At 27.1% G+C, this 57671-nt stretch carries 63 protein-coding genes, 1 tRNA gene and 1 pseudogene (1 of these 65 running past the window's edge); 53 read left to right on the top strand and 12 right to left on the bottom strand.

The features are described 5' to 3' along the window. Positions 1–527, top strand: the 3' portion of a protein-coding gene (locus ACLVEP_RS06485) for a serine dehydratase subunit alpha family protein (protein WP_412583694.1). Its footprint begins 748 nt before the window's first position; only the last 527 of its 1275 coding nucleotides appear in the window; its start codon lies beyond the left edge, outside the window; its stop codon occupies positions 525–527. Between the two features lie 33 nt (positions 528–560). Here the strand turns inward: ACLVEP_RS06485 and ACLVEP_RS06480 are convergent, their stop codons facing one another. Beyond that, on the bottom strand, positions 561–1316 hold the full coding sequence (locus tag ACLVEP_RS06480; protein ID WP_412583692.1) for a ThiF family adenylyltransferase: 756 nt from the start codon (positions 1314–1316) through the stop codon (positions 561–563). 206 nt (positions 1317–1522) lie between these two features. Here ACLVEP_RS06480 and ACLVEP_RS06475 point away from each other — a divergent pair, with 206 nt between their 5' ends. The 3 genes from ACLVEP_RS06475 to ACLVEP_RS06465 all read left to right on the top strand — a co-directional run bounded on the left by ACLVEP_RS06475 (position 1523) and on the right by ACLVEP_RS06465 (position 3743). Next, a complete protein-coding gene (locus ACLVEP_RS06475) occupies positions 1523–1990 on the top strand; it encodes a DUF2798 domain-containing protein (RefSeq protein ID WP_412583690.1) in 468 nt (155 codons plus the stop codon). A gap of 66 nt (positions 1991–2056) precedes the next feature. Beyond that, positions 2057–2857 carry an MBL fold metallo-hydrolase gene (locus ACLVEP_RS06470; RefSeq protein WP_412583688.1) on the top strand — a complete coding sequence of 267 codons (801 nt, stop codon included), beginning with the start codon at positions 2057–2059 and terminating at the stop codon, positions 2855–2857. A 13-nt stretch (positions 2858–2870) separates the two neighbouring features. Then, entirely contained in the window at positions 2871–3743 is an 873-nt protein-coding gene (locus ACLVEP_RS06465; RefSeq protein ID WP_412583686.1) for a MurR/RpiR family transcriptional regulator, read from the top strand. Between the two features lie 11 nt (positions 3744–3754). Here the strand turns inward: ACLVEP_RS06465 and ACLVEP_RS06460 are convergent, their stop codons facing one another. Further along, positions 3755–4111 (bottom strand): hypothetical protein, encoded by a 357-nt coding sequence (locus ACLVEP_RS06460; protein ID WP_412583684.1) that lies wholly within the window; start codon positions 4109–4111, stop codon positions 3755–3757. A gap of 182 nt (positions 4112–4293) precedes the next feature. Between ACLVEP_RS06460 and ACLVEP_RS06455 the strand changes: the two genes are divergently transcribed. The 16 genes from ACLVEP_RS06455 (at position 4294) to ACLVEP_RS06380 (ending at position 18755) form a co-directional block, all read left to right on the top strand. Further along, on the top strand, positions 4294–5097 hold the full coding sequence (locus tag ACLVEP_RS06455; protein ID WP_412583682.1) for a metal-dependent transcriptional regulator: 804 nt from the start codon (positions 4294–4296) through the stop codon (positions 5095–5097). A 136-nt stretch (positions 5098–5233) separates the two neighbouring features. After that, positions 5234–5596: a YbaN family protein gene (locus ACLVEP_RS06450; protein WP_412583681.1), complete on the top strand. Its 363-nt coding sequence runs from the start codon at positions 5234–5236 to the stop codon at positions 5594–5596. Beyond that, positions 5589–5912 carry a nitrous oxide-stimulated promoter family protein gene (locus ACLVEP_RS06445; RefSeq protein ID WP_412583680.1) on the top strand — a complete coding sequence of 108 codons (324 nt, stop codon included), beginning with the start codon at positions 5589–5591 and terminating at the stop codon, positions 5910–5912. The genes ACLVEP_RS06450 and ACLVEP_RS06445 overlap by 8 nt, the downstream gene beginning before the upstream one ends. Beyond that, entirely contained in the window at positions 5905–7608 is a 1704-nt protein-coding gene (locus tag ACLVEP_RS06440; RefSeq protein ID WP_412583678.1) for an ABC transporter ATP-binding protein/permease, read from the top strand. Before ACLVEP_RS06445 ends, ACLVEP_RS06440 begins: the two co-directional genes overlap by 8 nt. Beyond that, a complete protein-coding gene (locus ACLVEP_RS06435; RefSeq protein WP_412583676.1) occupies positions 7598–9211 on the top strand; it encodes an amino acid ABC transporter ATP-binding/permease protein in 1614 nt (537 codons plus the stop codon). The genes ACLVEP_RS06440 and ACLVEP_RS06435 overlap by 11 nt, the downstream gene beginning before the upstream one ends. A gap of 71 nt (positions 9212–9282) precedes the next feature. Next, positions 9283–9417, top strand: a complete 135-nt coding sequence (locus ACLVEP_RS06430) for a hypothetical protein (RefSeq protein WP_412583674.1) — start codon at positions 9283–9285, stop codon at positions 9415–9417. A gap of 95 nt (positions 9418–9512) precedes the next feature. Next, complete coding sequence (locus tag ACLVEP_RS06425; RefSeq protein WP_412583672.1) at positions 9513–11606, top strand: heavy metal translocating P-type ATPase; 2094 nt, start codon at positions 9513–9515, stop codon at positions 11604–11606. 91 nt (positions 11607–11697) lie between these two features. After that, entirely contained in the window at positions 11698–12537 is an 840-nt protein-coding gene (locus ACLVEP_RS06420; protein WP_412583670.1) for a Cof-type HAD-IIB family hydrolase, read from the top strand. A gap of 103 nt (positions 12538–12640) precedes the next feature. Then, positions 12641–13339 carry an ABC transporter ATP-binding protein gene (locus ACLVEP_RS06415; protein ID WP_412583668.1) on the top strand — a complete coding sequence of 233 codons (699 nt, stop codon included), beginning with the start codon at positions 12641–12643 and terminating at the stop codon, positions 13337–13339. 1 nt (position 13340) lies between these two features. Next, on the top strand, positions 13341–15698 hold the full coding sequence (locus ACLVEP_RS06410) for an ABC transporter permease (RefSeq protein WP_412583667.1): 2358 nt from the start codon (positions 13341–13343) through the stop codon (positions 15696–15698). 187 nt (positions 15699–15885) lie between these two features. After that, the gene (locus ACLVEP_RS06405; RefSeq protein WP_412583665.1) at positions 15886–16314 is read left to right on the top strand and encodes a hypothetical protein; all 429 of its coding nucleotides are present in this window, start codon (positions 15886–15888) and stop codon (positions 16312–16314) included. Between the two features lie 53 nt (positions 16315–16367). Beyond that, positions 16368–16631 (top strand): hypothetical protein, encoded by a 264-nt coding sequence (locus ACLVEP_RS06400; protein WP_412583663.1) that lies wholly within the window; start codon positions 16368–16370, stop codon positions 16629–16631. Positions 16632–16684: 53 nt separating this feature from the next. Next, positions 16685–17245, top strand: coding sequence for a hypothetical protein (locus tag ACLVEP_RS06395; RefSeq protein WP_412583661.1), 561 nt, complete (start codon positions 16685–16687; stop codon positions 17243–17245). Between the two features lie 206 nt (positions 17246–17451). Beyond that, a complete protein-coding gene (locus ACLVEP_RS06390; protein WP_412583659.1) occupies positions 17452–17742 on the top strand; it encodes a hypothetical protein in 291 nt (96 codons plus the stop codon). Further along, positions 17739–18272, top strand: coding sequence for a hypothetical protein (locus ACLVEP_RS06385; protein WP_412583658.1), 534 nt, complete (start codon positions 17739–17741; stop codon positions 18270–18272). The genes ACLVEP_RS06390 and ACLVEP_RS06385 overlap by 4 nt, the downstream gene beginning before the upstream one ends. 27 nt (positions 18273–18299) lie before the next feature. Then, positions 18300–18755 (top strand): GNAT family N-acetyltransferase, encoded by a 456-nt coding sequence (locus tag ACLVEP_RS06380; protein WP_412583657.1) that lies wholly within the window; start codon positions 18300–18302, stop codon positions 18753–18755. An 81-nt stretch (positions 18756–18836) separates the two neighbouring features. On the opposite strand, the gene ACLVEP_RS06375 is transcribed toward ACLVEP_RS06380, so the two are convergent. Continuing rightward, the gene (locus ACLVEP_RS06375; protein ID WP_412582248.1) at positions 18837–19847 is read right to left on the bottom strand and encodes an IS1595 family transposase; all 1011 of its coding nucleotides are present in this window, start codon (positions 19845–19847) and stop codon (positions 18837–18839) included. A gap of 156 nt (positions 19848–20003) precedes the next feature. On the opposite strand from ACLVEP_RS06375, the gene ACLVEP_RS06370 reads away from it, so the two are divergent. The 4 genes and pseudogenes from ACLVEP_RS06370 to ACLVEP_RS06355 form a co-directional block, all read left to right on the top strand. Further along, positions 20004–21680, top strand: a complete 1677-nt coding sequence (locus tag ACLVEP_RS06370; RefSeq protein ID WP_412583656.1) for an ABC transporter ATP-binding protein — start codon at positions 20004–20006, stop codon at positions 21678–21680. A gap of 95 nt (positions 21681–21775) precedes the next feature. Then, positions 21776–22399 (top strand): hypothetical protein, encoded by a 624-nt coding sequence (locus ACLVEP_RS06365; protein WP_412583654.1) that lies wholly within the window; start codon positions 21776–21778, stop codon positions 22397–22399. Beyond that, a complete protein-coding gene (locus ACLVEP_RS06360) occupies positions 22392–22841 on the top strand; it encodes a hypothetical protein (protein ID WP_412583653.1) in 450 nt (149 codons plus the stop codon). The genes ACLVEP_RS06365 and ACLVEP_RS06360 overlap by 8 nt, the downstream gene beginning before the upstream one ends. Before the next feature lie 15 nt (positions 22842–22856). Then, positions 22857–23042: pseudogene (locus tag ACLVEP_RS06355) on the top strand (LytTR family transcriptional regulator DNA-binding domain-containing protein); the annotation flags it as partial. On the opposite strand, the gene ACLVEP_RS06350 reads toward ACLVEP_RS06355, so the two are convergent. Genes ACLVEP_RS06350 through ACLVEP_RS06340 form a run of 3 tightly spaced genes read right to left on the bottom strand, consistent with a single transcriptional unit; the run spans position 23037 to position 25300 of the window. Continuing rightward, the gene (locus ACLVEP_RS06350; RefSeq protein WP_412583651.1) at positions 23037–23429 is read right to left on the bottom strand and encodes a VanZ family protein; all 393 of its coding nucleotides are present in this window, start codon (positions 23427–23429) and stop codon (positions 23037–23039) included. The pseudogene ACLVEP_RS06355 and the gene ACLVEP_RS06350 sit on opposite strands and share 6 nt — an antisense overlap. Continuing rightward, positions 23410–24648 carry a sensor histidine kinase gene (locus tag ACLVEP_RS06345; RefSeq protein ID WP_412583649.1) on the bottom strand — a complete coding sequence of 413 codons (1239 nt, stop codon included), beginning with the start codon at positions 24646–24648 and terminating at the stop codon, positions 23410–23412. Before ACLVEP_RS06345 ends, ACLVEP_RS06350 begins: the two co-directional genes overlap by 20 nt. Then, positions 24632–25300: a LytR/AlgR family response regulator transcription factor gene (locus tag ACLVEP_RS06340; RefSeq protein ID WP_412583647.1), complete on the bottom strand. Its 669-nt coding sequence runs from the start codon at positions 25298–25300 to the stop codon at positions 24632–24634. Before ACLVEP_RS06340 ends, ACLVEP_RS06345 begins: the two co-directional genes overlap by 17 nt. Positions 25301–25464: 164 nt before the next feature. Here ACLVEP_RS06340 and ACLVEP_RS06335 point away from each other — a divergent pair, with 164 nt between their 5' ends. From ACLVEP_RS06335 to ACLVEP_RS06300, 8 genes are all read left to right on the top strand, one after another. Further along, positions 25465–25887 (top strand): VanZ family protein, encoded by a 423-nt coding sequence (locus ACLVEP_RS06335; RefSeq protein ID WP_412583646.1) that lies wholly within the window; start codon positions 25465–25467, stop codon positions 25885–25887. 71 nt (positions 25888–25958) lie between these two features. After that, entirely contained in the window at positions 25959–26636 is a 678-nt protein-coding gene (locus ACLVEP_RS06330) for a LytR/AlgR family response regulator transcription factor (RefSeq protein WP_412583644.1), read from the top strand. After that, positions 26636–27763: a hypothetical protein gene (locus ACLVEP_RS06325; protein WP_412583643.1), complete on the top strand. Its 1128-nt coding sequence runs from the start codon at positions 26636–26638 to the stop codon at positions 27761–27763. Before ACLVEP_RS06330 ends, ACLVEP_RS06325 begins: the two co-directional genes overlap by 1 nt. Positions 27764–27869: 106 nt before the next feature. Next, a complete protein-coding gene (locus ACLVEP_RS06320) occupies positions 27870–29888 on the top strand; it encodes an ATP-binding cassette domain-containing protein (protein ID WP_412583642.1) in 2019 nt (672 codons plus the stop codon). After that, positions 29885–31768 carry an ATP-binding cassette domain-containing protein gene (locus ACLVEP_RS06315; protein ID WP_412583640.1) on the top strand — a complete coding sequence of 628 codons (1884 nt, stop codon included), beginning with the start codon at positions 29885–29887 and terminating at the stop codon, positions 31766–31768. The genes ACLVEP_RS06320 and ACLVEP_RS06315 overlap by 4 nt, the downstream gene beginning before the upstream one ends. Positions 31769–31773: 5 nt before the next feature. Continuing rightward, entirely contained in the window at positions 31774–31971 is a 198-nt protein-coding gene (locus ACLVEP_RS06310; protein WP_412583639.1) for a hypothetical protein, read from the top strand. A 126-nt stretch (positions 31972–32097) separates the two neighbouring features. Further along, on the top strand, positions 32098–33366 hold the full coding sequence (locus ACLVEP_RS06305; RefSeq protein ID WP_412583637.1) for a hypothetical protein: 1269 nt from the start codon (positions 32098–32100) through the stop codon (positions 33364–33366). Beyond that, on the top strand, positions 33351–34091 hold the full coding sequence (locus ACLVEP_RS06300) for an ABC transporter ATP-binding protein (protein ID WP_412583635.1): 741 nt from the start codon (positions 33351–33353) through the stop codon (positions 34089–34091). Before ACLVEP_RS06305 ends, ACLVEP_RS06300 begins: the two co-directional genes overlap by 16 nt. A 26-nt stretch (positions 34092–34117) precedes the next feature. Here ACLVEP_RS06300 and ACLVEP_RS06295 read toward each other — a convergent pair whose 3' ends face one another. Then, positions 34118–34375, bottom strand: coding sequence for a hypothetical protein (locus ACLVEP_RS06295; RefSeq protein ID WP_412583633.1), 258 nt, complete (start codon positions 34373–34375; stop codon positions 34118–34120). Positions 34376–34700: 325 nt separating this feature from the next. On the opposite strand from ACLVEP_RS06295, the gene ACLVEP_RS06290 reads away from it, so the two are divergent. The 5 genes from ACLVEP_RS06290 to ACLVEP_RS06270 are packed head-to-tail and all read left to right on the top strand — an operon-like array spanning position 34701 to position 39997. Further along, the gene (locus tag ACLVEP_RS06290; RefSeq protein WP_412583632.1) at positions 34701–36140 is read left to right on the top strand and encodes an amino acid permease; all 1440 of its coding nucleotides are present in this window, start codon (positions 34701–34703) and stop codon (positions 36138–36140) included. A gap of 30 nt (positions 36141–36170) precedes the next feature. Next, positions 36171–37487, top strand: coding sequence for a M18 family aminopeptidase (locus ACLVEP_RS06285; protein ID WP_412583630.1), 1317 nt, complete (start codon positions 36171–36173; stop codon positions 37485–37487). Between the two features lies 1 nt (position 37488). Then, positions 37489–38127, top strand: a complete 639-nt coding sequence (locus ACLVEP_RS06280; protein ID WP_412583628.1) for a hypothetical protein — start codon at positions 37489–37491, stop codon at positions 38125–38127. A 56-nt stretch (positions 38128–38183) separates the two neighbouring features. Then, entirely contained in the window at positions 38184–39107 is a 924-nt protein-coding gene (locus ACLVEP_RS06275; protein ID WP_412583626.1) for a hypothetical protein, read from the top strand. Positions 39108–39118: 11 nt separating this feature from the next. Next, on the top strand, positions 39119–39997 hold the full coding sequence (locus ACLVEP_RS06270) for an HAD hydrolase family protein (protein ID WP_412583624.1): 879 nt from the start codon (positions 39119–39121) through the stop codon (positions 39995–39997). A gap of 33 nt (positions 39998–40030) precedes the next feature. On the opposite strand, the gene ACLVEP_RS06265 is transcribed toward ACLVEP_RS06270, so the two are convergent. Next, on the bottom strand, positions 40031–40912 hold the full coding sequence (locus tag ACLVEP_RS06265) for a DMT family transporter (RefSeq protein WP_412583622.1): 882 nt from the start codon (positions 40910–40912) through the stop codon (positions 40031–40033). Positions 40913–41007: 95 nt separating this feature from the next. Between ACLVEP_RS06265 and ACLVEP_RS06260 the strand changes: the two genes are divergently transcribed. The 9 genes from ACLVEP_RS06260 to ACLVEP_RS06220 all read left to right on the top strand — a co-directional run bounded on the left by ACLVEP_RS06260 (position 41008) and on the right by ACLVEP_RS06220 (position 48534). Next, positions 41008–41084, top strand: a tRNA-Arg gene (locus ACLVEP_RS06260). A gap of 51 nt (positions 41085–41135) precedes the next feature. Next, complete coding sequence (locus ACLVEP_RS06255; protein ID WP_412583620.1) at positions 41136–41591, top strand: RNA polymerase sigma factor; 456 nt, start codon at positions 41136–41138, stop codon at positions 41589–41591. A gap of 174 nt (positions 41592–41765) precedes the next feature. Further along, entirely contained in the window at positions 41766–42518 is a 753-nt protein-coding gene (locus ACLVEP_RS06250; RefSeq protein ID WP_412583619.1) for a hypothetical protein, read from the top strand. Positions 42519–42647: 129 nt separating this feature from the next. Beyond that, complete coding sequence (gene nrdI / locus ACLVEP_RS06245; RefSeq protein WP_412583618.1) at positions 42648–42998, top strand: class Ib ribonucleoside-diphosphate reductase assembly flavoprotein NrdI; 351 nt, start codon at positions 42648–42650, stop codon at positions 42996–42998. A gap of 2 nt (positions 42999–43000) precedes the next feature. Then, positions 43001–43552 carry a DUF3793 family protein gene (locus ACLVEP_RS06240; protein WP_032091432.1) on the top strand — a complete coding sequence of 184 codons (552 nt, stop codon included), beginning with the start codon at positions 43001–43003 and terminating at the stop codon, positions 43550–43552. A 92-nt stretch (positions 43553–43644) separates the two neighbouring features. Continuing rightward, positions 43645–45072, top strand: coding sequence for a 6-phospho-beta-glucosidase (locus ACLVEP_RS06235; protein WP_412583616.1), 1428 nt, complete (start codon positions 43645–43647; stop codon positions 45070–45072). A 99-nt stretch (positions 45073–45171) separates the two neighbouring features. Then, positions 45172–45825: a hypothetical protein gene (locus tag ACLVEP_RS06230; protein ID WP_412583615.1), complete on the top strand. Its 654-nt coding sequence runs from the start codon at positions 45172–45174 to the stop codon at positions 45823–45825. Positions 45826–45907: 82 nt separating this feature from the next. Then, positions 45908–47524 (top strand): oligosaccharide flippase family protein, encoded by a 1617-nt coding sequence (locus ACLVEP_RS06225; protein WP_412583614.1) that lies wholly within the window; start codon positions 45908–45910, stop codon positions 47522–47524. A 116-nt stretch (positions 47525–47640) separates the two neighbouring features. Further along, positions 47641–48534, top strand: a complete 894-nt coding sequence (locus ACLVEP_RS06220) for an SPL family radical SAM protein (RefSeq protein ID WP_412583613.1) — start codon at positions 47641–47643, stop codon at positions 48532–48534. 20 nt (positions 48535–48554) lie between these two features. On the opposite strand, the gene ACLVEP_RS06215 is transcribed toward ACLVEP_RS06220, so the two are convergent. Genes ACLVEP_RS06215 through ACLVEP_RS06205 form a run of 3 tightly spaced genes read right to left on the bottom strand, consistent with a single transcriptional unit; the run spans position 48555 to position 50911 of the window. Beyond that, positions 48555–48956 (bottom strand): HIT family protein, encoded by a 402-nt coding sequence (locus ACLVEP_RS06215; protein WP_318000157.1) that lies wholly within the window; start codon positions 48954–48956, stop codon positions 48555–48557. Positions 48957–49010: 54 nt separating this feature from the next. Then, positions 49011–49919 carry a hypothetical protein gene (locus tag ACLVEP_RS06210; RefSeq protein WP_412583611.1) on the bottom strand — a complete coding sequence of 303 codons (909 nt, stop codon included), beginning with the start codon at positions 49917–49919 and terminating at the stop codon, positions 49011–49013. Beyond that, entirely contained in the window at positions 49919–50911 is a 993-nt protein-coding gene (locus ACLVEP_RS06205) for a peptidylprolyl isomerase (RefSeq protein ID WP_412583609.1), read from the bottom strand. The genes ACLVEP_RS06210 and ACLVEP_RS06205 overlap by 1 nt, the downstream gene beginning before the upstream one ends. A 134-nt stretch (positions 50912–51045) precedes the next feature. Here ACLVEP_RS06205 and ACLVEP_RS06200 point away from each other — a divergent pair, with 134 nt between their 5' ends. Beyond that, positions 51046–51120 (top strand): YjcZ family sporulation protein, encoded by a 75-nt coding sequence (locus tag ACLVEP_RS06200; protein WP_081919121.1) that lies wholly within the window; start codon positions 51046–51048, stop codon positions 51118–51120. Between the two features lie 17 nt (positions 51121–51137). Here the strand turns inward: ACLVEP_RS06200 and ACLVEP_RS06195 are convergent, their stop codons facing one another. Further along, positions 51138–52217, bottom strand: coding sequence for an AI-2E family transporter (locus tag ACLVEP_RS06195; protein WP_412583607.1), 1080 nt, complete (start codon positions 52215–52217; stop codon positions 51138–51140). Between the two features lie 134 nt (positions 52218–52351). Between ACLVEP_RS06195 and sufC the strand changes: the two genes are divergently transcribed. From sufC to ACLVEP_RS06165, 6 genes are read left to right on the top strand one after another with little or no spacing between them, the layout of a single operon-like run. After that, positions 52352–53164 (top strand): Fe-S cluster assembly ATPase SufC, encoded by an 813-nt coding sequence (sufC, locus tag ACLVEP_RS06190; RefSeq protein ID WP_318000161.1) that lies wholly within the window; start codon positions 52352–52354, stop codon positions 53162–53164. Then, complete coding sequence (locus tag ACLVEP_RS06185) at positions 53164–54063, top strand: SufB/SufD family protein (protein WP_412583605.1); 900 nt, start codon at positions 53164–53166, stop codon at positions 54061–54063. Before sufC ends, ACLVEP_RS06185 begins: the two co-directional genes overlap by 1 nt. Next, the gene (locus ACLVEP_RS06180; protein WP_412583603.1) at positions 54063–55286 is read left to right on the top strand and encodes an aminotransferase class V-fold PLP-dependent enzyme; all 1224 of its coding nucleotides are present in this window, start codon (positions 54063–54065) and stop codon (positions 55284–55286) included. The genes ACLVEP_RS06185 and ACLVEP_RS06180 overlap by 1 nt, the downstream gene beginning before the upstream one ends. After that, positions 55270–55722 carry a Fe-S cluster assembly sulfur transfer protein SufU gene (gene sufU, locus ACLVEP_RS06175; protein WP_318000164.1) on the top strand — a complete coding sequence of 151 codons (453 nt, stop codon included), beginning with the start codon at positions 55270–55272 and terminating at the stop codon, positions 55720–55722. The genes ACLVEP_RS06180 and sufU overlap by 17 nt, the downstream gene beginning before the upstream one ends. After that, on the top strand, positions 55712–57091 hold the full coding sequence (sufB, locus tag ACLVEP_RS06170; protein WP_412583601.1) for a Fe-S cluster assembly protein SufB: 1380 nt from the start codon (positions 55712–55714) through the stop codon (positions 57089–57091). The genes sufU and sufB overlap by 11 nt, the downstream gene beginning before the upstream one ends. Beyond that, entirely contained in the window at positions 57084–57608 is a 525-nt protein-coding gene (locus tag ACLVEP_RS06165; protein WP_412583599.1) for a 5-formyltetrahydrofolate cyclo-ligase, read from the top strand. The genes sufB and ACLVEP_RS06165 overlap by 8 nt, the downstream gene beginning before the upstream one ends. Positions 57609–57671 lie beyond the last annotated feature (63 nt).

Raw genomic sequence — 57671 nt, 5'->3', positions numbered from 1 at the left:
ATGGCTGCGAATTGCCTGTTGTTATTAATTCGGGGAGTGGTAATCAAGGTATGACATGTTCTTTACCTGTTATTATCTATGCTCAAGAATTAAAGGTTTCAAAAGAAAAAATGTTTAGAGCGTTAGCTCTATCTAACCTTGTGGCGATTCATGAAAAAAGTGGTATTGGAACTTTATCAGCTTACTGTGGGGCAGTAAGTGCCGCTACTGGAGCTGGTGCAGGGATTGCTTATTTATACGATGAAGATTATCAAGCTATCATTCATACAATTGTTAATACACTTGCGAATGTTTCAGGAATTGTTTGCGATGGTGCCAAAGCTTCTTGTGCAGCAAAAATTGCTTCTAGTATTGATGCGGCTATTTTAGGCTATCATATGTACAAAAATGGACAAGAATTTAAATCAGGGGACGGACTTGTGATGGAAGATGTTGAGGCAACGATTCAAAGTGTTGGGCGATTAGGTAGAGAAGGAATGAAGGAAACAAATAAAGAAATTATCAAGATGATGATTCATGAATCATAAAAGGAAGTATTGATTTGTCAATACTTCCTATTTTTATTTTGAAGTTAAATCTTTAATAACCTCACTTGCAATAATTAATCCTACGGTAGAAGGAACAAAGGCATTACTTCCAGGAATATCTCTTCTGGTAGTACATTTTCTTTTGGTTCCTGGTGGGCATACACAATGTGTTTGGCAACTAATTGATAAATCATCAATTGGGCGAATTGGTTTTTCTTCAGAATAAACAACTTTTAATTTTTTAACATGTCTTTTTTTAAGTTCTCTACGCATGACTTTTGCTAGAGGACATACTTTAGTTTTATAAATATCTGTGATTTTAAATTGGGTAGGATCAACTTTATTTCCAGCTCCCATACTTGAAATAATGGGAATATTGTGTTCTTGGGCTTTTAAAACAAGTTCGATTTTTGCAGAAACTGTATCAACTGCATCTATAATATAATCATAATCTTCAAATGAAAAATCATTTGCATTTTCAGGTAAAAAGAAGCATTGGTGTGTTTGAACGTTGACTTTTGGGTTGATTTTTAACATCCTTTCTTTCATGACATCTGTTTTATATTGACCAACTGTATCAAAAGTAGCGATGATTTGACGATTGAGATTTGTTAGACAAATTTTATCATCATCTATTAAATCAAAAGAGCCAATTCCACTTCTTACAAGCGCTTCGCCTACATAACCACCGACACCACCTAGACCAAAGATGGCCACACGGCTGTTTTTAAGTTTTTCCATGGCTTCTTTTCCATATAATAATTGAGTTCTTGAAAATTGATTTAACATAAAAGCCTCCTTAATCATACTAAACGACTATGAATTGATTATAGACATACTCGTTGCTCTAGTCAATCTTTTTTTAAATAATAGTTGACTTAGTTAACATTATTTAATAGAATAACACTCGGCTTAAATATTTGGTTTATATTGGAAACGCACACTCCTTGAGTGATAACGAACAACACAATTCATTATCATAAGGAGGTTTTTTTATGCCAAAAACAAAATTTCAAGAAATTATTTTTACAATTATGATGGTTTTCATGATGGTCTATTTTATGATTTGTTATAACATTGCCTTAAATGTAGGAGGTATGACAAATCAAGTATTCTTAGATGCTTTTCATGAATTAGTGATTATGGGACCCGTTGCTTTTATTTTAGATTTTGTCATTATTGGACATTTAGCTAAAAAGAAAGCATTTCAAATTGTTGATTTAGAAAATAATCATCCATTTCATTTAGTAATTGCGATTTCAGTGGTATCTATTATTTTAATGTGTCCATGTATGTCATTTGCAGCAACACTTTTATTTAAAAATGCAGGAAGTCAAATCATTGCTGTTTGGTTACAAACAACAGTTTTAAATTTCCCAATGGCATTTTTCTTACAATTATGTTTTGCTGGACCAATCGTAAGATTTGTCTTTGGAAAAATATTTAGAGAAAATAGGGCTTAGGCTCTATTTTTATTTTACAAAGAAAAATTCTTTCGCTAAAATAAAAGAGGATGAGGGGGGATTTACTTGAAATTAACAATGCTTGGAACAGGAAATGCACTTGTGACAAAGTGCTATAATACTTGTTTTGTCATTGAAAATGAAAATGATTATTTGATGGTTGATGCTGGTGGGGGCAATACAGTTTTAAATCAACTTGAAAAAGCAGGGATCAATTGGAAAGATGTAAAACATATTTTTGTCACACATAAACATATTGATCATTTATTAGGGATGATTTGGATGATTCGTTTGATTTGTCAAAATATGGTAGCTGGTAAATATGAAGGAGAAGCGTATATTTATGGTCATCAAGAAGTGATTGAGATGTTAGAAACGATTTCTCAAATGCTTTTACAAAGTAAGCAAACAAAATTTATTCATGATCGTTTACATCTTGTGGTTGTAAACGATGGTCAAACGAAAGAAATTATTGGTAAGAAAGTGACTTTCTTTGATATTCATTCAACGAAAGCTAAACAATTTGGTTTTATGATGGAACTTGATCAAGAAAGAAAATTAACATGTTGTGGGGATGAACCTTATAATGAAGAAAATGAAAAATATGCTTTAAAGAGTGATTATTTATTGCATGAAGCTTTTTGTTTATATGATCAAGCAGATATTTTTCATCCTTATGAAAAACATCATTCAACAGTTAAAGATGCGTGTCAGCTTGCTGAAAAATTAAAAGTAAAAAATGTGGTTTTATATCACAGCGAAGATCAAAATATTGAAAATCGTAAAGAACTTTATACAAAAGAAGGAAAAGCTTATTTTAGTGGGAAGATTTATGTTCCTAATGATTTAGAAACAATAGAATTATAGAAAGGAGATTTTTATGCTCATTGTCAATCAAATAGAAAATACACATTTTTCAAAAACAGAGAAGGAAATTGTTAATTATATTATTGATCAAGGAATGAATATTGAAAAAATGTCTGCTAATGAAATAGCAAGGAATACGTTTACAAGCGCACCTTTGCTTGTAAGAATTGCTAAGAAGTTAGGATATAGTGGTTTTAATGAATTTAAAAGTGCTTATTTAAAAGAACTTTCTTATATGTTAGAAGAAACAGATGTAGATGCTTCTATTCCTTTTTTATTAAGTGATGATTTGATGACAATTACAAAAAATCTTGCTTTATTAGAAAAAGAAACCATTCAAGATACAGAAAAACTTAACCAGCATGATGAATTACAACAGGCCATCAGAATACTTGAAAAAGCAGAAATAATTGATGTCTATGGTATTTTGGATCGTATTCTTCTAGCAAAGTGTTTTCAAACAATGATGGCAGATATTGGAAGAAATGTTCATGTTATTGATCAAATTACCGGACAAAAAAGAAGTGCCTGTCTTGCTGGTGAAAAACATTGTGCAATCATTATTTCTTATTCAGGACAAACTAAAGAAATGGTGGAAGTTGCAGAAATTTATCATAAAAGAAATATTCCATTTATTTCAATTACTTGTATGGCAGAAAATTCTATTTCTAGACTTGCTGATGCACACCTTTTTCTTTCTTCTAGAGAAATGTTACATATAAAAATAGGAGATTTTGCATCTACAACCTCTCTTAAATATTTATTTGATATTTTATATGCAGGTGTCTTTTCGCATGATTATAAAAAGAATCTAGAAACGAAAATCGTAGTTGCTTCTTACGTGGATGATCGTCAAAGTGAAGATGAATATATAAATGAAAAATAGGTCGAGTTGACCTATTTTTTTAAAGATTTATTTTTTAATTCATTGACATATTCCATTTGATGTTCAACATTTTCATGAAGTTCTTTTTCCATTTCTTCAACAGTCGTATGTTTTACTTCTGCTGCTGCTTCAGTTTTCCCATAAACCGCTTCATAAGCTTCTTTAGCGTTATGTTGTAATGCATGACGCATTTGATGTAATTCTTCTAATTTCTTTTCTTGTTCTTTGATTTCATCATCAACTGATTGATACATTTCTTCGATTGTTAATTGTTTTTTAGTGTCATCATCATGTTGGATGTCTTGACTGTCCTTAAAATATTTTCTTAAAGATTGTTTTGCTTGTTCATTGATTTCATTGATACTCATATTTTATTCCCTCTTTCTTAATGCAGGTATATCATAGAATGAATGATAAAAAAGATAAAGTGTTTAGATGTCACTTTGAATTCCATTAACAAATCCCCAAAAATGTAAGAGCTTTAAATGTTAATATCATTAACATTGACATATTAGTTAGCTTATGCTAATTTACAATATGAGGGATTAAAATGACAACAGAAAAAATAAAAAGCTTATTATTAATGAATGAAAATAAAAAAATAATAGTCACATTACTAGCTAAAAAAATGAATGTTTCAAAAGCAACAATGTCAAGAATGATCAATACTTTTTATGAACAAGGATTAACTTTAAATAAAGGTAAATGTCAGCTTTCAAAAAAAGGACAAGAATATATTGAAAAAATTCAAGAAAAAATAAAGAATCTAACCTATTGGCTACAAGAAACAAGTCACCTAAATGAAGAAGAGGCTCGTCAAGAAGCTATCAAACTCTATACGACACTTAATGATGAAACCATTGAACGCATTTGTAGTCGTATTCATTTTAATAAAGTTTTTGATCAACTAGGAGACCTTGTAGAATTTTCGGGACATTATTTAGAACATCATTTAGAACCAGGTAAATATAATTTTTCTTTTACATTATTTCATTATAAAGATGCAAATGTTCATTCAATGGCTAATCGAGGCTTTGAACATCCAGCCTATCTTTTAATAGAACAACATCAAGGATTTCTTGTATTTCAACCAATTGAAATGAAAAAAGAATTATTAAAAGAAAGAATTACGATTTCTTCTAAATTAAAATCGATGAAATATCTTATTCAGGATAAGGAATATGATTGTTTTGAAAAAAATGATTGTTTCTATATACCTATTACAGATTTAAATTTCTTTTATACAAAAGAAGAAAGATTGATGCAAACATCTCTTACGGTTAAATTAAAGGTTAATTTATTAAAAGGACATATGCCAGAAAATCTTGCCCTTTTAAAAATACTGTTTCATTGATGAAACACGAAAAAGTATTATAAAACATGAAAAAAACAGCATTTTGTTTCATGGATGAAACAAATCAAATGCTTGTTTTTTTATTTTAAATAGATATGATAATAACAGTTAGGTATAACTAACTACAGGAGGAAACATGAAAATATTATTTATTATATTTGGAATTATATCATTTATTTTAGGAGCGATTAGTGTGGTTTTACCAATCTTGCCAACGACTCCATTTTTACTTTTAAGTGCTTTTTTATTTTCAAAAAGTTCAGATAGATTTCATGAATATTTAATTCAAACAAAACTTTATCAAAAATATATCAATGAAATGGTCATTGAAAGAAAGACAACGAGAAAGAAAAGGAATCAGTCATTATTTACAGTAACACTTATTTTTTTGATTGCTGTAATGATTACACCTGTATGGATTGGAAAGATATGTTTATTGATGGTAATGAGTATTCATCATTTTATTATGTTAAAGAAAGTAGAGATTATTAATGAATAAAATAGATCAAAAAAGAGAAAATGAAAAAAGAATATTAAAGGTAATGATTGATATTTATCAAAGAAAACATTCTCAAGAAAGTAAGATGTGTGAAGATCTTTATAAGTACGCTTGTTTGCGTATTGATAAATGTCCTTTTATGGAAACTAAAACTTTTTGTAGTGGATGTAAAGTTCATTGTTATCAAAAAGAATATCAAAGCCAAGTTAAAAAAGTGATGCGCTTTTCTGGAAAGTATATGCTTTTTTACCATCCACTTCTAACAATCAAACATGGATGGCTTTCACTTAAAGAAAGGAGAAGAAAAAATGTTTAATAAAAGGTTATTAAAAACTTTTAAAGCGGAAATGAAAAATGTTTATGGGTTAGTCTTGATTCAATGGTTGGTTTTAGTTTGTCATATTCTACTGACATTTTTACATAGTTATGTTTTATCTTGTCTTTATTTAAAACAATCTTTTTCACTTGTTTTTTATTTATTAAGTGTGATTTGTTTATTTGCTTTAAAATGTTTTTTACAAACAACACAAAATAAACAAGCATTATCTTTAAGTGAAATGATTAAAACAAAGCTAAGAAAAAATGTATTTGATAAGATATATCATCAAAAACAAACAACAGTTTTTAAAGAATCGACGCTTACTCAACTTACAAGTGAAGGTATTGATCAATTAGAAATTTATTTTTCTAAATATATACCACAATTCTTTTATGCCATGTTGGCACCACTTACTTTATTTATCGTTGTTGGTTTTATGTCTTTAAAAGTAGCGCTTATCTTACTTTTATGTGTACCACTTATTCCTATTTCTATTGTTGTTGTACAAAAAATAGCTAAAAGGTTATTAGCGAAATATTGGAATAGTTATACAGGATTAGCGGATTCTTTTTTAGAAAATTTACAAGGACTTACAACTTTAAAATATTATCAAAGTGATTTATATTATCAAGATAAAATGGACAAAGAAGCGGAAGACTTTAGAAAGAAAACCATGCGTGTTTTAATTATGCAACTTAATTCGATTAGTGTGATGGATCTAGTGGCTTATGGTGGTTTTGGTTTAGGAGTTGTTTTGGGTTTACAAGAATATTTAAATCAACATATTACTTTTATGATGTTTGTTTTTATTGTAATGATTTCTATTGAATTCTTTTTACCTTTAAGAATGTTAGGAAGTTATTTTCATATTGGACAAAATGGAAACGCGGCAGCAGATAAAATTTTTAAACTATTGGATAGCTTGGATGATATTCAAGAAAGTTATCAAGAATCGATTTCAGCTTTATCTTTTGAACATGTAATTTTTGGTTATAATGAAAAAATTATTTTAAAAGATGTTTCATTTTCTTTATCCAAAGGAACATTTTTAACGATTGTAGGAGAATCGGGTTCAGGGAAAAGTACGATTGCTTCACTGCTAATGAATTTATATCCACTTCAAAAAGGTAAAATTCTTTATAATCAAGAAACAATACCAGAAACAATGACACTTTATCAAAAAATAACGTTGATCAAAGATGAAACATATATTTTAAAAGGGACAGTCTTTGATCATCTTGCAATGTCAGGGTGTATTGATGAAGAAAAAATGATGGCTGTTTTAAAAGAAGTAAAACTATTTGAGGTCTTTGAAAATCAAGGAGGATTAAAGTTTCAACTCAATGAAGGAGCTAAAAATCTATCAGGTGGACAAAGACAAAGATTAGCTCTTGCAAGAGCGTTATTGCGTGAAAGTGATGTTTATATTTTTGATGAAGCAACGAATAATGTTGATCGTGAAAGTGAAGAGATTATTTTAAAAATTATGAAACGTTTAGCTAAAGATAAAATTGTTATTTTTATTACACATCGCATGGCTCATTGTAAAGAAAGTCAACTTACTTTTGTGATGAAAGAAGGGAGATTGATTCAACAAGGAAGTTATGAGGAATTATTTAAGCAAGCTAATTTATTTAGAGAGCTTGTGGAAAATCAAAAGAATTTAGAAAGGATTATTGAAAATGAAAGATAAGATAAAATTAATTATTTCTTTATTAAAATTAGTATGTCCTTTTTTAATGATTATGTTATTGGCAATTATTTTAGGTGTGTTAGGACATCTAACAGCAACCTTTATTACCGTTTTTATCATTCTCGCTTTTTGTAAAGTAATTTCCTTTTCACTTGCTGTTAAATTAATTATTCTTTGTGCATTTTCAAGAGGAATCTTACGATACATAGAACAAGCATGTAATCATTATATTGCCTTTAAAGTATTGGCTCATATTCGTCATTTAGTCTTTGAAAAATTAAGAGAACTGGCACCAGCTAAATTAGAAAATGAAGATAAAGGAAATATTATTTCTATGCTTACAAGTGATGTTGAACTCTTGGAAGTATTCTTTGCACATACGATTTCTCCTGTAATGATTGCTTTTATTTATAGTATTATCATGATTTGTTTTATAGGCCATTATAGTTTTATTTTTGGACTATTTGCTTTTGTTTGTTATGTGATGATGGGAATATTGATTCCCTATATAACATATAATTTAAGTCAAAATGATGGTCGAAACTATCGTACTTTATTAGCTGATTTTAATACCTTTGTTTTAGAAACAGTTTTAGGTAAGAGAGAAATTTTACAATTCAGTCAACAAAATCATCGTTTTGCACAAATGACGGATCATCAAAATGAACTTACACAAACACATCAAAAATTAATCAAACATCAAAGTTTTCAACAAATACTTTCAGATGGACTGATTATTTTATCGATTGTTATTTCTATTTTATTGATCAAGAATCATGTTTCTAAGGAATTGTTGATTCCAATGATGGCACTTTCTTCATCCTTTGGCCCAACGATTGCTCTAGCAAATCTCGCAAACAATTTGAATCAAGTATTCCCTTGTGCAAGACGTATTTTAAATCTATTAGAGGAAGAACCATTACTTAAAGAAATTACAAATAAAAATACTACTTTAAATTTACCAATTGAAATAAAAAATCTATCATTTCATTATCCAAATACGTCTCAAGAAGTTTTACATCAAATCAATTATACATTTGAATTTGGTAAAACCTATGGTCTTCTTGGTAAAAGTGGATGTGGCAAATCAACATTATTAAAATTATTAATGCATATTTATCAAGGTGAAGGTGAGATTTTATTTAATAATGAATCGATTGAAGAAATCAACAGTCAAACTCTAAAAGAAAATATCAGCTATGTTGATCAAGAAACATTTTTATTTAAAGATACGTTATATCATAATATCACCTTATTAAATCCTGCTTATAGTCAAGAAGATGTAATAGAAGCTTGTAAACAAGCACAAATTCATGATTTTATTATGTCTTTACCCCAAGGATATCAAACGATTTATGATGAAAATATTTCGGGTGGTCAAAAACAAAGAATTGGTCTTGCACGTGCTTTCTTAAGAAAAACACCGATTCTTTTATTAGATGAACCAACAAGTCGTATTGATAGTTTAAATGAAGCAGATCTGTTAGAAAGTTTAAAACGAATTAAAGATGAAAAATTGATTATTATTGTTAGTCATCGAAAGTCATCTCTTGCTTTATGTGATGAAATTATTGAAATAGAACAAGGTATAATAAAAAATTAGCATGTTATAAAAAAATATTTATTTTTTAAGAAAATGTCGTATAATGTAAAAAAAGAATGGAGGATTTTAAGATGAAAGAATTTTTTAAAAGTAAAGAATTATGGACATTTGTGGGAGGAGCAGTAACTGCTGTTGTCACTTCAAAGTTCGCTAAAAGTAATAAAGCAAGAGAATTAGCTGTTAAAGGATTAGCTAGTGGAATGTAAGTAAAAGATAATGTAGAAGCAACAGTAACTTCTATTAAAGAAGATGCTCAAGATGTATATGCTGAAGCAGTAGAAAAAAGTAAGGCACAATAATGATGAGTAATTTTAAAATAGTTCATGAAATCAATGGAAGACTACGTGTTCGTTTTGGACAATATGCTTTTACAAGTGGACAAGCAACTATTTTAAAAAATGATTTTTTAAATCTTGAGTATGTGAGATATGTAGAAGCTCATTATAAAAATGGAAGTCTTTTATTGGTTTTTGATGAAAATTATAAAAACCAATTATTTGATTATTTAAATAATTATGATTTAAGTGCTTTACAAAATAGAGAAATTCCTGAAAATTGTTCTCAAAATCTACAAGTACTTGATCAAAGTTTTAAACATGAATTAATTAAAATCTTTGCTAAAAGATATGCTGTTAAATTCTTTTTACCAAATGTTGTTGGTAAAGGAATTGCTATTTATAAGGCGTTAGCTTATTTTAAAGCAGGACTTTCTTCACTTGGAAATAGACGTATTGATGTTCCTGTTTTAGATGCAACAAGTATTGGTGTTTCTTTATTACGTAAAGAATTCAATACAGCAAGCAATATTATGTTGATGCTTAAAATATCTGAATTATTAGAAGACTATACACGTCAAAAGGTTACTTTACAATTGGGCGATAGTTTGATGAGTAAGTTTGATAAAGTTTGGATTTATGAAGATGGACAAGAACAAGAAATTGCAATGTCTGATTTAAAACAAGGGCAAGTTGTTATTGTTCAAACAGGAAGTATGGTTCCTATTGATGGAGAAATCGTTGATGGTGAAGCAATGGTCAATGAATCAAGCTTTACTGGTGAACCACTAAGTAAACGTGTAACTTTAAATGATACTGTTTATGCAGGAACATTAATCGAAGAAGGAAAGATTTTTGTTAAGGTTAGAAATTTACAAGATGATAGCCGTATTGCTAAAATCATTGATATGATTGATACAAATGAATCACTAAAAGCTTCAATTCAATCAAGAGCAGAGCATATGGCAGATGCCATTGTACCTTATAGTTTCTTAGGTTTCTTTGGGGTTTGGGCATTGACAAGAAATCTTACAAGAGCCACTTCTCTTTTATTAGTGGATTATTCTTGTGCGATTCGTTTATCAACATCAATTTCAGTGATTTCAGCTATGCAAGAAGCTTCAATGCATAATGTTTTAGTTAAAGGTGGAAAACATTTAGAAAGCATGAAAGATGCTAATGTGATTGTTTTTGATAAAACTGGAACATTGACACATGCTAAACCTGTTGTTTTAGATGTTGTTCCTTTACAAGATTATACAAGAGAAGAAGTTTTAAAAATTGCTGCTTGTCTTGAAGAACATTTCCCACATAGTGTGGCTAATGCCATCGTTCATCAAGTAGAAGTTGAAAACTTAAAACATCGTGAAGAACATGCGGAAGTAAAATACGTGATTGCTCATGGTATTTCTACAAGTTTAAATGGTGAAGATGTCATTATCGGAAGTAGTCATTTTGTTTTTGAAGATGAAGGAGTGGAAATGACACAAGAAATTAAAGATTTAATTTCTTCACTTGAAAGTAAAGGTTCAAGTTCTCTTATTTATCTAGCAATTTCTAAAAAACTAGCAGGAATTATTAGTATCTATGATCCATTAAAACCAGAGGCTAAAGAAGTTGTTCAAGAACTTCGTGATATTGGTTTTGATAAAGTCATCATGCTTACAGGGGACAGTCCTAACTGTGCAAAAGCGATTGCAAAACAATTAAATTTAGATGATTTTAGAGCGGGAGTTTTACCAGAAGATAAAGCAAGTTATATTGAAAGTTTGAAAAAAGAAGGAAATACAGTTGTCATGGTAGGAGATGGTATTAACGATACACCAGCCTTATCTATGGCAGATGTTTCTATTTCACTTCAAGATAGCTCAGATATTGCTCGTGAACTTGCGGATATTACACTTGTATCAAATTCATTAAATGATATCGTTGCTTTAAGAATGATTTCAGAAGGTTTATTTAAACGTATTCATAGCCAATATCGTTTGATTGTTGGTTTAAATACATCCTTTATTGTTTTAGGAGCATTAGGCTTACTTACACCTCAAATGCTTGCCATGCTTCATAATGGAAGTACATTCTTAATTGCTTCAGGTTCAACACGTTCATTATTACATTAGAAACAGATATTTTCTGTTTCTTTTTCTTTTTATGAAAGTATGTTGAAGTTGTAAAAGCGCTTTATTATACTAATAAAAAAGGAGATATATTATGGCAATTAAAGTAATAATTATGGATATTGATGGGACTTTAGTCAATGATGAAAAAGTCATTACACCTCTTACTAAAGAAACCTTATTAAAAGCACAAGATAAAGGGGTACGTTTGGTTTTAGCTTCAGGAAGACCTACAAGTGGATTATTGAAACTTGCTGAAGAATTAGATATGAAAAATCATCATGGTTTATTTGTATGCTTCAATGGTTCAAAAGTGGTTGATTGTCAAAGCCATGAAACACTTTATAATCATGCGATTTCTGTAGAAGATAGTAAAGCTGTCTTAGAACATTTAAAGAATTTTAAAGCAAGACCAATGTTTGATAAAGATGAATATATGTATGTTAATGATGTTTTTGATAATACAATTACATACAAAGGGAAACCATTTAATGTTATGCAATATGAATCAAGAGGAAATAACTACATCTTATGTGAAAAAAGAGATTTAGCAGCCTTTGTTGATTTTGAAATCAATAAAATTCTTACATTTGGTGATCCAGAATATCTACAAGCACATTATAAGGAAATGATGGAACCATTTAAAGATCGTTTAAACTGTATGTTTACATCTGATTTCTATTTTGAATATACTGCAAAAGGTGTTGATAAAGCAAAAGCTTTGGATAGTGTTTTAATTCCTATGGGATATAAAAAAGAAGAAATGATGGCTTTTGGGGATGCTCAAAATGATAAATCAATGGTGGAATATGTTGGTTTAGGTGTAGCTATGGGTAATGCTTCAGATGAATTGAAAGCTGTTGCTAATGAAATTACAGATACAAATAATAATGATGGTATTGCTAAAGCCATTATGAAACATATTGAATTATAAAAACGGAGAAATCCGTTTTTTTTTCTTTAGGAGACTTGAAAAAATTTAAGAGGGATAGTATTCTATAGTTGGTTAGATAAGGCTAACTATGAGAGGGAATAATATGTTTTTATCAATCAAAGATCTTAAAAAAAGCTTTGGTGAAGATGAATATAAAACAGAAGTTTTAAAAGGTATTGATTTTGAAATAGAAAAAGGTGAAATTTGTGTTTTACTTGGTCCTTCAGGTTCTGGTAAATCAACACTGTTAAATATTATTGGAGGAATTGATCAACCAGATAGTGGGACAATTACGATTCAAGGAAAAACAATTTCAACTTTAAAAGAAAAAGATTTAACGAATTATCGTCGTAATCATTTAGGATATGTTTTTCAAATGTATAATTTGATTTCGCATTTAAATGTTGAACAAAATATAGATGTAGGAAAATATTTAAGTAAAAATCCATTAGATAAAGAAGAACTTTTACAAACACTTGGTTTAAAAGAACATCGTTATAAACAACCAAACCAATTATCTGGTGGTCAACAACAAAGAACATCTATAGGACGTGCAATCATCAAAAATCCAGATTTATTACTTTGTGATGAACCAACAGGAGCTTTAGATTATCATACATCAAAAGATATTTTACAATTAATCGAAGATGTTAATAAAAAATATGGTAATACAATTATTATTGTAACGCATAATGATGCAATTAAAGATATGGCTGATCGTGTGATTTACTTACATGATGGACGTATTCGTGAAAATATTAAAAACACGCATAAAATTCCAGCAAAGGATTTGAATTGGTAAAATGAAGAATCCATTATTTAAAAGATTACCATATATTTTAAAAGATGAAATTGCAAAATATTTAATTATATTTTTATTTATGGCAGGTTCTATTGGACTTATTTCAGGTTTTTTAGTCGCTGATGGATCAATGATCAAAGCTTATAATGATAGTTTTGATAAATACAATATTGAAGATGGACATTTTCGTTTAAATGATTCTCTTTCTAAAGAAAATAAAAAGACTTTAGAAAAAGAAGATGTCACAATCTATAATCTTAATTACATTGAAGAAAAAGTAGAATCATCAAGTACAATTCGTCTTTTTAAACCAAGAAACAAAGTTAATCAAGTATGTATTATGGATGGAAAACTTCCTCAAAGTAAAAATGAAATAGCGATTGACCGTATGTATGCCGATAATAACAATTATCAAGTAGGTCAAACAATCAAAGTTGGTAAAAAGAAATTAAAAATTACTGGACTTGTTGCATTATCAGATTATAGTGCTTTATTTTCAAAAAACAGTGATTTAATGTTTGATGCTATTAAATTTGGCGTGGGTATTGTTTCTAATGAAGGCTTTGAAAGCTTTAAAGATGCTAAAATCTATTATAACTACGCTTGGACATATAATGAAAAGGTTGATAATGAAGTTAATGCCAGCAATGATTTTTTAAATGCTCTTGTTAAAAATGTTTCAGGAATTGATGATTATATTCCTCAATATGCCAACCAAGCTATCCATTTTACAGGTGATGATATGGGTGGAGATGAAGCAATGATGACTGTTTTACTTTATATTATCATTGGTATCTTAGCTTTTGTCTTTGCAATTACAACTAAAAATACCATTGAAAGTGAAGCACCTATGATTGGGACACTTCGTGCAATGGGGTATACTAAAAAAGAAATGTTAGTTCAATACATGACATTACCTATTTTGGTTTCATTAGTAGCGTGTATTGTGGGAAATATTTTAGGATATACATATTTTAAAGATATCATGGCTGGTATGTATTATGGAAGTTATAGTTTACCAACCTATGTTACTATTTGGTCTGGAGATGCGTTTATTAAGACAACGATCATTCCATTTATTATGATGGTTTTAATCAATTATGGTATTTTAATGAAATCATTAAAATTATCACCTCTTAAATTTATGAAAAGAGATATCAAGAAAACGAAGAAGAGTAAAAAAACCTTAGTTTTACATCGTTTAGGTTTCTTTTCTCAATTTAGATTAAGTGTTATTTTAAATAATTTATCAGGATATGTTACATTATTTGTAGGAATTTTATTTGCAATTATCTTATTGATGTTTGGAATGGATATGCATCCTGTTCTAGATCATTATCAAGATATTGTTATTAATAATATGACCGCTAAATATCAATATATTTTAAATACACCTGAATCAGTTGATACGACAGCGATTGAACAAGCTTTCCAAACAATTCCTCAAGAATTTAGAGATAGTTTCTTAAGCTTGATAGATGATCAATATGATGAAATGTATGATGATTATAAAACAAAGACCAAAGGGGCAGAAGCTTTTTCTCTTTATTCATTAAAAACATTACCTGAAAGCACAATAGAAGAAGATATTAGTCTTTATGGCTTACAAAATAACAGTCACTATATTCATATTAAATCATTACCTAAAAAAGGTGTTTATATTTCAAAAGATGTTGCTGATAAATATAATTTGAAAAAAGGAGATCGTATTTCTTTAAAAGAAAGTTATAAAGATTTACGTTATACTTTTGAAATTAAAGGAATCTATGATGCGCCAGGTAGTATGGCACTTTATATGTCAAAGTCTTATTTTAATGAAGTTTTCAACTGTCAAGATGGTTACTTCAATGGTTATTTTTCAAATAGAAAAATAACAGATTTAAAAGACGAATATATCGCATCAACGATTACTCAAGATGACTTAACAAAAGTTTCAAGACAATTAAATGTTTCAATGGGAGAAATGTTCTATTTAGTTGAAGGATTTGCGATTGTGATGTTTATTATGCTTATTTATCTTCTTACAAAGATGATTATTGAAAATAATAAAGTATCGATTTCAATGGTTAAAATACTTGGTTATACATCAAAAGAAATACAAAAAATGTATGTTCATGCCACAACAATTGTTATTTTAATTTCAACATTACTTTCTTTTGGAATAACAACATGGATCTTATCTTATGCTTTCAAAATAGTTTTTGAAGAATATGCAGGATGGTTACCTTTCTATGTAGAAGGTAGTGTTTATATCAAGATGTTTATCATGACGGTTATTTCTTACTTATTTGTTATGATGATTCAAATGAGAAAAATCAAGAAAATTCCAATGGATGAAGCATTAAAGAATGTTGAATAAAGGCTCCGTAAGGAGTCTTTTCATTTGTCCTTTTTTCTTGTAAGCTATAGCTTTTTAAGTTAATATCATTTATAAATTAATACATATATAAAATAAGTAATAGTTGACATGAGTATGATTGAATGTATAATAAAAGTAAGGAAAGCGCTTCCTTGGTTCATAAGTGTTATGGATGGAGGAATATAGAATGAAAAAGCAATATGATATTTGTCTTATTTATTTAAGTTATGTTTTTGAAATAATAGGTTTATTAGCGTTTAAATACTTTGATAATTATATTTCTACGCATTGGATCAAAATAGGGACAGATGGAAATCCAGTTTATGGAGAAGTTGGTTTACTTTATAATTTATCGGTTGTCATTCATTATTTGTTTTATTTTATAATATTAATCTATTTTTTTATGATGATTAAAAAGGTTGTTTCTAAAGAGTATATTGATCTTAAAAGAAATACTTTTCTTTTATTTGGATTACTTGTAATTGATTTAGTTATGTATCATTTTTCAATTATGACAATGTTTCATTATTCAAGTGCAATGACTTTTATGTGTTTTGGTTTGATGATTAATATGATTTTATATTTAAAATATCGTACATATTTGATAAATAATTAAAAGATATTTTGAAAGTTTAATTGAAATTATAAAAAATATGAGGAGGAATTTTTATGTTAGATGTTCATCTTACAGTTATTAAATCAATTGATATTGAAAATAAAAAGATTGTTATTGATAGTACTTTAGGAGAAAAGGAATATGATTTAAGTCAAATAAAAAAAGGAGTTAAGTTTGAATTACCAAAATATAAAAGTGCTTTACAATATCAAGATCAAAACGATATAAGTTATGTCTTTATAAATGATAAAGGTAAAAAATTATTTACAGCACTTGATTCAAAATTAACACAAGAGTTATTACAAATTATTTCATAAAAAATAATGGTAAAAGTTAATTGATTTTCAATAGAAAAAGGGAGAAAAATAATATGAAAACAAAAATGATTTTATTATTGTTTGTTATGGGACTCATTCTAGGTGGTTGTAGTGTAAAATCTAATAAAACTGTTTCATTAAATGACACCAAAACAATAACAAAATATAGTCCCTACCAAAAAATGTTTATGGATTTGAATAGTGATTTTACAGAAGAAGATATTAAAAGATATATGGGAAATCATAGGTTGATAGGAGGCAGAAGTAGTTTAGGTGATTATTTTGAATATCACATATTTTTATCAAAAGATGACAATAAAAAAGCTTGTCAAGAATTTGTAGCAGTACGTTTTTTAAAAGATGGACAATTAGAGGGTTTTCGATATGTATCTCCAGAATTTGAAGGCTATGTATTTTATTATGCAAAAGGAATGTTTTTAGAGTTTAATGATCAAAATGCAAAAGATTATTCAGGATATTATTATCGAAGTTTACCAAAAAAAGGAAATAAAAAAGGTTTAGAAATAGAATATAAAGATAATACAAAGAAAAGCACACCATACTATCCTATTTCAAACGCCAAAGAAGCAATAAACTTTTTGATAGAAAAATAGCATTTTAATTACCATTGTATTGTTGAAAAGTAAGTAAATATATAATAAAATCTTTTAAAAATTATAATAAGGACCAGAAAAATATGAAAAGAAATATTGGAAAATATGCTTTATGGATTACTTTATTTTTAATAGCAGTAGTTGTATTTTGTCTTTCATTGATTTGGCTTTCTCTTGCATGTATGTAAAGGAAAGGAAGAAATTTTATGTTTTATTGGATAGCGATAGAGGTTATTTTTCTTATACGTATTGTAGGACAAGTTATACAATTGCTAAATAGGGAAAATAAATGTGGAATAATCATCATTAGAATTTCTGATATTTTATCAATATTGTTGATTGTATCAGCTTTTATACAAAACCCAATTCATGAAATGAATATAGTAAAAGATAAATATTGGCATTATTATCCAATATATCTTGTAACAGCATTTATTGATCTTATTTTAGAAGTTTTGCTTCGACATAAATTGTATAAACAAGGAGAAAAGTTATGAAAAAATTAATTATAAAAATGTGTACATTTATGATTTTGATAGCACTTTTTACGGGATGTCAGCAACAAAATAAATTATATTCATTTGAAACAAAGAAAATAGATGATCAAGTTATTTTGATTTTAAAAAATACTTCAAATAAGCCAATTGATCTATCATTAAAAGATCAAAAAATTAAATGTTTACCTGCAAGTAAACAAAGTGTTTTCATTTTTAAGAAAAATGAATTTAAAGATGCTTATTATGATGAAATAAAAGCAAAAGAAAGTACTCAATATCAAGAATATAATGATTTTGATGTTGATCGAATAACGGATATTTCTTTACAACAATTAAATGAATGTATCAAGAAAACAAAAAATGATAAAAAGAAATGTTATGGAGAAGTTATTGTTTTCTTTTATCAAAATAAAGCCCTTGTAGATATTCAAAAGCAAAATTTTATTTTAAATGAAAAAGAAATCTCTTTTGAAAGTTCAAGTGTATGGAATGATGTAAAGGTTATAGAAAATATATATGTAAAAAAATAAGAATGAATTTGTATGTAGAGGATTTTTATGGAAATATGTAATGGTGTTGATTATCTAGATCAAGTAAAAGAACTTATTATAGAATATACAAAACGTTTAGGACGTGATTTATCTTTTCAAAATATTGATGAAGAATTACATAATCCAGCCAAAAAATATACAGCACCGGAAGGAGAACTTTTAGTAGCTATAGAAGATAAAAAAGTAGTAGGAATGGTTGCTTATCATCGTCATTCTAATAGCCGTTGTGAAATGAAACGTTTATATGTAAAACCAGAATGTAGAAAGACAAAACTAGGGGAGAAGCTTGTTTTAAAAATTATAGAGCACGCTAAAAAGGCAGGATATAAGGAAATGGTTTTAGATACAATTCTTCCTTTAGAAGCTGCTATTCATCTTTATAAAAAAGTAGGTTTTGTTGAATGTGAGGCCTACTATTATAATCCTATGGATGATGTTTTGTATTTTAAAAAGACGCTTTAAGTTATTGGGGTAACCAATAGCTTTTTATTTATAAAAACCTAACCCAAGATAAATGTTGGTAAGTATTTCTTGGAAAACTAATCAAATAGCGAAAAATTTAGAATCATATTTAAAATCACTGAATTTCAACGCACATAAACTATTGATGATTTCTTTAAATATGTGAAGAAATACCTTCTTTTGATAATATTTATTATGTTGATCTTTATATTTATAAAGTCCCATATAATTTCTTAAATATTTATCTGATATTCCTCGATATTTATAAAGGAATAAATCTATTGATGAATGTAAATCGTTTATCTTTTTAAGAGTATAACCGTCTTTTTCTTTTTTACCTGATGGTATCTTGACCCATTTAACTTTTAAATCTTTCATCAGTTTATGATATGATCTCAAGCTATCACTTACAACCTGACATGTACTTGGAATCTTGTCTTTATATATTTTATAAAGCTCTTTAGAATGGATTCTTCCTGTTTCAGATACTTGTATAACTTTATTGTTATGTTGGTCTATGGCACATACGATATTTCTTTTTTGATGGCTCATTCCTCTTTTGACTTTTTCTTTATTTTCAATGTGTTTACCAGGATGTGAAACGACATTTAATTTTTCATCCAAATAAACAGTATCACTTAAAACAGGATCATCATCAGTTAAAGTGGCAAGAATACTTAATATTTTATGTCTCCAAACAAGAGAAGTTTGTTCACTTATTCCAACTATAGCAGCAGAACGAGCAAGAGTATCGCCATTAAATAAAGATTGAATATATTCAAACCATTGATAAGGTTGTTTTTTAGTATATGAAAGCAATGAACCGGTAATAGAAGAAAATGTTTTTAAACATTCTTTACATAAATATCTTTGATTTCCCTTATTATCCTTACCATATTTAATGATATGTTTATTTTGGCAATGAGGACAAAAAGAACTATCATAGTTGTTTGATAGTTCTTCATGGATATTTGTATCATAAATATGATTGATTAAATGATTATTGAGTTTTTCCCTAATAATTTCAATTTCATCATCACTTGCGTTATTGATAATTGAATCAATAATATCATTAAACATTTTATCTTCCATAGCTTTCCACCTCTTGACTATATGATAAAACAAATCAAAAAGTTAAGCTTCCAATTATGAAAGTTTGACTGACATTATTAGGTGTCATTACCAACATTTATCTTGAGTTAGGCTATTTATAAAAAATGGTACAATAGATAAAAGGGTGAGATGAATATGAAAAAATATTTAAAAAGAAATAAATTTTATTTTGTGATGTGTGTTCTTTTATTTTCAACAGCAGGAATCATGTCTGTTTTTCTAGCAAGCATTGTTCAAAAAATGGTAGATACATCTGTCGATAAGAATATTATCCAGTTTTATCATGTTATGATCTTAGCGATTTTGTTTATTATTATTAATTTTTTAATCTATATTTTAAGAGGATTTTTTAGAGCTAAATATTTAAAGAATGTAATGTTTTCATTAAATCATGATTTATTTACAGGAATCTTTTCTAAAACAGTCAAAGAGTTTAATCAAGAAAACTCGTCAGCGTATTTAAGTATTTTTAATAATGATTTAAAAATTATTGAAAAAAACTATTTTGATAATTTATTAACGATTAGTGCAGATCTTTCACAATTTATTATTTGTTTAGTAGCTGTTTTTTCATTTCAATTTTCTTTAGCTATTATTGTTATTGTTATCAATATTATTGCTATATTTGTTCCTATTTTATTTGGAAAAATCTTATCTAAAAAACAAATGATTTCAACTCAAAAATATAGTCAATTAAATATCAAAATCAAAGATTTTTTTAATTCTTTTGAACTTATCAAATGTTTTCAAATCACACATCATGTCATTTGTCAATTTGATTATGTAGAAAATGAATATGAAACAAGTATGCAAAATTATCGCTACGATGAAGGAATTATTTCAGGATTTTCAACATTATCTTCTTTAGGAGTAAGTGTAATGACAACGCTTATTTCTCTTTATTTTGTAATTATAAATAGGATTACTATAGGTGAAATGCTGGCAATTACACAGTTGGTCAATAATATTGCTAATCCTTTAGGAAGATTATCAAATGAACTTCCTTTATTAAAAAGTATAAAACCGCTTGAAAATAAAATAGAAAAATACTTTGAAAATAGCCATGAACATAGAATAAATACAATTGATTCTATAAAAGATATCTCATTTAAAAAGGTTTCATTTAGTTATGATCAAAGTAAAGAAATTATTCATGATTTTAATCATACTTTTTATAAAAATAAAAAATACGTTCTTGTTGGAAACAGTGGCTCTGGTAAATCAACAATCATCAAGTTACTTTTAAATAATTATGAAGTAAGTAAAGGTACTTTATATATTAATGATATAGATATCAATACAATTAATATCGAAGATATTTATCAACATATATCAACCGTTCATCAAAATGCACCTATATTAAATGATACTTTAAAAAACAATATTACGTATTTTAGAGATTATTCAGACAATCAAATTACAGAAGTCATAGAAAAAGCAGGCTTAAAAGATTTTGTAAATGCCTTGCCTGATGGTTTAAATACCGTTATTAATGAAAATGGAAATAATATTTCAGGTGGTGAAAAACAAAGAATCAGTATTGCTAGAGCTTTACTTAAAGATGTAGATTTGTTGATTTATGATGAACCTACATCTAATTTAGATCATACAACTGCAAAAGAAATCGAAAGTATTCTTTTAAATGAAAATAAAACATGTTTCATGATTACTCATAAATTAGATAAGGAACTTTTAAGTAAATTTGATGAAATTCTTGTTTTAAAAGATGGTTCTTTAAAAGAAGCAGGAAGTTATCAACAATTAGTAGATGAAGGTGACTTTTTTAAACAATTGTTAAAGGGTACAAGTTAATAGATGCTGTTTATGTTTGTTTAAAGGCTGTTTGTAGCCAAATACTATTTTTGGTTTATAGAGTTTTTATAATAATAAGTAAAGGAGGAACTTATATGGATCAAAAAATAGTGATTGGGAAAAAGTTGACAAGAAAAGATGTTTTAAAGTCTTTTTTGGTGATTCAATTATATACGATGATTATCTTGATGATATTGATGGTCATGGTTATACCAGCTTTAAAATTAACTTTTCAAATACAAGTTTTAAGTATCATTATTATTTTATTGCTTACTTTTATTTTTATAATTCCAACCATAGGGGCTACACAAAGATTAGAGATGAATAAAGAAAATATTTGTTATTATCATGAAGAAGGCATGTATAATCAATTTAAAGAAGTCATACGTATTTTGATACAAAAAGAGGAAAAAGCAAATTTTAAAATACCTTTAGATTCTATTAAAAATGTTTCACTGTCTTATATGAAAACATCAGGAGGTTATGGTATAAATGGGTATATGATTTGTTTTAATTTTCTTTTAAAAGATTATACAGTGGTTAGGTTTTCACCTTTTAATATTGCTGGTGGGGGAAATCATTATCAAGAATATGTAAAGATGTTAGATAGTTTAAAAAAAATGAATATAGAAATTATTGATCACTATCATTTAAAAGAACGCTTAAAAAACCAAGAAATCTTTAATAATATTGATGAAAATGAGATAAAAAATGATTGATATTATTTTAGATTGTAAACAAAATGATATTTTAAAACAGTATTTACAATCATTTTTAAATATAAGATTTATTGGTTATCAAGATATTAAGCAAGATTTTCTTTTAATTAAAGAAATAGAAAAAAATAAAGATTTAGATGATTTAAAAATATTAAATAATTTATCTTATCAATATGCTTTAATTTGTCTTATTTCTAATGAAAAACATATTTTAGATTTAATGGAAATCCATCAAGCATATTTTATAAATAAAAATACGTTAAGCAAACATTTAGATATCATTGATGATTGTTTAAATAATTTTAAAAATTCTAAATCACCCTATATAGAAATCACCAGCAACTATGAAAAAATCATCATTAATATTCATTCTATTTTATATATTGAATCATATGGACATGATATCATCATTCATACGCTAACGGGTGAATTTAGAAGCTGACAAAAATTATCATCACTTTTTCAAGAATTAGAATATTATGAATTTATACAAATTCATAAATCATATATAGTTAATAAAAATGTTATTAGTCATGTGACTTCTAAACAAGTCACTTTGAATAATTCAATACATTTATTATTAGGAAGGAAATATAAAAAAGCTGTTAAAGAATTATTAACGCATAAAAAATACCCTCTATGAAGGGTATTTTTTATGATCTAAATAGAAAATAAAATAAGCACCAAAAATGCCACAAATAATATTCGTTATATCAAAATAACCAACTAAAAAGAATAGTTTTATAATTTTTATGAAAAAGATAAGAATACAAGTAGTTATAATAAATGATTTCTTAGTATTTAGTTTTTCAAAAACTTTAGGTAATAGATATCCTAAAGGCATAAATTCTATAAAATTAATAATATATGATTTATGAACACGATAAAAAGGGATAAAATTTGATGAATGCAAAAGGGCATCAATATAAGATAATCCACCAATGTTATTAATACCATGTTGTAAATAACTAAGATAAATGTATAAAATGACATACATCAATAAAAGATATTTATAAATTGATTTCTTCATAGTCTTCTCCTAAATTTAAAATAATATATTTTGCATAAAGTGAATCGTTAAAAGTGTCATAACTTTCACCATTATATTTACTGATAATATCATCAATGATTTTTAATCCAAGTCCGTGATCTTTACCTTTATTTGATATAAAACGCTTTTTAATAGGATTAGAATTTGTATAATTACACACCTTAATAATAAGTTTTTGATCATAGACCATATCAACACTAATTACTTTTTCAGAAGCATTTTCAATTGCATTATTGATTAAATTCATTAATATAATTAAAAGATCAAGACCAATATTTTTAAAATGTGATAAATTTGTTGTATGAATATCAAAATCAAATTGAGGGTATGCATGTATTATTGAATTTAAATAACTATCAATATAAGAAATATCGCAATAATGATTAATTTCTTGTAAAACTTTTATATCGATTAATTGATTAACATATTCTAAAACATCTTCATCTTTATGTAAGGTAACGAGTTGTTTAATATTGAGTAGATGATTTTTATAATCATGTTTTAATTTTCTTAACGTTTCATTGTCTTTTTCTAAACTTTGGTAATAAACTTGATTGAGTTGATTCATTTTATACGTTGACATTTTAAGATCATCTTTTCTTTTATAAATATAACAATAATTAAGTAAAATGATTAAAATGATTGAAAGTATTAAAAATCCTAAAATAATCATAAAAAAATAAATATTCCATTTTCCTACAAAAGCATTATAAGATAAAAGACAAATAAAAATTAAAAAAATGAAAGTCATTAAAATAATAAAAACAAGATCATCTAAATGTTTAGTAATTTTATTATTTAAAAAATGCAAATCATCTAAATAATAAAAAGCAAGTAAACTTATAAAAACAGCTATACAATCAATATCACCACTATAAATAACATATCCTTGATTTGGATGTAATAAATAAGTTAAAAAAATATTACTTAATAAATAAAATAAGATAATAATTAAAGAATAGTAATAAGCTTGAAAAATATTAAGTTTATGAATCAAGATAAAACAAATAGTAAAATAAATAACTTTTAATAAAGCACTTAAAATGAAATAATCATTTGCAAAATTCATTGTAAAAACATATATAAAGGTAGTAAAAATACAATTTTTAAGAATAATGATTTTAGATTCATTTTGATTACTTAAAGAAAATAAAATCCCAATAAGGATGCCAATAATATAATTAAAACTTTCTAGCATGATAAATACTCCTTTCTAAAAGCTTTATTTTTAAATCTTTTTGATTTCTTCTACTTACCTGAAATTCATGATGATCTATTTTAACACTGCCATGATGATAAAGAGGCTCCATATCTAAATTAATGATGATATTACGATTTATTTTATAAAAGCGCCTATCCAATTCTTTTGAAAAAACAGAAAGTGATTTTTCTGGTAATTTAATTTTAGAATGATTATTTAGATGAATTGTGATATCACGAAGAGTATATTCAATAAAGACAATTTGTTTAAATAAAATATCAAATGTATGACCATCTTTAGAAATAGTAAGATGTTCTTTTTGTAATACTTTATGTAAAATAGAATCTATTTCTTCTAAATGACTTTTTTCAACAAATCCTATGACATTTCTATTAAAACATTGTCTGATCAATTCCTCATGACTTGAGACATAAATAATATCTAGATGTTTATAAGCCAAACTTTCGACAAGTTGAATACCATTTATATCAGGCATTTCAATATCTAAAAAAAGTAGTTCAAAACAATCTATTTGATCTCTTAAATCTTGATAGCGTGTAAAAATAGAAATATCAAAATGATAGGAAGATAAATAATCTTTTAACATTTCACAAAATAAAAGATCATCATCTAAAATAGCTACCTTCATTTTATCACCTCAATTTCTATACTTATTATAAAGGATAAAAACAAGAGATAAAATACCACTTATTTGTAATTACAACCACTTATTCCTTAGTTGTTTCATTTTATAAAAGCTGTTTATAAAATGTAAGTAGCTGGCCAGGGTAAAATGAAAGTGAGGAAAATATTATGAATAATAAAAAATTAATGAAAGTATTGATCATTATATATGTTGGTTTGATTTTTATCTATCCGTTTCTTTTAGGAAGAAATGTTAGAGATATTAATGGGAGTTTACCTTTTTTTGAAAAACTTATTCAGAATACAAATTTAATTCCCTTCCGTTATAATTTTGATATTAATTTAGATATTCTTGTTAAAAATATCGCTTTAAAAATCTTGATGTTTATACCATTAGGAATATATTTAAAAAGAGAAGTTTCTTTTCAACAAGGAATTTGTGTGTTATTAGCTTTGACTTTAGTAAAAGAAATCTTTCATCTTGTTACTTTTGTAGGCTATTTTGATATTAATGATTTTGTTTTATATTTAATTGGTTATTTTATTGGATGGGGATTATTTAAATTAAATACTGCAAAGATGTTAAGATAGGAGTTTTCTCTTATCTTTTTCTTTTAAAAATAAATCTAATTATTATATAATAAATGAAAAAGAGGTTACATATGAAAATAGGAATTATTGATGATGATATTAGTTTTAGTACACAATTAAAAAATAAAATAAGTTTATATTTTGAAAATACAGTGATTGATGTTTTTAATGAAAAATTTGAAACATTAAATTTAATGGAATATGATTATTTATTTATAGATATTATGTTATTACAAGTAAGTGGGATTGAACTTGCTAAAAAAGTTAAAAATAAACAGACAAAGATTATTTTTGTATCTGCGAATGAAGCGCTAGTTTATGATTGTTTTGATATTCATCTTTATTTTTTTATTAGAAAAGCTTTTTATGAAGAAGATTTTAATAGATTGCTTTCTAAAATAGAAAAAGATGAAGCAGAAAGCAATAAGCATTATTTGATTGATGAAAAAAATCATCAATATATTCGTTATATAGATATTTATTATATTCAATCTCATAGAAATATTTGTACATTTTATACTAAAGATCAAGAATTTCAACAATATACGACTTTAAAAAAATGTGCTGAACATTTTTGTTCAAATATTGCTTTTTATAAAATTAATTCCTATACCATTATTAATTTCAAATATGTAACTAAGATAAATCATCAATCAGTTACGCTTTTAAACCAATATACATTCAATGTCTCTAGAAAAGCAAAAGATCTCATTGAAAAATATCATACCTATAGGAGGTATATCCAATAATGTTTTTTTTATATTTAAGTTGTATAGAAATTGCTTTAATATTTCTTTTAAATATACCTCAAGATATATTTAAAAAATATATAGGTGTTTCAATCATTATTAATGGATTAGTAATGATGATGAGCTCATCTTTATTATTACAAGATATTTTGTTTTTAGAATGCTTATGTTTTTTTCTACTGTATACATTAGAAAGAAGAATTACAGAAATCATATTTTATCTTTCTTTTTTATTAGTTGTTAAAGATATTATAGCTATCTTTCCATTTTATACATTTATTTCGTTACTTATTTATATTATAGTTATTTCTTTATTGGTTTATATTAAACAACGTTATCCAATAGATAATCAAAATATCTATTGGAATTTATTAATGATGATTTCCATGAGTACACTTTGTATTTACCATATTTTGTATTATGATTTTCTAGAAATTTTAGGAGTCAACCGACATCTAATCATTCTTACAACATTAGTTATTACCATCGTCATTTCATACTATATGTTTTTTAAATATACGAAGTTAAATCATGAACAACAATTACTGAATCAAGCCGTTAACTATTTTAAAAATGATCAACAAAATTATGCTTATCTTGAAAAAAAGAATAATGAATTATATAAATTAAAACATGATTTAAAATATGATTATCTTCAAATGAAACAAGCAATTAAAGAAAAAGAATTTGAAACAATCAATCAAATTGTTGATCAAAAAATAGCTGTACTTAATCAAGAAGAAATGATCATTATTTCTGGAAATAAACTCTTTGATTCCTTTATGAATATGAAATTAGAACAATTAAAACTAGAACATATCACACCTACGATAATAGTTTCAATTCAAGATGTTTCCTTTATTGAAGATGAACATTTAAATATTATTATTAATTATCTTTTTGATATAGCAATGAGCTGTATTCAAAACAATGAGTTAGAAATAAAAGTTATTCAAGATGAATGTGCATTTGAAATCACGATGTTTATTAATCAAGGGATTGAAAATATTGATCGTGTGAAATATGATACATTAAAATTAATTCTAAAAAGATATCAAGGAAGTATAAAAATTATTCATGAAAATCAAAATATAAATATTTCACTATTAATACCTGTCAGTCGATGACAGGTATTTTTTATGTCAATTATCCTTATAAAATGGTCAAACGTCCTAAAGATATTATCATTTTATTGAAGATTGTTACAATGTAATCAGAAAGAGGTGAAGTGTTATGATTGAAATGAAACAAATAGATATTAAATTTGATAAACAAATAATATTTAAGAATGCTAATTTTAAAACATGTCCAGGGAAAATAACAGGTATCATAGGAAAAAGTGGATGTGGGAAGACAACATTTTTAAAAGCATTAATATATCAATACAAGAATCAAACACTTTCTATTGATGAACAAGTCATTACTGATAAAAACAAGGAAGATTATTTATTGAATTGTGTGAGCTATATTGATCAATTTGGAACATTCTTTGAAAATATGAAGATAATTGAACATTTTAAATTTATGAGTCAATTAAAAAATCAAGGGTTTGATCAAGATAAAATGTTAGAAATGCTTCATTTAGTAGGATTAGATAATATAGATTTATCCTACTTTCCTTCTTCTTTGTCCATAGGACAAAGAAAAAGATTTTTAATAGCACTTGCAATGTTTAAAGATGCATCAATCATTATTATTGATGAACCAACGGCATCTTTAGATCAAGAAAATAAAGAAATTATTTTAAATATTTTACAAAATCTAAAGAAAGACAATAAATATATTATTATGACGACACATGATGATTTCCTTATAGAACATTTAGATATCGTTTATGAAATAGAAAATAAGCAGCTTTACTGTCATCAGGAAATAAAAGAAGTTCAACAGGTTTTAAAAATAGAAAAGACAAAACATCAAAGAATCAAAAAATATTTTTTATATAAAAATCAAAGACAATGGTTTCAATTTATATTGATGATGTTATTAGGATTTATTATGACAATTTCTATTTCTACCAATATAAGTGACAGTATTTTACAAGAAAATCAGCTTGCAAATGGTATAGAAAGAGCTAATAAAGCAGAAGTCTATACAGGAAAAATGAATGATGCTTTTTTTGGAAATGATGGTTATTTTATAGGGGATCAGGAAAATAATCTTGATATTAGTGATGATGAACTCGCACAAATTAAATCAATCAAGCATGTTAAAGGTGTCTATCCTTTTGATGTTTTTGATACGATCAATCAGATGCAAAATGTATCAACGACAAGTGTTTACTTTCAAGGAAACAAGGTAAATTTTGATTATTTAACAGATGGTAGTCCACTTGTGGCTCCTTATTATTCTTTTCAAAATATCAAATCAAATGGTAAAAAGCTTAAAGGAAATGCTATCAGTCAGTCATTGGCTAATAAGCTAGGTATAGATAAAGATGAAAAGAACTTTAAGATTTCTGTAGAGGTCTATATACCTGTCCAACAATACAGTTATCAAGGAGAAATGAATGAATCAGGGCTAAAGGTAGAGATGTCGCAAGTCCTTACTAAAAAAGTAAAACTTGATTTAGAAATAGATCATATCGTTTCTGTAGATGATTACTATAATGAGTTTTTGAGTGCAGGATATACTATTTTAATGCCAAAAAAATCATTTTATAGTTTATTGAATCAATACAATAATCAAACACCCGATAGTTTATTGGACGCTAAAGAATTAAATGCAACAATTACCCCTTATCATAGTAAGAACTATGTTATAGAAGTAGATCGTATAAATAATTTAAAAACAGTAGAGAAAGAAATAACAAAGATTTCTAAAAATCTTGTAACTTATGATCAATATAATTCAGTCATTGATATGACAGATATCTATAAAGAAGAAAGAAAAGGTAGATATATCTACATGATAATGGTGGTTTTAGTAGCCATTGTACTTTATGCAATGGTACAAATCAATGCACTTGATGATCGTAAAAATGAAGTGAAACTATTAAAAGTTTACGGTTTAAATGATAAGGATATTCATTCATTGGTGAATGAAAATGGCCTTGTTCAATTATTATTGTCACTTGCATTAGGTATACCGGGCTTTTTTATCGCAAGAAAGATGGGATTTTTTGCAGTCAATGATCAAAGTTTAATCATCAGTTTATTACTTTTCTTTAGTATTCAAATAGCTGTTTCTATTATCATTTACATCTTGTATTTATTTTACAGTAAGTATTTTGTTAAGAAGGTGAAACTATGATTGAAATGAAACATATCAATTTATCTTTTAGGAATAAAGATTTATTTACTGATCAAGAAATTAAAATTGATTCAGGAAAAATTACATTGATTACAGGAGAGAGCGGCTCGGGTAAATCGACTCTATTATTTGAACTTGCACGACTTACAGATTATGCAGATAAGGAATATATTTATGAAAATGAAAAAATGTCTGATTTAGATGAAGAATCATTTAGAAGAAAAATAGCTTTTGTTTTTCAAGACTGCCGACTTTTTAATGATTTATCAGTCATTCAAAATATAGAATTCTTTAGTCAATTAGGAGAAGTTGAATTTAAGAAAGACAAAATGATGAATTTATTAGATGAACTTGATTTAAATATTGATTTAAATGGTGAAGTAAAAGTTTTATCAGGAGGACAAAAACAAAGATTATTGATTTTATGTTGTATGATGAAAGATCCAAAAATCATTTTTTTAGATGAACCAACAGCGTATTTAGATGATGAAAATAGAAGACGTATGAGAAAAATCATTTATGATCTATGCTATAAATATCATAAAACAGTTGTCATTGCTTCTCATGATTTAGAGATGTTAGAGATTGCAGATAAACACTATCATATTGAAAATCAACAAATTCTATTAAAGAAAAATATCATCAAAGAAAATAAGAATTTGATTGCAAGAAAAACAATTCAAACATTTCCACTTAATTATTATTTACATGCACAAAAATCAAATAAAATACATAATAAAAGAAATATCATCATTTCTTTTTTGATGATCATTATGACTTATATGATGTGTTTTCAAGCCTATTATCAAAAAGAAACAGAAAGAATGATTAATAAAGCGATTGATAATGAATTAAGGATTTCTTATAAGAATGGTGGAAATGCTTATGATATGGCTGGAATGCCAGTTTCTAGAACACTTGTACAAGATTTGTCACAAAATCATATGATTCAAAATATTTCTCCCTTTTTTGAATGGAATGTAGCTCATGTGACAGTCAATGATTCATCTTTTAAAGAAACAGTGGTCGTACAACCCTATTATAAGAAAATGAAAACAGTTAAAAGGAGTAATAACCATGTATTTTCAATTGATAAACAAAAAATAAATACAGACAAGATTTATATTTCTTATTCTCTTTATCAAAAAATAAAAGGACATATTCATTTGACTGGAACAATGCAAATATTAAAAAATAATGAGTTTGAATTTGTTGAAATTCCTTTTGAACTTTCAAATGCAGATACTGTTGATAAAGATATTGGGAATCGTTATACGAAATCAACTGAAAATATCATTTATATATCACAAAATCTCTATCAAAAAATCATCAATCAATGTATACCTGATGCCTCGTATCAATCAAATGTCTATATCTTAAAAATAAATTCATATAAGAATATCCAGGCAGTGACAGATTTTATTAAAAAACACGATCAACAAATTAAAGTTTACAATCCAGTATCTTCTATGATTCTAAATCAAACAACATCATTTGGTTTTGAAATGATTTACAATTTTTCAAAGATCATATTTATACTCTTTGTACTTTCATGTTTTATCATAGGAATATTTGATGTTGTCACAAGGCGTTATCAATACGCATTGTTGCTTGTCAATGGATTCAATAAAAAGCAATGTTTAAAGCTTATTTTAAAAGAAAGAATTAATTATTGTTTGCTATCTATTGTTTTAGCGCAAGTTTCAGTAATGGGTATTTTCTACTTACAATATCATATATTAGCAAGTATAATTATAGAAAGATCATTGAGTGTTTTGATGATTGTGAATTTAATTATTTTGGTCGTACCCTGTGTTACATTTATCATTTTAATGAAAATAAATAATGAAGGAAATATGTTAAAAACAAGCGAGGAGTGATTACTATGAAAAAAGTTCCTATATTTGTTGTACTTATAGGATGTGTATTTAGTTGGTTAATAGCGAGTACTCATCCTGTTACAAAGGTTATTGGTCATGTAAGAAGTTCCTATTATAATTATCAATTAATGGCTATAGGAATAGCAATGAGTTTATTAGTAGGAATTATATTGTTATGGTTTATTAAAAGAAAAGAACAATAAAACAGTTAAGCTGAGTAAAATCTCAGCTTTTTTTATGAAAATCAAAAAAACACTTGAGTATAGAGGGACTCTATAGTCTAGATTGAAGATGTAAAGAGAAGAAAATCAAGGAAAGGAGATAAAAATATGTTTGATTTTACATATAAATACTTTTTTAAAGAAATCAAAAAGAATATCAGTATGATTGGAGTGATTACAGGAGCAATGCTATTACTGAGTTTGATTTTAAGTATGTTTTATAATACAACGCTTAATCCACCTTTAAAGACAGATGATTTAGCAGCCTTCTTTATGGAACTTTTTAGATTGACAGTGATTTTAATTTTTATGTTGATTTGTATTTATGTAGTTGTTTATTCTACGAATTATTATAATAAGATGCATTCTAAGATATTAGGTCTATTAAAGATTTTTGGATATACAACAAAAGAAATAGTTTTATTTTTTATGATACAAATGATAATGATTTTAATTATTTCATTTATCTTATTTACTTTATTAAGTATGGTTATTACACCCATTTTATTTAAATTTCTTTCATTTTATTTACAAGAAAAAATGGTTTTTGTTTTCTTTGGAAAAAGTTATTTAGATACACTTGCTTTTTTCTTTTTAACGATCTTAGTCATTATTTTTGTAGAGTTTAGATACATTATTCAAACCCCTACGACGCATTTAATAAAAGGGGATGAAATGATTTCTTATAAAATAAAAACAAAGAGTTTATTTAAAGAATTTTTGTATGTTGCTTTATTTTTATATGGTTTATATATCATTTTAACATCTACTTTAAAGATAGATCTAATCGTTCCTCTTTCACTTTGTGTTTTTGGTGTTAATGGAATTATTAAATATACGTTACCTAGAATGATTCAAGTCATACTTTTAAAAAAAGATATTAAAGGAGAAACATTAGTCATGTTAAAAAACTACATCTTTATTATTAATCAAATGGGAATGTTGATTTTATTAAGTGTTTTAATCAATCTTACGATGCCACTAATGATTTATATTTATCTTAATCAAAAAGGCTTCTTTATAGAGTTTTTATTCATGTATATTTTTACAAGTATGATTTTAAATTACATTATATATCAGAGATTAAAAATTAAACGTATAGAAAATAAACAAACTTATAAAAAGTTATATACCTTAGGATATGATGTACAAATAATCAAAAAATATTCGCAAAAAGAAATTTCACTCTTTTATATGACACTTTTTGTAAGTATTAGTTTATATATATTAACTTTAACAATTACATTGATTTTTAGGCATATATTACCAACAAATATACTATTTATTTGTTTTGTTTATATTTTACCGATGTTGATGATGTGGTTTATAGCTTATTATAAAGAAGGGAGAAGTGTTTTAACATGGAAACAATTATAAAAACAGAATTACTAACAAAAATCTATAATCCTTTAAGTTTAAATCCTAAATTAGCATTAGATCAAGTTTCTTTAGATATTAAAGAAGGGGAATTTATTGCAATTATGGGTAAAAGTGGTTCAGGGAAAACAACATTGCTTAATATTTTATCAACAATTGATGATTTAACAAAAGGTAAACTTTTTATTTATGGTAAAAATATTTATGAAATGTCTGAAACTGAAAAAGCTCATTTTAGAAAAGAAAATATTGGATTTATTTTTCAAAGTTTTAATTTATTAGATACTTTGACAGTTCAAGAAAATATTACGTTACCACTAAAACTCGCAGGTAAAAAAATAGATGAAGAAGATTTTAAAGGTATCATTAAGGATTTAGAAATCGATGATCTTTTAGATAAATATCCTTTTGAATGTTCAGGAGGACAAAGTCAAAGAATTTCTGTTGCAAGAACACTTGTTATGCATCCAAAGATTATTTTTGCTGATGAACCTACAGGCAATTTAGATGGTGTTCGTTCTAAACAATTGATGCAATATTTAGAAAAGGTCAACAAGGAAAAGAATATTACAGTTATTACGGTTACTCATGATCCTTTAGATGCGGCTTATTCATCTCAAATGTATTATATTGAAGATGGTAAAATAAAAAATCATTTATTAAAAAAGAATAATTCATTTGATACTTATTTTAATAAGATTGTTAAGATATCAATGGAATTATAGAATATTAAAAAGAGCAGATGCTCTTTTTAATATGATCTGCTTTTCTTCCAATAAAGTTGGATATCTTCTAATTCTTCATAATTGATTCTTAAAATATGATCTTTCATATGTTGGATAAATTCATCACGTAAGTGAGGACTGCTAAAATAGAAGGGTCTACCTTGAATGTGATCAGTATCTAAAATTTCTATTAACATTTTAGAATATTCTACTTTGTAGACTTTTTTAGGATAATTATTTTGATCACAATGAGACATGTCTTTAAAATATAATGTATTTTCCATATTGTTCACCTCTTGTTATTATTGTAGCAATTCGTTTATTTTTTTGATGAACAGAAAAATAATTAAACTGCAAATATTTGGTGTTAAAATAGAATAACTAATAATAAAAATTTATTGATGATAAAAATAGAATATTGGTTTTAAATCAAATTGTGTGATTTTTTAGACATTTTATGGGTAAATGTCTAAAAATAAGAATAATAAATTAAAATATATAGCTTTTATCGACATAATACGATATAATTGTTTATTGTGAAGTACAATATTTGTATTTTATAAAAGAATAAACGGCCTTAAGTTATTCAAAAAATACGGAGGTAAAATCATGGAAGATTCAAAAAAAATCAAGTGGTATGGTTTAGCTTTCATGGCGTTTTCTACTGTTTGGGGATTTGGAAACGTTTTAAATGGCTTTATCTACTTTAATGGTATCCAAGTTATTTTTAGTTGGATATTAATGTTTGCACTTTACTTTGTACCTTACGCATTAATGGTAGGGGAATTAGGGTCTGCATTTAAAAATTCTGGTGGAGGAGTAAGTTCTTGGGTTCATGAAACATTTGGTCCTAAACTTGCTTACTATGCTGGATGGACATACTGGGCATGTCACGTTACTTATATTGCAAGTAAAGGTAGTGGAGGTTTAAAAGCATTAAGTTGGGCAGTTTTTAGAAATGCTGAATTTTATGACTCACTTCCAACATTATATGTACAACTTGCTACACTTGCAGTATTCTTATTTTTCTGCTGGTTTGCTAGTAGAGGGTTAAATCCACTTAAAAAGTTAGCAACACTTGCAGGAACAAGTATGTTCGTAATGTCAATTTTATATATCTTAATGATGTTTGCTGCTCCAGCAATTAATCCAAATGGTGGATATTTATCATTAGATTTTAGCTTTGACAAAATCGTTCCACAATTTAATGTAAATTACTTTACATCACTTTCTATTTTAGTTTTTGCTGTTGGTGGATGTGAAAAAATTTCACCTTATGTAAATAAAGTAGAAAATCCTTCGAAAGGATTCCCAAAAGGGATGATTGCACTAGCAATCATGGTTATGGTATGTGCTATTTTAGGAACAATTGCAATGGGTATGATGTTTGATCCAAGTGTTATTAATGGTTCTGCTGAATCATTCAACTCATATGTTTCAAATGGTTCATATTGGTCATTCCAAAAATTAGGTCAATACTATCATATGGGTGATGCATTATTAATTATTTACGCATTATGTAATATGATTGGTCAATTCTCAACATTAGTAATAAGTATTGACGCCCCACTTAGAATGTTATTAGATAATGAAGATGCAAGACAATTCATTCCATCTAAATTATTAAAACAAAATAAATATGGTGCTTATGTCAATGGTATTAAAATGGTTGTTGTTTTATCAGGAAGTATTATTTTAATTCAAATTCTTGGTGGTAGTGGTGCTGCCGGAGTATTAGCACAATTAAACAAATTAAATTCTGTATGTATGCCAATGCGTTATCTTTGGGTATTCTTAGCTTATATTGGTTTAAGAAAAGCTTATGAAAAATTCCCAGCTGATTATCGTTTTGTTAAGAGTCAACCAGTTGCTTTATTCTTTGGTGGTTGGTGTTTCTTTGTAACAGCTGCATGTTGTATCATGGGTGTTTACTCAACTGATTTATTTACTTTAGCTTTAAATATTATTACTCCTATTGTTTTAACTTCATTAGGATTAATTTTACCAGCTATTGCTAAAAGAGAAAAAGCTAACGCTATTACAGAATAATTGTGATAAAATATAGAAGAGGTGTTAGAAATGTATAGGGAAATATCAAAAGAATTATTAGACTTTTTACAAAAAAGTCCAACAGCATTTCATGCTGTAGAAAATATTAAAGAAGAATTAAATAAAGAGGGATTTGTTGAATTATTAGAGGGAAAACCTTGGAAAATGAATCCAGGTGGAAAATATTATGTAACACGTAATAATTCAAGTATTATTGCTTTAAAGGTCGGAAGCAATTTAGAAAATTATAGTTTTAATGTTGCTGCTTCACATAGTGATTGCCCAACTTTTAAATTAAAAGAAAATGCTGAATTAGAAGTGAAGGGTAAATACACACAATTAAATACAGAAGGTTATGGAGGAATGATTTGTTCAACTTGGTTTGATAAACCATTATCTATTGCCGGACGTTTATTAGTTAAAGATGGAAATGAATTAAAAACACAATTAATTAATATTGATCGTGATTTAGTTTTAATTCCAAATATGGCAATTCATATGAACAGAGCTGTTAATGATGGTTATGCATATAATAAACAAATTGATATGTTACCATTATTTGGTGGGGCTGATTGTAAACCTGGTGACTTTATGAAATTAGTTGCTAAAGAAGCAAATGTAAATGTTGAAGATATTTATGGTAGTGATTTATATCTTTATAATCGTACTGCACCATCTATTTGGGGAGCAAACGATGAATTTATTTCAAGTCAACATTTAGATGATTTACAATGTGCATTTACTTCATTAAAAGGATTCTTAGCTGGTGGAAATGATCAATCAATTGATGTTTTAGCTTGCTTTGATAATGAAGAAGTGGGTTCAGGAACAAAACAAGGAGCTGCTTCAACACTTTTATATGACGTATTAAAACGTGCTAATAGTGCACTTGGAAAAACAGAAGAAGATTTCTATTGTGCAATTGCATCAAGCTTCATGCTATCAGCAGATAATGCACATGCAGTTCATCCACATCATCCACAAAAAACAGATGCTACAAACTGTGTTTATATGAATGAAGGAATTGTTGTAAAATCTCATGCAGGTCAAAAATATACAAGTGATGCGGTAAGTGTTGCGGTGTTTAAAGACTTATGCAAAAAAGCTAATGTACCAGTACAATTCTTCGCAAATCGTTCTGATGAAGCTGGAGGAAGTACTTTAGGAAATATTGCCATGGCACAAGTTTCTATGAACAGTGTAGATATTGGTTTACCACAACTTGCAATGCACTCTACATATGAAACAGCTGGTATCAAAGATACTTATTATATGATTCAAGTCATGACAGAGTTCTTTAATAGTCACATTAGCGAAGTAAATAGTCATTCGTTAAAGGTAGATTAAGATGAAAGAAAAGAAGTACGATTTATATTTTGAAAATAGTGTTAAAGTAAAAAGTTTGAATGATGATTATTTTAAAAGTTATCAAGAAATTGAAAAAGCATTGTTTAAGAAACAAAAGGATGTTTTAAAAACTAATGTTTTGCTTTCTGAAATTCTTGATCAAATGAAAGATTTTCAAGAAAAAGGGAAAAGTGTTTCACAAATGCTTTCTAAAGGTAGTCAAGCATTTATAGATCAAGTAGATAGAAAAATAAATTATAAAGAAAAAATCAATCAATTAAAACAAAGAGATTCCAATAAATATGAAATGTCTGGAATATTACTTACCATGTGTATATATATTGTGCTTCTTTTTGTTAAAGAATTGGTAGGAAATCATTATTTAATTAATTACTATATTGATTTATTAGTGGCAGTTATTATGCTTGTTATTAGCGTTAAACAGCTTTTGAATCAAAGACAGTTAATTAAACGATATCATGTCTCATTTCAACCTTTTATGATTGAAATAATAGGTATTGTTATATCATTATTAATTTCAATATTATTTTATAACAGTCCTTTTGATATCACTTTTGTTATTTTAGTTATTGCATTTTTCACAAGTAAAAAAATGTATTCAAAATCCTTAAGCAATTAAGGATTTTTTCTTTGCATTCATTCAAATTTATAGTAAAGTATTATAAGGTGATAAAAATGGAAAAAGAAATCATATTAGAAAACTTAGATGAAAATATTGTAAACGTTGCTACATTTTATAATCAACAAAATATACCATCACAAATATCACAAGCACTTTATTTATATGGAAGTACCACAGATTATCAAGTACTTGGATTTATTGATGCTAGTAGTGATGGAAGTAAAGGCATGATTTTTACGGATCAAGGTATTTATTTTTGTTTTAAAGAACCACATTCATTTTTATATGAAGATATTGAAGAATTATTACTTGTAAAAAAAGAAGAAGGTTTTGATTTTTATGCGAAAATCAAAACAAAGTCAAATACTTTTGTTTTTAAAAATAAATATTTAAATTTAAAAAATTTCATTGAATGTTTAAGTGAAATATTAGAAATGCCGATTCATTATGAAATGTCTGCTTACGAAAAAGTAGAATACTTTATACCAATTATTTTAAATGATTTAAAAGAAGATGTTTATGAAGATTTAGAACTTAATGAACAACAATACCAACAAATCAAAGATATTGAACATGAATTAGAGATGGCTAAAGAATTACAAGGTTTAGATTATCAAGATGAGTGTCGTTCTTTATGTCGTTATTGTTTAGATTTCTTTGAAAGTTTAGGACTTGATAGTGATGAAATCGATGCTTTAAATGAAGCACAAGATTTCTTTAATAATCAAGATCAACAAGAAAATCAACAATTAGAAGGAGCTAAACGATGGGTTGATGAAATGATGAGTAATTATCAAAATGGTGATACAGGAATGTATGATCAAATGAAATCAACTATGGAAAGTTTAGGTATCGATGAAGAAAGACTTAAAAATATGTCTAATGAAGAGGTTGATCAATACGTTAAAGAAATGTGTAAAAAATTTGGTATTTCACAAAGTTTGTTTGATAAATTAAAAGATAGATTTGGAAAATAGAGGGAATTAAGATGATTAAATTAGTTGTATTAGATGTAGATGGGACAAGTATTGATAGAGATAATCATTTTTATGATGATGATATTAAAGAAATTGATTTTTATAAAGAAAAAGGTATTGAATTTATGTTTGCATCTGGAAGAGATATGAATATGATGCTTGATATGATTAAAAAATCACATGTAGATGGTGATTTGATTATTAATAATGGAACACAATATCGAAATATTGAAGGAACAAGAAATATTGCACATCCAATGGATGAAGATGCTTTTAGAAAGATGATTCCTATTTTACAAAAATATAATTATCATATTTCTATTCATACAACAAAAGGTAAATACATTTTAACGGATTTTGAAAGTTATTGGGATTTACATGTTAAATTGTTATTAAAAGATAGAGAAGGTGTTACTTTAGAAGATCTTCCTAATACAACTTTTTTTAGAAGATGGGGTTATTTAAATGATTGTACTTCAGTTTCTTCAATTGATGAAATCTATCAACAAGGAGCACTTCCTTTAAAAGTAGATGCTAGACATCTAAATCCTGAAGAAGCAATGGGTGTAAGAGAACGCTTAGATTGTATTCCTCATTTAAATATATCTTCATCATATGAAGATAATATTGAAATTACTTGTGATGATTATGACAAAGGAATTATGTTAAAAGAGGTTCTAAAGTTAAAGGGGTTGTCTATTAACGAAGTAGCAACTTTTGGAGATGGATTAAATGATGTATGTATGTTAGAGGGATTCCCTTATAGTTTTACTCCAGCAAATGGTTGTCAAAAAGCCAAAGAAGCAGCTACATATACACTTACTAAAACAGGTGGACACGGTGCTATCCAAGAAGGACTTCATATTTTAAAAGATTTGGATTTAATTTAATATAAAAAAATGGCAAAGGAGATTTGCCATTTTTTATGCGCTTTTTTTATAAGATAAAATAAAGATTGTAGACATAACCATAATAAAACCAAGTACATCCATGAATGTAAAAGGAGAATGTAACCATAAACACATACAAATCGTAGCACTTAATGGTTCAACTGCAGCAATTAATGATGCTCTCATCGGTCCTATAAGATTGACACCTATAAGATACATTGAAAATGCCAAAACTGTTCCAATAACAATAATTCCTGCCATTGCTAAATATCCATAGATATCTAAAGAAACAGAGATGTTCCAAACACGACCGACTATTCCTAATACAACACCACCAATAATCATGGCATATCCCGTTGGAATCAAGCTACCATATTTATTCATGATACTTCTAGGAAGTAAAGAATAAAACGATGCTGCCAGTCCTGCCATTACACCCCAAAACAATCCTTCAAAAGACAAGACCATTTCGTGGATGTTTCCATGTGTTGCAAGGATAAAAGTACCACCAAAAGCTAAAGCAACACATAAGAGTTCTTTTTTATAAGGAAGCCTTTTACAAACAAGACATGTATAGAACATAATAAAGATTGGATTTAAGTATTGTAGAATAGCGGCTGTTGAGCTATTTGAATAATAGATAGCAGTCATGTAAGAATACTGACAAAACATTAATCCTAATAGGGCAAACAAAATAAGTTGAAAGACATCGTTTTTATTATTCCAGATACTTAATGTTTTTTTTGTATCTTTGATAAAACAAACACTTAATAGAATAATCCCTGCAAAGATCATTCTCATGGTTGTAAGCCACATAGTATTCAAATGATATGTTTGAAACAAGAACTGTCCTATAGTTCCTGAAATACCCCAAAATGTACCACCTAATAATGTAATAATTATTCCTTTTTTCATAAATTCACCTCATGCAACGACATTCTAACAAATATAAGTTTAAAATACTATATTTGATATATTATTTATATTAGATATGATAAAATATTAATAATGGTGCTATAGCTTAGTTGGATAAAGCGTACGTCTCCGGAACGTAAGATCATGAGTTCGAGTCTCATTAGTGCCACCATTTTTTATATAAATATGTAAATTAAAAAATGTATTAATTAAGGAATAAAAAATGAATAAAAAAATAGTTAATTTAAAAAAATTATATCCAGAACATTATAGAACAGATAAATATATTGAATTAGATGATGAAATATTTGACGTAATTGATAAATATGAACATATGAGTTCAGCATATGAAAGGAAAATTAACTATCATAAAGCATATTATTCAATTGATAAGACTTTATTTATTGAAATCCATGCAGTAAATTTTAATATAAAAGATACGATTTATAAAGATAAGATAATTCATGAAGAATTATTGAAATTAATAATGGAAAGTATTAAAAACCTTTCGCAGATACAAAGAAAAAGAATTATTAAAAGGTATATAGAAAATAAAACATTAAAGGAAATTGCTAAAGAAGAAGATTGTTCTATCCAGGCAGTTTATTACACCATATATATAGCATTAAATAAAATTAAAATTTTATTATTAGAAAAAGGTTATGATGTAAATGATTGAAAGGTTAATTAATATTATCAAGAATAATGGAGGTATAAAATGCCTAATTCTTACACTTTTTTTGGATTATTTAGTCAATGATAAAAGCATAATAAAGTTATATAATAATCTTTGAAAATCATTCACATTATGAAAAATATATGTTTAAATTAAATTAATGGAAAGGGGATTGGCATGAAACAGTTTAAAATCAATATTAATGATTTATTTGAAAAAAGTGAAGTTGAAACAGAGTTAAATGATGTTGAAGAATCGTCAGTTGTTTATGAAATGAATAATATTAATCAAAAAGTATTAAATGAAATTAGTATTTATGCAAGTAATAGAGAAAAAATACAAATATTAACAGATGATTTTACAGAAATGATGTATCATCAAGATATTACCTATGAAGATGCAAAAAGAATTGATGATATATTTGATCAGCTTGTACATCAAATAGGACTGGATGCACCTGTTTTAGCAGCTTGTACGAATATTATTTTTAATACGATTAATGAATATAAAAAAGAGTATATTCAAGAGTTCATGAAACTTAATCCACAGTTAGATGAAGAAATGATTTCAGTGGAATTAGATACATATAACGATGCTGCTTATCAATTAAATAAAATATTTGTAGAAACAGTTGGCACAATAAAGAAATGTGATGTAGATACAGTGGACGAAGCTGTACAGTTATTTTTTGATCAAAATGAACCAACGGATTTAATACAAATCTTTATAGCGAATACAATTCAAATATTAAATCAACCAGATTTGTTAGTGGATGTTTTAGGATTATCAGTACTTATTAATGAGATGATTGTTCATCATCATGAAAATGAATTTAATAAAAAATTATGGATGATGAATCATCATCGCTATTTTAGTGTAGATTATAAAGATGATTTTAATGAGATAGAAAATAAAATTGAATATAATTAATATTTTGGAGCAAACTATTGTGATTTATAAAATCATAATAGTTTTTTTAAATTAAATATTTGACAGTATAGTTAGTCTATGCTAACATGATGTTGTGAGTTAGTCACAGCTAACTAAAGGAGGAAGAAAATGAAAGTCGTATATGCATCAAGAACAGGAAATGTTGAAAGCATTGTTTCTAAATTAGGAATTGAAGATGCTTTAAAAATTGAAGATGGAAGTGAAACTGTAGAAGAAGATTATATCTTATTTACTTATACAGATGGTTTTGGAGATGTTCCTTATGAAGTTGATGAATTCTTACAAAGTCAAAGTGAACATTTAAAAGGTGTTGTTGTAAGTGGAGATACTGGATACGGTGAAGCTTATTGTAAAGCAGGAGATGTCATTGCTGAACAATATAATGTACCATGTTTATATAAAGTAGAAAATGATGGTAGTGACGAAGATATCGAAGCTATCAAAAAAGTGATTGCTTAATTATGCCATTGTCTGCTCACGAATTTGAAAGAAGATTAATCTTTTATGCTTCACCAACACTTACAAAACTTAAAGTTGCATGTATTTATAATTTAAATGATCTTGATGATTTAGAAGAATGTATCCAATATTATAATGAACTTTTAAATAAAAAAGATATTTATTTAAAAGTACTTAAAATAAAAGGGCGTTCTATGATTTATGTTTATCAAAAAGAAAAGTTAAATAAATTATGTGCATGTAAACAAATCCAAAATATCTTTAAAAAATATAATTATAATTGTACATCTTTAGATACTCTTATCCTAGATTTACAAAAACGCCTCAATGATTATGATTTTCCTCATGAAATCGGTTTGTTTTTAGGATATCCTATGACAGATGTTTTAGGTTTTATTGAAGGGAAAGAATATTTAAGTGTTGGTTATTGGAAAGTTTATAGTCATGTTAAAAATTGTCAGCATACATTTGATAAATATCATAAATGTACACATGAATTATGTAAAAGATTTAATCAAGGAGAAAGCGTTGAGCAAATATGCAGATATGTCTAATTGGTGAAGATTTCTTTACCAATTTTTATTATACTAATGCAAATGGTACTAAAAAATGGTATGATAAATGTGTATTTTAAGGAGGAAATAGAATGGGATTTAGAGAAGACTTTTTATGGGGTGGAGCAGTTGCTGCCCATCAATGTGAAGGTGCCTGGCAAGAAGGCGGAAAAGGAATTAGCTGTAGTGATGTAGAAACAGCAGGAGATAACGTTACAGGTGCACCAAGACGTTTAACAGATGGTGTTATTGAAGGTGAAGATTATCCTAACCATGTAGGTGTTGATTTTTATCATCATTATAAAGAAGATGTTGCTTTGTTTGCAGAAATGGGATTCAAAGCGTTTAGAACTTCTATTGCATGGACTCGTATTTTCCCTAGAGGGGATGAAGAAAAACCTAATGAAGAAGGTTTAAAATTCTATGATGATTTATTTGATGAATGTCATAAATATGGAATTGAACCAGTTATTACATTATCGCACTTTGAATTACCTTGGGCATTAGCTAAAGAATATGGTGGATTTAGAAATCGTCAAGCTATCGATATGTTCGTTAAATTTGCAAAAGTATGTTTTGAAAGATATCAACATAAAGTTAAATATTGGATGACTTTCAATGAAATCAATAACCAAGCTGATGTGACACAACATAACTTAATTCAAGAAGGTGCTGTTTTACTTCAAGAAGGTGACGATGCAGAATACTTAATGTATTTATCAGCACATCATGAATTAGTAGCTTCAGCGTTAGCTGTCAAAGCAGCACATGAAATCAATCCTGATTTACAAGTTGGATGTATGATCGCTATGAATGTTGTTTATCCAGCATCTCCTAAACCAGAAGATGTAATGAACGCTTTAGGAGCAATGCATCAAAAATATTGGTATGTAGAAGTTCATGCTAGAGGACATTATCCAAATCATATTTTAAAGAAATTTGAAAGAAAAGGTTATGACTTTATCACTGAAGAAGATAAGAAAATCTTAGCAGAAGGTAAAGTTGACTACATTGGATTTTCATATTACATGTCATTTGCGACAAAATATCAAGGACGTAATGAAAAAACATTTGACTATTCAGGTGAAGATTTTGTAAGAAATACTTACTTAAAAGCATCTGATTGGGGATGGCAAATTGATCCGCTTGGATTACGTTGGTGCTTAAACTGGTTTAATGACCGTTTTGAACTTCCAATGATGATCGTTGAAAATGGATTTGGTGCTTATGATAAAAAAGAAGCTGATGGTACAGTAGATGATCAATATCGTATTGATTACTTAAAAGAACATATTCAAGCAATGAAGGATGCTGTTGATTATGATGGTGTTGATTTACTTGGATATACAATGTGGTCTCCAATTGATATTGTTTCAGCTTCAACTGGTGAATATGATAAACGTTATGGATTTATCTATGTTAATTATAATAATAAACATGAAGGTGATTTTTCTAGAAGTAAAAAGAAATCATTTGATTGGTATAAACATGTTATTGAAACAAATGGTGAAGAACTATAATTATTGTTAATTGATTATTTTGTATAAAAAGGATTGATGTTTATATATTAAACTCAATTCTTTTTTTTAAAAGAGTATTTTTTATTGAAGGGGAGTAGTATGAGTAAAAAACATGGTAAATTAAAAATAATTATTATTTTATTTTTAATTGTGGGATGTTGTTTAGGTTATCTATTTATTTCAGGAGCATGGAATCCTTTTAAAAATGAAGAAGTTTCTCAAGAAGCAATGGATGATTATCAACAATCAAATGTTGTATCAGCAAATCTATATAAAGATGTTTATCAAGAAATTATTGAAAATGGGACAGATGATTTTACTGATAATTATAAAGAAGATGGTCTTGCTCCTTATGGCTTTGAAATAGAAGATTATGATGAAACAAATAAAGATGGTATTTTAAGATATATGCAATGTATCTTATATCAAGATTTTGAAGAGGTCTATGATTTAAATAATTTTTTTGTTTATTATATGAAAAATAATGATTATGCAAATGAAAAATATGTTCAAACAAAAGGAGAGCTTCATGCTAAAAAAGATTTTATAGTTAATGAGCAAACAAAAATATCTTTTGGGTATGAAGGTGCTAATTATGATGATTTATCCTATATTATTATAAAAAAAGGGACAGTTATTTATTATGGGTTGATAGGATCTAGTGAACATTATGATAAAGTACAAAACTTAATAAATAAGCTAGATATTGATTTCAAATTACCAAATATTGATGAAATAACTTATTTAAAATAATATCAATAAAAGAGAATACAAGAATACTTATTTTGTTTTATGATAATATTTGCTATAATGATTTTTGGAAAGAGAGGTCGTTATGAGTCGTTCTAATTCAATTGTTAAACAAGCATCAATTTTGGCGCTTGCAGGAATTTTGGTAAGAATCATCGGACTTTTATATCGTAGTCCTTTAACAGCGATGATTTTAGACGAAGGAAATGGTTATTATTCAACAGCTTATAATATCTATGCATTAGTTTTATTGATTTCGTCATATAGTATTCCTACAGCTATTTCAAAATTGATATCAGAAAAAATAGCGTTAAAAGAATATAAAAATGTTAAAAGAATATTAAAATGTGTCTTTATTTATGTATGTGCTATTGCTGGAAGTGCAGCAATTTTATTATTTATTTTGGCACCATTTATTGTTGATGTAAATGCAGTACCAGCACTTAGAGTATTATGTCCAACAATCTTTTTATCAGGATTACTTGGTGTATTTAGAGGATACTTTCAAGCACATAAAACAACAGTTTATACTTCTGTTTCGCAAATTATTGAACAAATTTTTAATGCTGTTGTTGCTTTATTAGCTGCATATATTTTTATTCAACCTTATATTGGAGTTAATGCGACGAAAGTAGGTTCATATGGAGCAGCAGGTTCAGCACTAGGAACAGGTGCAGGAGTTCTTGTTGGATTGATCTATATGATTTTTATGTATTTAAAAAAGAAAAATACTTTTGTTGAAGAAAGTGATGCAGAAGCGAGTGAACGAGTAGATTCATATCAAGATATTTTTAGAATGATTATGCATATTATTGCACCAATTATTTTAGCAACTTGTGTGTATAATTTAGTCACTACGATCGATATGTATATCTTCTATTTTGCTCAATCATTTCATCATATTGATAAAATTACATATATTTCAAATTATGGGGTATATGCAGGAAAATATATTGTTTTACAAAATGTACCAGTTGCTTTAGCATCAGCTATGTCTACAGCATCTATTCCTTCTATTTCGTCTGCTTGGGCGCTTGGAAATGTTAAGGAAGCAAAAGAACATATTACATCTGGTTTATCTGTAACAATGCTAATTTTAATTCCTGCGGCTGTTGGAATGGCGGTATTATCATATCCAATTATGGGTGTTTTATTTCCACAAAAGGCAACTATTATGACTGCTACTTTATTACTAGCACTTGGATCACCAGCAATTATTTTTTATGGTTTATCAACACTTACAAATGGTATTTTACAAGCTTTAGGAGAAGTAAATGTACCTTTAAAAAATGCGGCGTTTTCACTTTTATGTCATATTATTATTATTGCAATTCTTTTATTTATTACACCTTTAGGCGTTTATGTTTTAGTATTTGGTAACTGTACATATGCTCTTCAAGTATGCTATTTAAACCAAAAAGCTTTACGTCAAAAAATTGGTTATAAACAAGAAATTAAAAGAACATATGTTATTCCTTTGATTGCTTCTTTAATAATGGGAGGTATTGTTTTAGGAGTTTATTATGGTCTGTTTACGTTAACTCATAGAGTTTTCTTACCTCTTATTTTATCAGTTGTTGTGGGTGTTTTTGTTTACTTTGTCATGATTATGTATATTTATTGGGAACATCCAGCATATTTATTTGAGATACCTTATATGAGAACACTTTATTACAAAATTAAAAGAATTTTGAAGAAATAAACGATTTTTGAAATATAAAATCGTTTTTTAAATCCATTTTTTTAATGTATTTTTTGAAATATGACAAACTTATCCTTTTAATTTATGTTAAAATAATAATCAATGGGGGTTGTAATATGCATTATAAATCAGTAAAAGGAATTTTATCTAATGATAATACAATGAACTTATATAGGGGTTGTCAGCATGGTTGTATCTATTGTGATTCAAGAAGCAAATGTTATCATTTTGACCATGACTTTGAAGATATAGAAGTCAAAGAAAATGCACTTTCTCTATTGGAAAATGGCCTAAAACATAAAAGAAAAAAATGTATGATCCAAATGGGTTCTATGTGTGATCCATATATGCCTTTAGAAAAAGAACTTAAACATGTACAAAAAGCCTTAGAACTTATAGAACGTTATCATTTTGGGGTAACACTCATCACTAAATCTGATTTAGTTTTGAGAGATTTAGAACTATTAAAGAAAATTAATCAAAAAACAAAGTGTGTTGTGCAAATGACACTTACAACTTTTGATGAAGAACTATGTCAAAAATTAGAACCAGGTGTTTGTACAACTAAAAGAAGGATAGAAGTTTTAAAAGAACTTCATAAAAATGGTATTCCTACAATTGTTTGGTTAACACCGATTTTGCCTTTTATTAATGATGATCAAGAAAATATTTTAAATATTTTAAAAAGTTGTCATGAAGCAGGAGTTAAAGGTATTATTTGTTTTGGTATGGGTGTTACTTTAAGAGAAGGTAGTAGGGAATATTATTATAAGCAGTTAGATCGTTTATTTCCTGGTATGAAAGAAAGATATCAAATGACTTATAATGATCAATATACGTTAAATAGTCCACATAACAGAGATTTAATGAATCTTTTCTTTAAAAAGTGTCAAGAGTATCAAATGATGTGTAGTTATTCGGAAATTTTCGAATATTTACAAGAATTTGAAGAAAAAGCACCGATAAAAAAGAAAGCTGTTCATGACTTTGAACAACTCTCTTTATTTTAAAAAGATGGAAAACCATCTTTTTATTTTACAATTTTTTGATAAACTTCATCTAGATCAACATCTTGACTATGATCATTAAATTCAATAACAAGTTCTTTTTCATCATATCTAGGTAAAATATGAACATGGAAATGATGTACAGTTTGACCAGCTACTTCATTTGTATTTGTTAGAATATTTAATCCTTTAGCATTTAATTTTTCAACAATTTGTTTAGCAAGTTTTTGAGTGACTTGCATAATATGCGCTAATGTTTCTGGATCAACTTCTAAAATATTTTCAAAGTGTTTTTTAGGAATAACAAGTGTATGACCATATGTTGCTTGCGATAAGTCTAAAAAAGCAATACAAGTGTCATCTTCATAAACAATTTTCCCAGGAATTTCTTTATTGATTATTTTACAAAAAATACAGTTACTCATTTTCTTTTCCTCCATAGCTTTATTTTAAAACAAAAAAAGAATAAGGTCGAGACCTTATTCAAAATAATCTTTAGAAGATTTTTTTATTTTACTTTTAATAGTTGGTTCATAAACATCAAAATTATATTTTCTTAAATAATAAGTTTCGCATTTTGTAGAAAAATCAGAAATAGATGTTAAACTTTCTTTAATTTCATCTTTTAAATTAGATTTATCTGTATTATAAACCCATACAATTGCGTATTTAGATTCAGATGTTTTAATTGCTTTAGCATAAATACCATCTTTAGTAAATTTATCTAATTTTTTAATGATTTTAGAATCTAAACTACTAGATTCTTTTGTAACTAATCCAGCATCTGTACCACTGTTTTCATTAAAATAATTTGTAAATACATCTTCACTTGTACATTCTTTAATGATTTTTAATGCTTGTGATTCAGTATCAACAGTAAAGTATTTAATATATTTTACTTTATATTCTTTTAATAAACTTTTAAAATTATCTTCAACATATTTTTCTTGAAGAAGTTGAAGCTTAGCATTTGGTTTTAAAGTATGTTTAACAAAATCAGCTTCATCTTCATAACCAGCGCTTTTAGCATAAGTATCTAAGTCGCTTGATCCAGTGTATTGTAGATATTGTTGTTTTAATTCTTCAACTTTAGCATTAATAGCATCTTTATCAGTAATTTCTTGATCTGCAACATAATTGATAGCACTATTTAAAGTCATATTTGTACCATCATTATCTAAGAAATATTCATATAAGTCATCTTTAGTAATTGTGATATCAGCAGTTTTAGCTACTGTTGAATCACCATTTTGAACATGAGTTACATAGGAATCATCTTTTTTGTTGAAACTTTTATAAAGGCCATAACCACAACCACCAATAAGACATACACATACGATAATGATCAATAATCTATATTGGTAAAGCTTATCTTTTAATGAATTCATTAGGCTTCACCTCTTTCTGTTTTTCTTTCTTCTAATGCTTTATTAACAACATCTTGAACGATTTTTTTGATATCTTTATCTTTATATTTGATTTTATATGAATCGAAAACAATATATTGTAAATAATCATCATAAGCTAATAAAGGTGAATCAATATCTGTTTTCTTTAAATCTTTCTTTAAAGTTTTCTTGTTTGCACTTGTTACTTTTACAAAATAATAACCATCATCACCAGTAATAACATCAGATACTTCACCTTCTTTTAAAGATTCAATAGCATTAAAAACATCATTACCATAACTATTAGCAATTCCTGAAGTATCTTTACTATCAACAATACCTAATGCACCTTTTTTACTAGATGTTGTATCATCAGAATAATCTTGAGCAATATCTCCAAATGATTTATCAGTATTATTAATTAATTCTTTGACTTCGTTTAATTTAGAAGTTTCATCATCAGTAGGCGCACTTGTATCAGATACAGAAAGTTTGATTAAACTTACGTATTTAGGAGAACATTGTTGATAATAATCATTAAAGACATCATCAAAATGATCATCAATATAATCTAATAAGAAATTAGCATATTGGATTTGTTTAATCATTCTTTGGCGATATTCAGATAAATTCTTATAGCCTGCAGATGTTAAAGCTTGATTTAGTGAATCTTTATAATTATCTCCATAATTAGATTTATATGCAGCTTTAATTTGTTTGATAATTGTAGCAGCATCTTCTTTCATATCATCATTGACAGGGAATTTTTGATCAACTAAATTTTGTAATACAGCATTAAAGACAGTTGTGTTATTACTTGAGTTATCAATAATATCTTTATATAAATTATCAGCAAAGATATTTTTTGTTTTACTTCCTTTTTCTAGAGATGCAACAACATATTTTGAGTCAACTTTTTTAGCTGAAGTTGTACATCCTGTTAAAAGGCAGCTACTTACAAGTAATAAGGCAGCACATTTTTTAAATTTCATAGTTTTCCTCCTTTTTGTAGACTTAAAAAGTATACTATTTTTTTCCATTAATTTCAATATTATGGGCAAAAACACACGGTCAAACATATTTATTACATAATTTATACTAAAAGAATGTATAAGGAGGGGTTTATATGAAGTGTGAAAATTCTTTTACGCTTGTTTTAGTGCTTTTTATTTTGTTAGTGATTATTTGTAATATGTTATAAAAAATGCTTAGCAATTGCTAAGCATTTTTAGGCTGTGGATTATGTTGACGATAAACACGATAACTAATTTTAATAGTTACAAGTAATGGCATGGCAATAATCATTCCCCATGCACCAAATAGTGTTGAACCAGTTAAGATTCCAAATAAGACCCACATGATTGATAAATCTATTTTTGATGAATAGATTTTTGGTTGAATCACATAAGGGACTAGATTAGATTGAATAAAGATGAGAACTAATAAAATAACCAGTTTCGTTGTTCCCATTGTAATCGAAGTTACAATACCTAACAAATTGGCAACAATAGGACCTACATAAGGAATTACCGAACTGACGGCCGAAAAAATACCAAGTAAGATCCAGTTTGGATGACCAATGACTAAATAAACAAAGGCTGTTGTAAGTCCTTGGATAAGGGCACTTAAAGCAAATGCTTCTATGTATTCTATTAAAGAAATATTGATTTCTTTTAAATACATAGGTAAGTTTTCATCAAACTTTCCAGCAAAATAGTTAATAGCGTTTCTCATATTGTCAAATTTCATTGACATATAGATAGCAAGAATTGAATAAATTAAACCATTACCAATTTTAACAATAACAGAATTTAAAACATCAAAAGTAGTATTAATAACTGTCATATCTTGTAAAAGTTTAGAAGCTTCGGTTTGAATATAAGTTGTCATTTCAGAAATATTGAAACCTAGATGAGTTTGTACAAATCTTGAAATAAAAATTAAACCATCTTCAAATGCAGGATACAAATCAGTTACACTATTAATAACAAGAGGAATTGCTAGTGATAAAATAAGTATTAAACAAGCAATGATTCCTACATAAACAATAATTAAGGATAATCCACGTTTTTTTACGTATTTTTGCACCCATTCAATCAGTGGATTTAAAACATAAGCAATTGCAAAAGCCACAAAGAATGGTTTTATAATCTTCCAAAAAATTCCAAAAGCGCCACCCCATACTTCTTTTGTGATATCTAATAAAAGAACAATCAAAAATAAAATAAGTAAGTTTAATAGGGTTTGTGTAATTTTTTTAGATGATATGACTTGAAATAAGGATTTCAGAAATTTCACATTATCACTCCTTTGTTTAAATAATATACCATATTTTGGATATAATATAAATTGTTAATACAAAAGATTATCACATTGATTGTTTTTTTTTTGACATTTTAGTAAAATGTTGTGGGTAGAAAGGGGCTTGATTTATGTCAACTTTAAAAATAGAAAATTTACATGTTTGTATTGATGATAAAGAAATACTAAAAGGAATTGATTTAACAATCAATACAGGAGAAATACATGCATTAATGGGACCTAATGGTAATGGTAAATCTACATTATTATCAGCTATCATGGGGAATCCTAAATACCAAGTAACAGAGGGAAGTATTTACTTGGATGGACAAAATGTTTTAGAAATGTCAGTCGATGAAAGATCGAAAGCAGGAATTTTTTTAGGAATGCAATATCCTCAAGAAATTCCAGGAGTTGTTACTTCTGATTTTTTAAGAGCTGCACTCAATGCACATCAAGAAAAACCAGTATCTTTATTTAAATTCATTAAAGAATTAGATAAAAATATTGCTGATTTAAAAATGGATGAAAATTTAGCACATCGTTATTTAAATGAAGGTTTTTCTGGTGGAGAAAAGAAAAGAAATGAAATTTTGCAAATGAAATTATTAAAACCTAAATTTGCATTATTAGATGAAATTGATTCTGGTTTAGATGTTGATGCTTTAAAAATTGTATCTGAAGCAATTAATGATATGAAATCAGATTCATTTGGTTGTGTGATGGTATCACACTATGAAAGATTATTTGAACTTGTACCACCTAGTCATGTTCATATATTAGTAGATGGAAAGATTGTATTAAGTGGAGGGCAAGAATTAATAGATCGTATTGATAAAGAAGGTTATCATTGGGTCAAAGAACTAGGTTTTGATTTTGAAACTGAAGAAGACAAGCAACCAATTGTTTTAGGTAGCTGTGGAAATAAGGTTAAAGCAAAATAATGAGTAGATTAGCAGATATTGACAATTATCTTGTACTTGAAAATGGATGTGTTAAAGAAACATCTTTTAAACAAGATATTCAAATTCAAAATCAAACTTTAAAAATTAATGAAGATGCTAAAGTACAAATTATATATAAGGTTACAGAAGAAGGAACTTATCAATTTGATATTGAAATTAAAGATCGTTTACATGTAGATCTTGTAGAGATGTATGAAGCATCAAAATCTTGTTCTTATACAAAAAATATAAAAGTTAATGAATCTAGTGAAGTTTTAAGATATGTTGAAAAAAACAGTCAACAAGACATTCAATTAGATTTAAATGAAAATGTTGATGTCTATAAGTATTCAAGAGTATCTTGCGCTTATGTAGAATTGACAGATTATACAACTTTATCAAAAATAAAATATCGCTTACTAGAAGAAGAAGCTAGTGCTAAACTTCGCTTAGCATCTTTAAGTAAAGAAAAAGAAAATAAGCATTATGAAATGACTTTAGAACATTTAGCACCACATACATATGGTGATATGGATAACTATGGAATTGTTAAATCAAAAGCTAGTTTAATTATTGATGGTATAGGACGTATTTATAAAGGTATGTCAGGATCTGATACACATCAAACAAATAAAATTATAGTTTTTGATGAAGGATGCAAAGCACAAGCTAATCCATATTTATATATAGATGAATATGATGTTAAAGCAAGCCATGGAGCAAGTGTTGGAAAGATTGATGAAGATCATCTTTATTATTTGATGTCTAGAGGTCTTTCTAAACAAGATGCCATGCATTTAGTTACTTATGGTTATTTCTTACCTGTTCTAGAATTTATTAGTGTGGAATCTTTAAAAGAAAGATTTTCAGATGTTTTGAAAGAAAAGGTGGGACTATAATGATAGATGTTTTAAAAATTAGAGAAGATTTCCCAATGCTTAAAAAAACTATGCATGGAAAACCTCTTATTTATTTAGATAATGGAGCAACAACCTTAAAACCACAATGTGTGATCGACAGTGTTTGTGATTATCTAACAAATTATTCTGGAAATGCGCATCGTGGAGATTATGATTTATCTCATGAAGTAGATACAAAATTTGAACATGTTCGAAGTATTGTTGCTGATTTTATTCATTGTAAACCAGAGGAAGTTGTTTATACTTATGGTTCTTCAGATAGTTTAAATATGGTGGCTTTTGGTTATGGAATGACACATTTAAAAGAAGGAGATGAAGTATTGATTACACTTGCAGAACACGCAAGTAATACTCTTCCTTGGTTTGAAGTGGCTAAGCATACAGGAGCAATCATTAAATATATTGATTTAGATGAAGAAGGAAAAGTTACTTTAGAAAATGTCAAAAAAGCAGTGACTGAACGTACAAAAATTATTTCTATTGCACAAATTACAAATGTTTTGGGATATTTAGCACCAATTAAAGAAATTTGTGGTTTTGCTCATGAACATGACATTATTGTTTGTGTTGATGGTGCTCAAAGTGCACCTCATCATGCTGTTGATGTTCAAGATTTAGATGTTGATTTCTTTGCTTTTTCTGGACATAAAATGTGTGGACCTACAGGGGTAGGCGTATTATATGGAAAATATCATTTATTAGAAGAAATGACACCAACACGTTTTGGTGGAGGAAGTAATGCAAGATACAATAGCTGTGGTTTAGTAAAGCTTAAAAATGCACCAACAAAATTTGAAACAGGAACACCTAATATTGAAGGTGTTATTGGTCTTGGCAGTGCTATTGAATATTTACAAAATATTGGTATGAAAAATATTGAGGAACATGAAGCAATGCTTAGAAAATATGCTGTTGAAAAAATGAAAGAATTGGATAACATTGAAATTTACAATGAAAATGGTGTTGGAGCAATTGCTTTCAATATTAAAAATGTTTTTTCTCAAGATGGAGCATCTTTATTTAATACGTATGGAATTGCAATTCGTGCTGGTCAACACTGTGCAAAAATATTAGATGAATATTTACATGTTTCACAAACATTAAGAGCTTCATTCTATTTCTACAATACAAAAGAAGAAATAGATCAGTTTATTGAAGTATGTAAGAAAGGGGATGACTTTTTAGATGCCTTCTTTGGATAATATGATGCTTCGTCAAATCATCATGGATCATTATGAAAATCCACGTAATCATGAATTAGTTGAAGACGATAGCTATAAAAAAGTCAATATGGATAGTGAAACTTGTATTGATAATATTGATATACAAGCAAAAATAGAAGATGGAGTGATTAAAGATATTCGCTTTGATGGAGAAGCATGTGCAATTTGTACATCAAGTACTTCTATTATGACAGAATTATTAATTGGTAAAACAATTGATGAAGCAAGGGTTATTATTGAAAATTATATGAATATGATTTTTGAAAAAGATTATGATCCTGAAATATTAGAAGAAGCGATTGCTTTTTATAACACTCATAAACAGGCCAATAGAATTAAATGTGCAACTCTTGGATGGAAAGGAATTACGCAATTAATTGATGAAAGTGAAAAGGAGGAAACTCATGGAAAATGATGAAACTATGATTCCTGATAAAGATGTGTCTGTTTTTAAAACACCTAAAGGAATTAATGAAGATGTTGTTAGAGAAATTTCTGCAATTAAAGGTGAACCTGAATGGATGTTGGAATATCGTTTAAAGGCATTAGATTGTTTTTTGAAAAAGCCAATGCCTACATGGGGTGTAGATTTAAGCAGAGTAGATTTCGATGAGTATACGTATTATATTAGACCTTCTGATAAACAAACAAATAAATGGGAAGAAGTTCCTGAAACAATTAAAGATACTTTTGATAAACTTGGAATTCCTGAAGCAGAACAAAAATATCTATCAGGGGTAACAACTCAATATGAATCAGAAGTTGTCTATCATAATATGTTAAAAGAAGTTCAAGAAAAAGGAGTTATTTTCTTAGATATTGATAGTGGTTTAAGAGAATATCCAGAATTATTTAAAAAGTATTTTGATACAGTTATTCCTTATAATGACAATAAGTTTTCAGCATTAAATGGAGCTGTATGGTCTGGGGGTTCATTTATTTATGTACCACCAGGAGTAAAACTAGAAAAACCTTTACAATCTTATTTTAGAATCAATTCTGAACAAATGGGACAATTTGAAAGAACATTAATTATTGTTGATAAAGGTTCTGATATCCATTATGTAGAAGGATGTACGGCACCAAATTATTCAAAAGATTCATTACATACAGGAGTTGTTGAAATTGTTGTATTAGAAGGGGCTAAATGTCGTTATACAACAATTCAAAACTGGTCTAATAATATTTTAAACTTAGTTACTCAAAGAGCTAAAGTTTATAAAAATGGGCAAATGGAATGGGTTGATGGAAATATTGGTTCTGCTGTTACAATGAAATATCCAACTTGTGTTTTAATGGAAGAAGGAGCTAAAGGTTCTTGTATTACGATTGCTGTTGCCGGAGAAAATCAAATTATGGATTCTGGGGCTAAAATGATTCATTTGGCACCAAATACTTCAAGTAGTATTGTTTCTAAGTCTATTGCTAAAAATGGCGGAAAAACAAACTATCGTGGTTTAGTACAACATAATCCAAAAGCAATCAACGCTAAGAGTAAAGTTGAATGTGATACATTGATCTTAGATCAAATTTCAACAAGTGATACAGTACCAACAAATTATGCTAGAAATAATGATTCTTTAATTGAACATGAAGCAACTGTTTCTAAAATTTCGGATGAACAACTTTTCTATTTAATGTCTAGAGGTCTTTCTAAAAAAGATGCAACAGAAATGATCGTTATGGGATTTATTGAACCATTTTCAAGAGAATTACCAATGGAATATGCTGTTGAGTTAAATCAATTGATTAAAATGGACTTTGGTGAAAATGGAATTGGATAAAAAACAATTACGTAAACAATTAATACAAATGAGATTGGCTTTTGATGATTATCAAAAACAATCTCATTTCATTATAGAAAAGTTAAAAAAAGATCCACGTTTTATTAAAAGTAAAAAAATAGGAATATATTTATCTTATAAACATGAAGTGGACACGTGGAAATTAATAGAAGAATTTAAAACTCAAAAAGAATTTTATGTTCCCATAGTTCGTGGTAAAGAAATGTATTTTACTTTATTTCAAGAAAAAATGGTTAAAAACAAATATGGAATAGATGAGCCAATAGAAAAAGAAGAAATTAATAAAGAATTTCTAGATTTAATGATTGTTCCTCTTGTAGGATATGATCAAAATTATTATCGCTTAGGCTATGGTGGAGGATATTATGATCGTTATCTTAAAGATTTTAAAGCACTAACCATTGGACTGGCTTATTCATTTCAATATATGAAACATTATCAACCTGAAAAATTTGATATTCCATTAGATGATATTATAACAGATAAAAAAATATAAAAAAATTAGTAAAAAACTGTTGACGAATAGGGTAAGAGATGTTATTATAAGTGGGCACTAGTC

It is taken from the genome of Faecalibacillus sp. (assembly GCF_047023275.1).
In the GTDB taxonomy this organism is placed as follows: domain Bacteria; phylum Bacillota_I; class Bacilli_A; order Erysipelotrichales; family Coprobacillaceae; genus Faecalibacillus.
The sequence above is the reverse complement of the archived record's forward strand: the minus strand, read 5'-3'. Positions and strand labels throughout refer to the sequence as shown.

What these genes read in the sequence shown, in the direction of transcription:
- ACLVEP_RS06480 (WP_412583692.1), bottom strand. Translation starts at nt 1,316, where the DNA reads ATGTTAAATCAATTTTCAAGAACTCAATTATTATATGGAAAAGAAGCC.
- ACLVEP_RS06475 (WP_412583690.1), top strand. Translation starts at nt 1,523, where the DNA reads ATGCCAAAAACAAAATTTCAAGAAATTATTTTTACAATTATGATGGTT.
- ACLVEP_RS06465 (WP_412583686.1), top strand. Translation starts at nt 2,871, where the DNA reads ATGCTCATTGTCAATCAAATAGAAAATACACATTTTTCAAAAACAGAG.
- ACLVEP_RS06460 (WP_412583684.1), bottom strand. Translation starts at nt 4,111, where the DNA reads ATGAGTATCAATGAAATCAATGAACAAGCAAAACAATCTTTAAGAAAA.
- ACLVEP_RS06455 (WP_412583682.1), top strand. Translation starts at nt 4,294, where the DNA reads ATGACAACAGAAAAAATAAAAAGCTTATTATTAATGAATGAAAATAAA.
- ACLVEP_RS06450 (WP_412583681.1), top strand. Translation starts at nt 5,234, where the DNA reads ATGAAAATATTATTTATTATATTTGGAATTATATCATTTATTTTAGGA.
- ACLVEP_RS06445 (WP_412583680.1), top strand. Translation starts at nt 5,589, where the DNA reads ATGAATAAAATAGATCAAAAAAGAGAAAATGAAAAAAGAATATTAAAG.
- ACLVEP_RS06440 (WP_412583678.1), top strand. Translation starts at nt 5,905, where the DNA reads ATGTTTAATAAAAGGTTATTAAAAACTTTTAAAGCGGAAATGAAAAAT.
- ACLVEP_RS06435 (WP_412583676.1), top strand. Translation starts at nt 7,598, where the DNA reads ATGAAAGATAAGATAAAATTAATTATTTCTTTATTAAAATTAGTATGT.
- ACLVEP_RS06430 (WP_412583674.1), top strand. Translation starts at nt 9,283, where the DNA reads ATGAAAGAATTTTTTAAAAGTAAAGAATTATGGACATTTGTGGGAGGA.
- ACLVEP_RS06425 (WP_412583672.1), top strand. Translation starts at nt 9,513, where the DNA reads ATGAGTAATTTTAAAATAGTTCATGAAATCAATGGAAGACTACGTGTT.
- ACLVEP_RS06420 (WP_412583670.1), top strand. Translation starts at nt 11,698, where the DNA reads ATGGCAATTAAAGTAATAATTATGGATATTGATGGGACTTTAGTCAAT.
- ACLVEP_RS06415 (WP_412583668.1), top strand. Translation starts at nt 12,641, where the DNA reads ATGTTTTTATCAATCAAAGATCTTAAAAAAAGCTTTGGTGAAGATGAA.
- ACLVEP_RS06410 (WP_412583667.1), top strand. Translation starts at nt 13,341, where the DNA reads ATGAAGAATCCATTATTTAAAAGATTACCATATATTTTAAAAGATGAA.
- ACLVEP_RS06405 (WP_412583665.1), top strand. Translation starts at nt 15,886, where the DNA reads ATGAAAAAGCAATATGATATTTGTCTTATTTATTTAAGTTATGTTTTT.
- ACLVEP_RS06400 (WP_412583663.1), top strand. Translation starts at nt 16,368, where the DNA reads ATGTTAGATGTTCATCTTACAGTTATTAAATCAATTGATATTGAAAAT.
- ACLVEP_RS06395 (WP_412583661.1), top strand. Translation starts at nt 16,685, where the DNA reads ATGAAAACAAAAATGATTTTATTATTGTTTGTTATGGGACTCATTCTA.
- ACLVEP_RS06390 (WP_412583659.1), top strand. Translation starts at nt 17,452, where the DNA reads ATGTTTTATTGGATAGCGATAGAGGTTATTTTTCTTATACGTATTGTA.
- ACLVEP_RS06385 (WP_412583658.1), top strand. Translation starts at nt 17,739, where the DNA reads ATGAAAAAATTAATTATAAAAATGTGTACATTTATGATTTTGATAGCA.
- ACLVEP_RS06380 (WP_412583657.1), top strand. Translation starts at nt 18,300, where the DNA reads ATGGAAATATGTAATGGTGTTGATTATCTAGATCAAGTAAAAGAACTT.
- ACLVEP_RS06375 (WP_412582248.1), bottom strand. Translation starts at nt 19,847, where the DNA reads ATGGAAGATAAAATGTTTAATGATATTATTGATTCAATTATCAATAAC.
- ACLVEP_RS06370 (WP_412583656.1), top strand. Translation starts at nt 20,004, where the DNA reads ATGAAAAAATATTTAAAAAGAAATAAATTTTATTTTGTGATGTGTGTT.
- ACLVEP_RS06365 (WP_412583654.1), top strand. Translation starts at nt 21,776, where the DNA reads ATGGATCAAAAAATAGTGATTGGGAAAAAGTTGACAAGAAAAGATGTT.
- ACLVEP_RS06360 (WP_412583653.1), top strand. Translation starts at nt 22,392, where the DNA reads ATGATTGATATTATTTTAGATTGTAAACAAAATGATATTTTAAAACAG.
- ACLVEP_RS06350 (WP_412583651.1), bottom strand. Translation starts at nt 23,429, where the DNA reads ATGAAGAAATCAATTTATAAATATCTTTTATTGATGTATGTCATTTTA.
- ACLVEP_RS06345 (WP_412583649.1), bottom strand. Translation starts at nt 24,648, where the DNA reads ATGCTAGAAAGTTTTAATTATATTATTGGCATCCTTATTGGGATTTTA.
- ACLVEP_RS06340 (WP_412583647.1), bottom strand. Translation starts at nt 25,300, where the DNA reads ATGAAGGTAGCTATTTTAGATGATGATCTTTTATTTTGTGAAATGTTA.
- ACLVEP_RS06335 (WP_412583646.1), top strand. Translation starts at nt 25,465, where the DNA reads ATGAATAATAAAAAATTAATGAAAGTATTGATCATTATATATGTTGGT.
- ACLVEP_RS06330 (WP_412583644.1), top strand. Translation starts at nt 25,959, where the DNA reads ATGAAAATAGGAATTATTGATGATGATATTAGTTTTAGTACACAATTA.
- ACLVEP_RS06325 (WP_412583643.1), top strand. Translation starts at nt 26,636, where the DNA reads ATGTTTTTTTTATATTTAAGTTGTATAGAAATTGCTTTAATATTTCTT.
- ACLVEP_RS06320 (WP_412583642.1), top strand. Translation starts at nt 27,870, where the DNA reads ATGATTGAAATGAAACAAATAGATATTAAATTTGATAAACAAATAATA.
- ACLVEP_RS06315 (WP_412583640.1), top strand. Translation starts at nt 29,885, where the DNA reads ATGATTGAAATGAAACATATCAATTTATCTTTTAGGAATAAAGATTTA.
- ACLVEP_RS06310 (WP_412583639.1), top strand. Translation starts at nt 31,774, where the DNA reads ATGAAAAAAGTTCCTATATTTGTTGTACTTATAGGATGTGTATTTAGT.
- ACLVEP_RS06305 (WP_412583637.1), top strand. Translation starts at nt 32,098, where the DNA reads ATGTTTGATTTTACATATAAATACTTTTTTAAAGAAATCAAAAAGAAT.
- ACLVEP_RS06300 (WP_412583635.1), top strand. Translation starts at nt 33,351, where the DNA reads ATGGAAACAATTATAAAAACAGAATTACTAACAAAAATCTATAATCCT.
- ACLVEP_RS06295 (WP_412583633.1), bottom strand. Translation starts at nt 34,375, where the DNA reads ATGGAAAATACATTATATTTTAAAGACATGTCTCATTGTGATCAAAAT.
- ACLVEP_RS06290 (WP_412583632.1), top strand. Translation starts at nt 34,701, where the DNA reads ATGGAAGATTCAAAAAAAATCAAGTGGTATGGTTTAGCTTTCATGGCG.
- ACLVEP_RS06285 (WP_412583630.1), top strand. Translation starts at nt 36,171, where the DNA reads ATGTATAGGGAAATATCAAAAGAATTATTAGACTTTTTACAAAAAAGT.
- ACLVEP_RS06280 (WP_412583628.1), top strand. Translation starts at nt 37,489, where the DNA reads ATGAAAGAAAAGAAGTACGATTTATATTTTGAAAATAGTGTTAAAGTA.
- ACLVEP_RS06275 (WP_412583626.1), top strand. Translation starts at nt 38,184, where the DNA reads ATGGAAAAAGAAATCATATTAGAAAACTTAGATGAAAATATTGTAAAC.
- ACLVEP_RS06270 (WP_412583624.1), top strand. Translation starts at nt 39,119, where the DNA reads ATGATTAAATTAGTTGTATTAGATGTAGATGGGACAAGTATTGATAGA.
- ACLVEP_RS06265 (WP_412583622.1), bottom strand. Translation starts at nt 40,912, where the DNA reads ATGAAAAAAGGAATAATTATTACATTATTAGGTGGTACATTTTGGGGT.
- ACLVEP_RS06255 (WP_412583620.1), top strand. Translation starts at nt 41,136, where the DNA reads ATGAATAAAAAAATAGTTAATTTAAAAAAATTATATCCAGAACATTAT.
- ACLVEP_RS06250 (WP_412583619.1), top strand. Translation starts at nt 41,766, where the DNA reads ATGAAACAGTTTAAAATCAATATTAATGATTTATTTGAAAAAAGTGAA.
- nrdI (WP_412583618.1), top strand. Translation starts at nt 42,648, where the DNA reads ATGAAAGTCGTATATGCATCAAGAACAGGAAATGTTGAAAGCATTGTT.
- ACLVEP_RS06240 (WP_032091432.1), top strand. Translation starts at nt 43,001, where the DNA reads ATGCCATTGTCTGCTCACGAATTTGAAAGAAGATTAATCTTTTATGCT.
- ACLVEP_RS06235 (WP_412583616.1), top strand. Translation starts at nt 43,645, where the DNA reads ATGGGATTTAGAGAAGACTTTTTATGGGGTGGAGCAGTTGCTGCCCAT.
- ACLVEP_RS06230 (WP_412583615.1), top strand. Translation starts at nt 45,172, where the DNA reads ATGAGTAAAAAACATGGTAAATTAAAAATAATTATTATTTTATTTTTA.
- ACLVEP_RS06225 (WP_412583614.1), top strand. Translation starts at nt 45,908, where the DNA reads ATGAGTCGTTCTAATTCAATTGTTAAACAAGCATCAATTTTGGCGCTT.
- ACLVEP_RS06220 (WP_412583613.1), top strand. Translation starts at nt 47,641, where the DNA reads ATGCATTATAAATCAGTAAAAGGAATTTTATCTAATGATAATACAATG.
- ACLVEP_RS06215 (WP_318000157.1), bottom strand. Translation starts at nt 48,956, where the DNA reads ATGAGTAACTGTATTTTTTGTAAAATAATCAATAAAGAAATTCCTGGG.
- ACLVEP_RS06210 (WP_412583611.1), bottom strand. Translation starts at nt 49,919, where the DNA reads ATGAATTCATTAAAAGATAAGCTTTACCAATATAGATTATTGATCATT.
- ACLVEP_RS06205 (WP_412583609.1), bottom strand. Translation starts at nt 50,911, where the DNA reads ATGAAATTTAAAAAATGTGCTGCCTTATTACTTGTAAGTAGCTGCCTT.
- sufC (WP_318000161.1), top strand. Translation starts at nt 52,352, where the DNA reads ATGTCAACTTTAAAAATAGAAAATTTACATGTTTGTATTGATGATAAA.
- ACLVEP_RS06185 (WP_412583605.1), top strand. Translation starts at nt 53,164, where the DNA reads ATGAGTAGATTAGCAGATATTGACAATTATCTTGTACTTGAAAATGGA.
- ACLVEP_RS06180 (WP_412583603.1), top strand. Translation starts at nt 54,063, where the DNA reads ATGATAGATGTTTTAAAAATTAGAGAAGATTTCCCAATGCTTAAAAAA.
- sufU (WP_318000164.1), top strand. Translation starts at nt 55,270, where the DNA reads ATGCCTTCTTTGGATAATATGATGCTTCGTCAAATCATCATGGATCAT.
- sufB (WP_412583601.1), top strand. Translation starts at nt 55,712, where the DNA reads ATGGAAAATGATGAAACTATGATTCCTGATAAAGATGTGTCTGTTTTT.